Here is a 47,001-nt window from a genome sequence, read left to right as displayed (position 1 = left end):
TTTCGGCTATGCCCGGCAGGATCGCCGTACCAAAGCCCGAACACCAATCAGCGCCAAGCTAGTCGCGAATATGTTGACTGGCGCAGGAATTGAGCGGGTTTTGACCATGGATCTGCATGCGGCGCAAATTCAAGGCTTCTTCGATATTCCCGTCGACAATCTTTATGCGTCACCGATCTTTGCGCTGGACGTAAAAACTCAGTTCAAAGGCCGAATGGAAGACCTGATGGTTGTATCGCCTGACGTTGGCGGTGTGGCTCGTGCCCGCGAGCTGGCAAAACGGATCGAAGCCCCCTTGTCTATTGTTGACAAGCGACGGGAAAAAGCAGGGGAAGTGGCCGAAATGACAGTGATCGGCGACGTAAAAGACAAAATCTGCCTTATCGTTGACGACATGTGCGACACCGCTGGAACGCTCTGCAAAGCCGCTCAGGTGCTAATCGATAATGGTGCAAGTGAAGTACATTCGTACATTACACATGGCGTGATGAGCGGTCCGGCGGTTGAACGTGTGACCAACTCGGTCATGAAATCTCTGGTTCTGACGGACACAATCCAACCTAGACCTGAAGTCGCAGGCGCCTCGAACATCCGCATCGTGCCTACTGCCCCGATCTTTACCCAAGCGATCCTCAACATCTGGAATGGTACGAGTGTTTCTTCGCTGTTCGAGGATAAGACGCTGACACCAATCTACGAGTCGCTGTATCATATGGATTGATCGTCGCAATTTGGCCGGCGGCCGCCGTTTGATGGCCGCCGACTGATTAAATCAATATGTTTCGAGCGAGACGTTCAAGTCCATTTCGGCCTCGGGGTCATAGTCGCTGAGATCCATTACAGAAAAGAACTGTGCGCATACAGGTGACTCCATTTCCTTTTTCAGGACATCTTGGAAATCTTCCGAGCTTTTGAACTGTATGATTTCCAGATAGGTGCCGTCTGGTTTACGGACGAGTTCACGACGTAATACTCCGGGCTCGTGCGCGACGAATTCTTTCTGAAAAGTCTGGGATGCGGCCAGCAAATCTGCTTCTGTTTTACCCTCGGCGAGTTTGATTGGGACCAAAACTGTAACAGGCGACATAACACTTCTCCTTTGTTATTTTATGTCGCTTCCGTCTTAGGTGTATATAGGACGTTATACGTCTTATTTGATAATCAAAGTGCTCCATTTCCTTCATCGATGATATCTAGGGTGTCATCAGATATTCACTTGAAACATCGTCTACTTACAATAACTGTTCCCTTTAGCCGGAATCACGGAAATACCGGAAATGCGTAACCATTTCAGCGTTTTGTAGAGTCATTGCTTCTCAAATTTCGTTGACCCAACCAGTGAGCGTCCAACCGGCCTAGCCTAGTTTCGCGGAAACATCTCGACAACGTTCCAAGGCAAGGGAAACAATTTGAGTTTCCAGCGCGGCGTCGACATGTCTTCAAAACGATACCGAAATTTTTCCCACCAATGTGATCAGCAAAAAAGGGCCCCGCTATTGCAGGGCCCTTTCAATAATGTCCACTTTTTGAGTGCCTTTACAGGCTCATATGCGTTCCCAAGGCTTCCATATCAGCTAGCATCTTCGCAGCATCATCAACGATGGTTTGATCATCGCCATTCTTGGCTGCATCGTGCGACGCGCGCGCCTCGGCGATCAATTCATCCAGATGCGAGCGGGTCACTTCTGCAACCGGAATCGCTTTCTCTGCCAGAACCGAGAGGCCATCGCCATTGATTTGCGCAAAGCCACCGGTGACCAGATACTCGCTGGAACCTTCAGGTGCATCAACTTTCAGAATGCCAGGTCGTAGCGTCGTAATGGTGGGGGCGTGATCCGGCATCGCCGTCATGTCCCCATCCGCGCCGGGAAGCTGAACCGCTGTAGCCGCAAGCGAAGCAAGGCTCCGCTCCGGGCTAACAAGGTCGAATTGCATGGTGTTTGCCATCAGGGATTCTCCTTAGGCGGCTTCTGCGGCCATCTTCTCCGCCTTGGCAATAACTTCGTCGATGCCACCGACCATAAGGAAGGCCGCTTCGGGAAGGTGATCGTATTCGCCAGCCACAACAGCTTTGAACGAGGAAATGGTAACATCCAGCGGGACCTGAACACCAGGCGATCCAGTGAAGACTTCGGCAACGTCGAATGGCTGCGACAGGAAGCGTTCGATTTTACGGGCACGCGCCACTGTCAATTTGTCCTCTTCCGACAGTTCGTCCATGCCAAGGATGGCGATGATGTCCTGCAGTGATTTGTAGCGCTGGAGGATTTGCTGAACGTCAGTCGCAACCTTGTAGTGCTCTTCTCCAACGATCGCCGGGTCAAGAAGACGCGAGGTCGAGTCAAGCGGATCAACCGCAGGGTAGATACCCTTTTCCGAGATCGCGCGGTTAAGAACAGTTGTTGCATCCAAGTGAGCGAATGAAGTCGCTGGCGCAGGGTCAGTCAAGTCGTCCGCAGGCACGTAAATGGCCTGAACCGACGTAATCGAACCAGCTTTGGTCGAAGTAATACGCTCTTGCAGAGCGCCCATGTCAGTGGCCAAAGTCGGCTGGTAACCCACCGCCGAAGGAATACGGCCCAGTAGGGCTGACACCTCAGAACCTGCCTGCGTGAAGCGGAAAATGTTGTCGACGAAGAACAGAACGTCAGTACCGGACTGATCGCGGAACTGCTCCGCCAGGGTCAAACCGGTCAGAGCAACGCGGGCACGTGCTCCAGGAGGTTCGTTCATTTGACCGTAAACAAGCGCCACCTGCGATTCCGACAGGTTGTCCGGCTTGATAACGTTCGATTCAATCATCTCGTGGTACAGGTCGTTCCCTTCACGGGTCCGTTCACCAACTCCCGCGAACACCGAGAAGCCCGAGTGCACTTTCGCGATATTGTTGATCAGTTCCATGATCAGAACGGTTTTACCCACACCAGCGCCGCCGAACAGACCGATCTTACCGCCCTTGGCGTAAGGGGCCAGCAGGTCAACAACCTTGATACCGGTGACCAGAATTTCCGACTCGGTCGACTGTTCGTCGAACTCGGGTGCCGGTTGGTGAATCGCGCGGGTTTCAGTCGCAGCTACGTCACCCTTTTCGTCGATAGGCTCACCGACGACGTTCAGGATTCGACCCAGGGTGGCGTTACCCACCGGAACCGAAATCGGACCGCCAGTATCTGTCACGTCGGCGCCTCGAACCAATCCTTCGGTTGCATCCATCGCAATGGTGCGGACAGTGTTTTCACCCAGGTGCTGGGCAACTTCCAGTACCAGACGCTTGCCGTTGTTTTCGGTTTCCAGCGCGTTCAGAATTTCAGGCAGCTGATCTTCGAAGTGTACGTCGACGACGGCCCCGATGATCTGTGTGACTTTGCCTTTTGCATTCGCCATGTTTCGTCTCCGGTTTTCTTACAGCGCTTCGGCGCCGGAAATAATTTCAATCAACTCGTTGGTGATCACAGCCTGACGCGAACGGTTGAACTGGATCGTCAGCTTGTCGATCATTTCACCCGCATTGCGCGTCGCGTTGTCCATCGCGGACATCCGTGCACCTTGTTCAGACGCTCCGTTTTCGAGCAGAGCCGAGAAGATTGCGGTCGCAACCCCCTTGGGCAGCAGTTCGGCCAGAATGGCCTCTTCGCTTGGCTCGTAATCGAAAACAGCGCCACTTTCGTCCCCCTCAGTTTCTTCGAACGAAGCGGGGATGACCTGTTGCGCGGTCGGGATTTGGGTAACGACGTTTTGGAACTTCGCGTAGAAGATCGTTGCAACGTCGAACTCATCTCCGTCAAAGCGGAACAGAATGTCCTTTGCAATGTCCTGCGCATTGACATAACCAATTCGCTTGACCTCGCTCAGGTCGATATGTCCTACAAACAGATCGCTAAAGTCACGCTTAAGCGCGTCGCGGCCCTTTTTGCCAACAGTCAATATCTTAACCGTCTTGCCTTTGCCGCGCAGTTCTTCTGCTTTGGCGCGGGCCAGCTTGGCAATGTTGGCGTTGAAACCGCCACACAAGCCACGTTCAGCTGTCATAACAACCAGCAGATGGACATCATCACTACCCGTACCACGGAGCAGCTTAGGGGCGCTGTCGCTGCCGCCAACCGAAGACGCCAACCCCGCCATCACGGCATTGAACCGCTCGGCATAAGGGCGCGAGGCTTCGGCAGATTCCTGGGCGCGGCGCAATTTTGCTGCCGCGACCATCTGCATGGCCTTTGTGATCTTGCGGGTCGATTTGACCGACTCGATCCTGTTTTTAAGGTCCTTCAGACTAGGCATCAGAACCTCCTCTTATGCGAAGGTTGCGGCGTATTCGTCGATCGCTGCTTTGATCTTGTCAGACGCTTCACCTTTTATCTTAGGATCTTCGTCAGTAATCCACTGAAGCAGGTCGGCATGCTTTCCGCGCAAATGCGCCAGCAAGCCGGCTTCATAACGGCCGACATCCGATACGTCGATCTTGTCGAGGTATCCGTTGGTGCCAGCAAAGATGACGCAGACGATTTCCGCATTGGTCAGTGGCGAATACTGCGGCTGTTTCATCAGTTCGGTCAGACGCGCACCACGGTTCAGCAGCTGCTGGGTTGCGGCGTCGAGGTCCGAACCGAACTGCGCAAACGCAGCCATTTCGCGGTACTGAGCCAGTTCCAGCTTAACCGGACCAGCGACCGATTTCATCGCGTCGGTCTGAGCCGAAGAGCCCACACGCGAAACCGACAGACCGGTGTTCACAGCAGGACGGATGCCCTGGTAGAACAGTTCGGTTTCCAGGAAAATCTGACCGTCGGTGATCGAAATCACGTTGGTCGGAATAAACGCCGAAACGTCGCCGCCCTGAGTTTCGATAACCGGCAGCGCGGTCAGCGAGCCTGCACCGAAGTCTTCGTTCAGCTTCGCAGAACGCTCCAGCAGGCGGGAGTGGAGGTAGAAAACGTCGCCAGGATAGGCTTCTCGTCCGGGCGGACGACGCAGTAGCAACGACATCTGGCGATAGGACACAGCCTGTTTCGACAGATCGTCATAAATGATCAGTGCGTGGCGGCCGTTGTCACGGAAGTACTCGGCCATCGCGGTGGCGGCATAGGGTGCCAGGAACTGCATCGGCGCCGGATCAGACGCGGTTGCTGCCACGACGATCGAGTAGTCAATTGCACCGGACTCTTCCAGTTTCTTGACCAGCTGCGCAACAGTCGAACGCTTTTGACCAACCGCAACGTATACGCAGTACAGTTTCTTCGACTCGTCGTCGCCAGCTGCGTCGTTGTAAACTTTCTGATTTAGGATGGTGTCCAAAGCAACAGCGGTTTTACCGGTTTGGCGGTCACCAATGATCAGCTCACGTTGGCCACGGCCGATCGGGATCATCGCGTCAACGGATTTGAGGCCAGTCGCCATCGGTTCATGGACCGATTTACGCGGGATAATTCCAGGGGCTTTAACGTCTGCAACGCCACGCTTGGTTGCGTTGACTGGACCTTTACCATCAATCGGGTTGCCCAGGCCGTCAACCACACGACCCAAAAGTTCGTCCCCAATAGGAACGTCCACGATCGAGTTTGTGCGCTTGACCGTATCGCCTTCTTTGATGTCACGGTCTGTACCGAAGATAACGACGCCAACGTTGTCGCTTTCAAGGTTCAGCGCCATGCCCATGATGCCGCCGGGGAACTCGACCATCTCACCGGCTTGCACATTGTCCAGGCCGTAAACACGGGCAATCCCGTCACCGACGCTCAGCACGCGGCCGATCTCGGCCACTTCGGCTTCCTGACCAAAATTCTTGATCTGGTCCTTCAGGATTGCAGAAATCTCTGCAGCTTGGATTCCCATTTATCCGACCTCTTTCATTGCATTCTGTAGGGAGTTGAGCTTGGAACGGATCGAGGTGTCGATCATCTGCGAGCCCACTTTTACGACAAGACCGCCGATGAGACTTTCATCAACGATCGCATTTATTGTGACTGATTTGCCCACACGCTCAGACAGCGTTTTGGACAGTTTATCCAACTGAGTCTTGGTCAAAGCCTTGGCCGAAGCGACATCCGCTGTCACTTCACCGCGCTCCTCCGCCAACATGTCCCGAAGGACCTGAACCAGCTGCGGTAACACAAACAGGCGCCGTTTTTGCGCCATCAGGCCCAGCGTGTTGCGTAGAATCGCGTGGAGACCCATTTTTTCGGCTATCGCGGTAATCGCGCCTTCTTGATCTGTGCGCGAGATCAGCGGCGAAGCAATCAGGTCGCGCAATTCTGCACTTTCACCCAACGCTGCTGCCAGATCATTGATGCCGGTTTCCAGACCTGCGAGGTCTTTGTTCTCTTTGGCGATCTCGAAGATCGCTGTGGCATAGCGCTCGGCAATGCCTGTGGAAATCGAAGCTGGTTCGGACACGTCCACCCTTCCGATATTTTAGGCCCCGAATTCGCGTTGCGGCAGCTACCCCGGGGGCGTGAAGACACCCCGTCCTTAAGGCCGGGGATCAAAATCACCGGGGATGTAGCAGAGCCGAACCAAGCTAGCAATATAATATAGTGGTATCGCATTTATCCACAAATACTTTATTTTCAATAAGTTACGACAAGTGCGACCCTTTGAGCCGCCTAGATTGATTGAAAAATGTCTCGAAAGTGCAGCTTTTTGCGATTCCTGAGGCCTATTTCCCACAAATCCTAAGGCCATTTAACAAAGTTCGCTTTGCACAAATCAGGCTGGTTTCAGTAATCCATCCAGTGCCTTTATTGGACGCTTTGCAGCATCTTTGGTCACGCTTCCACTTGGCGGTCGAATATGCTTACTGGCTTCAACCATCAGCACCCCACCTGCCATAACAGTTGGAATCCGCTGTCCGGTCTTTTCAATAAGTCCGCCGGATTTCAGCCAGAACCTTCTGTAAGTTGGCGGCAGATACAATGCTGAAAAGTGTTTCTCTGGCGCAAAATGATGCTCGCGCAGCTGGCTTTCAAGTTGGCCAGCAGTATAGGGGCGACCAAATCCGAATGGCGTGCGATCGGACCGCGACCAAAATCCGGCGCGGTTCGGCACGACAAACAGAACCCTTCCTCCCGGGCCTAAAACCCTCCAACATTCATCCAGCAGTTGGCTGGGTCTTTCCGAAGTTTCCAGCCCATGCATCACCACGAGCTTGTCAATATGCCCCGTCTCAATAGGCCACATGGTTTCTTCGGTCAGAACCGAAACATTGGGCATGCCCGCAGGCCAGGGCATCACACCTTGAGGCCCCGGCATCAAACCGATTACCCGACGCGCATCTGCAAGATACGGACGCAGCAACGGGACAGCAAAACCAAACCCAGCCACTGTCTGGCCTTTGGCTTCCGGCCACAATTCCACCAATCGCGTGCGTATCGCCGCCTGTGCCGCACGCCCAAGGGTGCTGCGATAGTAAAAATTCCTCAGATCCTGCACATCAAGATGCATTGCGGACACCCGATCAATCGGCTTAGCTGTGCGCAGTCTAGCAACGAAAGGGCAAAAGACCATGCCTCTTGAAATCATCACCATCCCATGCCTCAGCGACAATTACGCCTTTCTGGCACATAACGACGCAAGTGGTGAGACCGCATTGATCGACGCTCCGGAATCCGGCCCAATTCTTGCTGAATTGGCAACTCGTGGCTGGCAACTCAACCACGTTTTGCTTACGCATCACCACTGGGATCACGTTGACGGACTGTCTGATATTCTGGACCATTATCCAGCCCAAGTGATCGGTGCGGCTACAGATGCACATAGACTGCCCCCTTTGGACGTTCAAGTTTCCGAGGATGAGACATTGCAGATATGCGGCGAACGGGTGCACGTATTCGATGTATCCGGACACACAATCGGTCATATCGCATATTATTTTCCCGAAAGCAGCGCGGTATTCACAGCCGATAGCCTAATGGCACTTGGATGTGGCCGGTTGTTCGAAGGCACTGCCGACCAGATGTGGGGATCCCTATGCAAACTTGCAGCGTTGCCAGATGAAACAATGGTGTATTCAGGCCATGAATATACACAGTCAAATGCAAAATTTGCGGTAACAGTGGACTCTGATAACCCGGCGCTCATTAAACGGATCGCTGAAATCGACAAAGCTCGCGCCGCTGGAATACCAACTGTCCCGTCACAATTGGCGTTGGAAAAGGCCACCAACCCGTTCCTGCGCGCGGATAATCCAGTGATTCAGGCTAAATTGGGTATGAAAAATGCCCGACCCGAATCTGTTTTTGCCGAGATCCGGTCTAGAAAAGACCGATTTTAGTGCCTATCTGTCGATCTTCATGGTCACGGTCACAAGAAATGTGACTGTCAAGTGAAAGAAAACCCTTGAAGCCGAGCCACTATCAACCAAACTCTAATAGTATGAGGACATGGTTGTAATGGGGTTGCGGCCTTTGCTGCCCTTTTCGACCCAATACAGAGGAGCACCCGCGTGCCTTCATTCTCGAGCACACTAGAACAAGCCATACACGCGGCCTTGGCGGCCGCGAACGAACGGCGACATGAATTTGCGACGCTGGAACATCTTCTTCTGGCGTTGCTGGAAGAGCCAGACGCCATTCGGGTTATGAAGGCCTGCAGCGTAGATCTGGACGAGCTGCGTGGCACTTTAATCGAATTCATTGACGAAGATCTGTCAAATCTTGTGACCGACATAGACGGGTCCGAGGCAGTGCCTACAGCGGCTTTCCAGCGGGTCATTCAACGCGCTGCCATTCACGTTCAAAGTTCTGGCCGAACAGAAGTGACCGGTGCGAACGTCCTGGTCGCCATTTTTGCCGAGCGAGAAAGCAATGCGGCATATTTCCTGCAAGAGCAGGATATGACGCGCTATGACGCGGTGAATTTTATCGCCCACGGTGTGGCCAAAGACCCGGCTTATGGCGAAAACCGTCCAGTTACAGGTGCCGACGAAGCCGAAGAAGAGACGCAGTCCTCCTCTAATGACGCTGAACAGAAGGAAAGTGCGCTTGGAAAGTATTGCATCGACCTGAATGCCAAGTCACGAGCTGGCGATGTAGATCCTTTGATCGGTCGTGCGGACGAGGTGGAGCGCTGCATTCAGGTTCTTTGCCGTCGTCGGAAAAACAATCCACTGCTTGTGGGTGATCCCGGCGTTGGCAAAACTGCGATTGCTGAAGGTCTTGCGCACAAAATTGTGGCTGGTGAAGCACCTGATGTCCTGTCCAACACAACAATCTATTCACTGGACATGGGAGCCCTACTTGCTGGGACCCGATATCGCGGTGATTTTGAGGAACGCTTGAAAGCAGTCGTTACCGAGCTGGAAGACCATCCAGACGCGGTTCTTTTCATCGACGAAATTCACACTGTGATAGGCGCCGGTGCGACTTCGGGCGGCGCTATGGACGCGTCCAACCTCCTGAAACCTGCTCTGCAGGGCGGTAAACTGCGCACCATGGGTTCGACCACTTACAAAGAGTTCCGTCAACACTTTGAAAAGGACCGCGCGCTGAGCCGCCGTTTCCAAAAGATCGACGTGAACGAGCCTTCGGTTGAAGACAGCGTAAAAATACTGCGCGGTCTGAAGCCCTACTTCGAAAAGCATCACGAGATTAAATACACTGCGGATGCAATCAAAACCGCGGTGGAGCTGTCGGCGCGTTACATAAATGACCGCAAACTACCGGACAAAGCGATCGACGTGATTGATGAGGCCGGTGCGGCTCAACACCTGGTCGCCGAAAGCAAACGTCGCAAGACCATCGGCGTCAAAGAGATTGAGGCCGTTGTCGCCAAGATCGCGCGTATCCCACCCAAGAACGTCACAAAAGACGATGCTGAAGTTTTGAAAGATCTCGAAGCTTCGCTGAAACGTGTGGTATTCGGGCAGGATGAGGCTATCGAGGCGCTTTCCAGCGCGATCAAGCTGGCCCGCGCAGGTCTGCGTGAGCCTGAAAAACCCATTGGCAACTACTTGTTCGCAGGTCCAACCGGTGTGGGTAAGACAGAGGTAGCAAAACAACTGGCGGATACGCTAGGTGTGGAACTGTTGCGCTTCGACATGTCGGAATACATGGAGAAACATGCTGTCAGTCGCCTGATTGGCGCACCCCCAGGTTATGTCGGCTTTGACCAGGGCGGTTTACTGACCGATGGCGTTGACCAGCACCCGCACTGCGTGTTGTTGTTGGATGAGATCGAGAAAGCACACCCGGACGTGTTCAACATCCTGCTGCAGGTGATGGATCATGGTGAGCTTACCGATCACAACGGCCGTACGGTGAATTTCCGCAATGTCGTGTTGATCATGACTTCGAACGCCGGCGCTCAGGAACAGGCCAAGGCCGCCATCGGTTTTGCACGTGATCGTCGCGAAGGCGAAGATACTGCCGCCATTGAACGTATGTTCACACCGGAATTCCGTAACCGTTTGGATGCCGTAATCTCCTTTGCGCCGCTACCGAAAGAGGTCATCCTGCAAGTGGTCGAAAAATTCGTCCTTCAGCTTGAGGCTCAACTGCTGGATCGGGGCGTAAGCATCGATCTGACGCCAAAAGCCGCTGAGTGGTTGGCTGACAAAGGATATGACGACAAGATGGGCGCTCGTCCACTTGGTCGAGTGATCCAAGAGCACATCAAAAAACCACTAGCCGAAGAATTGCTGTTCGGCAAACTGGCAAAGGGTGGCGTTGTTAGGGTTTCGGTCAAGAAAGGCGAGCTGAACCTCGAAATTCTGGGCCCGGACCAACCGCGTATTCCGGGAGACAAACCACCGTTATTGACGGCGGATTAGCGACCACACAAAACCCGACAAAATAAGGCCCGCCAGATTTGGCGGGCTTTTTTGTAAAGTAAAACGCAGTTACCGCTCTGTTAATTTGAGCTCAATCCGACGGTTTTGTGCCCGTGCCTCCGGCGTGTCTGCCGGATTTACAGGTTGAAACTCGCCAAACCCATTTGCTGCCAGCCGAGAGGGTGGAATGCCAAGCGCATCAACCATGTAACGCACGACGGACAGCGCACGCCCTTGGCTAAGCTCCCAATTGTCCCGATAGCGCCCTGCCCCGCCCAATGGCTGGTTGTCGGTGTGCCCATCCACACGGATCACCCAGTTCAAACCTTCGGGAATTTCTTCTGCCACGCTGCGCAAAATGTTGGCGACCTTTGCGACCTCAAGCTGACCTTCGCCCGAAAGAACCGCCGATCCCGTATCGAACAGAACTTCGGAGGAGAAAACAAACCGGTCGCCTTCGATTCGCACACCTTCCTGGTCACCCAAAACATCACGCAATCGGCCAAAGAACTCAGATCGGTATCTTTGTAGGTCTTCCGCCTGTGCGGTCAGTTCCTGATTTTGGCCTGCAAGCGCCTCGGCTTCCTCCTGCAAACGGATTCGTTCGGCTTCTTCCAGCAAACGGCGGCGGCGCTCTTCGGACGCTGCTCGCGCTAGCGCGGCATTCAGATCCTGACCCAGAGTTTGAATTTGAATCTCCGCAGCCGCGTTACGCTCTTCATAGTCATCCAGCAGAGCTTGCAATGATCCAAGTTGACCCCGCAATGCCGACATCTGCTGGTTCAATAAGGCCGTTTGTCGTTGCGCTTCGGTCGATGCTTCTTTTTCTGAATCCAACGTGTCTTGAGCAATAGCCAGCAAGGCAGCTCGCTCTTCCGCCAGCGTGCGTTGTTCGGCAGCGTCCGCTTGCGCCTGGGACTGCGCCTCCAGCGCCGCCTGTAACTGCGCCTTAAGCTCATCGGGTTTCAATTCACCGAACTGTCTTTCGAGTTCGGCGCGGGCTGCCTGAGCCGCGGCAAGCAATGTCAGCGTCTCTTCAGCCTCTTTTCGTTGCGTTTCGAGAGCCAATGTCATGGCCGTCAGTTCTGCATCAGCATTTTTCAATCGGTCGCGCAGGGCCTCCGCGGCGGCGGCTTCGGCCAACCGTGCAGCTTCCTCATCCGAAAGCTGTTGTTCAAGTTCAGCAATCTGTGCAGTTTGCACTGTATCGCTGCTCTCAAGTTCAGCAATCTGTGCAGTCTTCGTTGCATCTCTGCTCTCAAGATCGGCTACTAACGCCTCCAGCGCCTCGCGTCTGGCGGCAGCAAGCCTTGCGGCCTCGGTCTGCGCATCGATCTCATCTCGACTTTGGGCAAGCGCCAGGTTCAACGCATCCTGTTCTGAAAGAAGATCATTCCGTTGCGCCTCAAGTTCTGCAATATCACCGCGCGCCTGCTGTTGTTCTGCCAGCAGAGCGGCGACCTGTGCCTCGAAATCCGTAATACGGGTCTGTGCCTGCGCCAGATCGTCCTCTACTCGTGTCAACGTAGTGTTCAATGCACCAAGGCGTGCTTGAAGGCGGCTGTTTTCCCGCTCTTCCAGTCCCAAAGCCCCAACAAGGGCGGCGACCTCGTCAGACAGAGCTGTCAGCTCATCTTCCTGCCCCGATATCGTTTCGCGCAATACGAATTGCACGATCATGAAGATGGTAAGGACAAAAGTCAGAACCATCAGCAATCCCGTCATCGCGTCGACAAAACCGGGCCAAACCGAGCCCTGAAAACGTTGGCCAGTACGTCGGGATAAGGCCATCCGTTAATCTCCTTCCGGAGGTGTGCGAACGGCGCCACGGGGAAGGGTCAAGGCCTTGACCAATAGCTCAAAGTCTTTTCTCAGCTCGTTCATGCTGTCTTGCCGACCAGCAGAGATCTCTTCGAGGATGCGAAGCAACTGCACGTCCATCGACCGCAAGCGCATACGGCTTTCCGCATCGATCCCTTCGCCTGCACCATGTTCGCGCATATGATCCAGCAGAGCGTCCTGACCCAAAGCTACGCGTTCAAGAGCCGCAGTAACACCTTCGCTTTCGGCCTGACGCCGATTCATATTACCAATCACATCAACAAGTTGACCCAGCTTTGCGGATACGTCAGCCCTTTCCGCTTCCTGAGCCGAGAACATATCTTGAAGGGCGTCCATTTGTTCTGCCATCGTATCCAAGACAGGCGTAAGAACAGCCAGTTCCGCGCCACCCTCTTCCGAACCACCAAAACCAACACGGGTGATGCCTGACAACCACTCTTCCAACTCGCGATAAAATCTGTTCTGGCCGTGACCTGCAAAGAGTTCCAACAGGCCCACGATCAACGATCCCGCAAGCCCCAACAGAGACGAGCCAAATGCCACGCCCATTCCCTGCAATTGCGCTTCCAACCCCGTCATCAAGCGGTTGAAAACCGTCAGGCCTTCTTCGCCTTCCTGCGGGTTTAAACTGCGGATCGTATCGACAATGGCTGGAACGGTTGTTGCCAGACCAAAAAACGTCCCCAGAAGCCCTAGGTAAATCAGAACATTGGTGATGTACCGCGTGATCTCACGCTCTTCTTCTATTCGCTCAGCCACCGAGTCTAGAATGGATCGACCCGAACTCGAACTGATGTGCGAACGGGCACCTCGCGACCTGAGCAAAGCGGCCAGCGGCGCCAGCAATTGCGGCGGCCGCACGTCATCACGCTCGACACCGCCTGCAAAAGCCTCAATCCATCGAACCGATCCGATCAACTGCGTCACTTGATAAAAACACGCAAGCACACCTATGACGAACACAAGCAAAATGAATCCGTTCAGATACAGGTTCGCCTGAAATACAGGAAGGACATACGGCAAAGCCAGGAAAACACCCAGCCCCGACAGGCCGATAGCCACCAACATCAAAAGGATTTGACGGATAGGGTGCGAGAAATGCGGTCTCGCGCTTTGCTGTGCCTGCGCCATGCGCGTTTTTCCCGATTTTTGCCTGCTTTGCGCCAAATCTAACGAAAACCAGTCCAGGACGCCAAGGTTTTATGCGGTAAGACTGCGCACCCGTTGTGACAACCACTCAAGTTCAGGGTCACGCAGGCCGATTTCCGATAAATGTTCTGCTGTGTTGTAAAGATATTCTGTGTTTGGGCCGCGCCCGCCTATGGCGTAGGCAATAATTTGGGCCTGCTCCTCTAGCGAGATCCCACCGCAATATTGCACGTGGTGAGGATCAATCACATAAGTCACCGCGTTCACGATCCGACCGTCATCCAGATGAACATCTAACATCCGCTCGAGATATGCTGACGAGATAAGTTCTCGCTCTCGCAGTTCATCCAATGTCCGTTGTTCGTAACCAGCCTCGACCGCAAAGGCCAACCCCGTGCAACGTGCATTTTGCTGCTCGTCCAAAGCCAGTACCAGCCCTGGCTTCTCCTCGGTTCCGCGATGATGGATCGAGCTCATGCAGAATGACCGGGCATATCCCATCAATGTGGCGCGTTCGCTACTGGCAACCGGGAAACCAGGATTCCACAACAAAGACCCGTATCCGAAAACCCACATTGTCATTGCACTGGTCCTTGCCTGTTTGCGCCTATAAACATCAATTCCAAAGCAGGAAAAAGGGCATTTCTCATGCGCCGCCTTATACGAGTACTGATTTTTGTAGCAATTGCTTGGAGCGCTTATTGGTTCATCGCTGGATACGGCCTGCGTGCGGCGTTAACCGGATGGTTCGACCAACAGCAAGAACAGGGTTGGCAGGCCGATTTTTCCGGAGTTTCAACAGGCGGGTATCCGACGCATCACATCACACGGCTTACAAACCCTGCCCTTGCCGATCCTGTTAACGGAACAGCGTGGAGCGCGGACTGGATCGAGTTTCAGAGTCCTGCGGTTTGGCCTGGCAGTCAGCTTTTGCGGTTCGCAGAAACGCCACAGCGGCTGTCATACTTTGACCAAACGGCCACGATCCAAGCCGATGCGTTGCAAGCAGAACTTCAGTTGCAACCCGGTGTCGCGCTGGTGCTGGAGAAAATGGCCGTAACCAGCGGTGCATGGTCGGTTGCGGAAAACGGCGATGCCCAGGCCGGCGGCGATAATCTTTTCATGGTCATGGCGCAAACTGATTTTCCTGAGGCATACACTATTTCAGCCCGGGTCGAAGGGTTTACACCCGGCGACGACCTGCGAAACCTTATGCGATCGGCTACTACGTTGCCCCAGGCTTTCGATACACTGGAACTGGACATGGCGGTAACTTTCGACAAACCTTGGGACCGCTCCGCTCTGGAACAACGCAGGCCACAGCCTGTTGCAATCGATCTGCAGCTGGCCGAGATGAAGTGGGGAGAGTTGAGCCTCTTTGCAGCAGGAGAACTCGATGTTGATGAGCAAGGCATCCCAACCGGAGAAATCGCTGTCAAAGCCGAGAACTGGCGGGATATGATCGCTATGGCCAATGCTGCCGGAGCCCTGCCCGATCAAGCGGTTGATCCCGTAACACGGGCCTTGAACTTCCTCGCCGGATTGGGGGGTAATCCGAATGCGCTGGACCTTCAGCTCAACTTTCGGGACGGTTTTGTTGCGCTGGGCCCGTTACCGCTAGGCCCCGCGCCACGGCTAATATTGCGTTAGCGGCAATATGGGCCGCTTCGATGACGGGCCGTATCCAAATGGAAATGATCGCGGTGATATCGGTCCGAATTCGGACCTAATACAGTACCAAACGGTCCGCATGCACCACGCCAGACTTTTTTCAACTGCTTTTGCGATGGATTTTTGCGCCAGCCGTCCAAGACTGTCACGACTTCTCCATCCGCCATTTTGAAGCCGGAAATGTCGATAGCCCTGCCTTTTCCGTGTTCGGATATCCGCGCTCCCTTGCGGTTGTTGCGGGTACGACACGCGTAATGCGCCGCAACCTGAAGTTCAACAACCGGACCGCGTCGTTTGAAAGTCGGTTTGACTGATTTGTCTACCCATTTGTTCAGAGCGATGGCCGTGCCGCAATCCATTGTAGACGGGCGGCTTAGCACCACGCCAGAGACGGACGTAATCTGAACCGCATCTTTGATCCCACAGGCTTTGGTCCGACTTGAGACCGATCCGACCGCTTTGCCCTGAATCTCAATTTCTCCGCATACTGATGATTTGCGTAGTTTGCGCTTTTTGAACAAGACCTGCTGTTCCAATGCTTTGGGTCTTTTAAAGGGTTTGGGCGATATGTCCGGCCCCAACAAGGGCAAGTCAGTTGCCCTTGCGGCAGCAGCGACTTCCTGTGGCGATGCGGGGCGCAATTGCGGTCGCATATTCGGTAGGGTCAAGGGCAAAGCTGCGGCAATGGTGGCAGCAGGAGTGGCGCTGGCTGTCCTGTCCGGTCGCGGCAACGGATGCAGCGACGTGGAAGGCGAAGCAGACTGGACAGGTTCACCCAACCAGGTGGCACAACATACAGCAATTGCACCCCAAACAGGTCTCATGCCGGTGCCTTTCCACGACCAAAGTCCGGCGCGTCCGTGTCTTGTCCCGCGTCGATAATTCCACGACGAATAGCGCGAGTACGTGTGAAATAGTCGAATAATTGCTCACCATCTCCGGTGCGGATCGCACGTTGCAACGCAAACAATTCCTCGGTGAAGCGTCCTAGTATCTCTAGCGTGGCATCCTTATTCGTCAGAAAAACATCCCGCCACATAGTAGGGTCTGACGCAGCAATCCGTGTGAAATCCCGAAAACCGGCGGCCGAGTATTTGATCACTTCGGAATCCGTTACGCGGCGCAGATCATCCGCTACACCAACCATAGTGTAAGCGATCAGGTGCGGCGCATGCGAAGTAACTGCCAAAACAAGATCATGGTAATCAGCTTCCATTTCATCGACATTGGATCCCATACCCTCCCACAGAGCCCGCAAACGTGCGACTGCGTCAGGATCGGACCCTTTAACGGGGACAAGCAGGCACCAGCGATTGTCAAAAAGCTCGGCAAATCCAGACTCAGGCCCCGAATGCTCGGTGCCTGCCAAAGGGTGCGCCGGGACGAAGTGAACACCTTCTGGGATCGCAGGTCCAACATCCTGAATGACATGGCGTTTGACCGAGCCAACATCCGAAACCGTTGCACCGATTTTAAGGACGGGCGCAATGTCGCGTGCCACGGCCCCCATGGCACCTACAGGTACGCACAGCACTACCAGATCAGCGCCTTCAACCGCTTCTTGCGCTGTATCGCATATGCGATCACAAAGTCCGATGCGGCGTGCCGTGTCTCGGGTTGCCCGAGACTTTGCGTAGCCCGTCACTTCGCGAGCAAGACCCCCGCGTTTGATCGCCCAGAACATAGAAGACGCAATCAAGCCCAGCCCGATCAGAGCCACGCGGTCGTATATTTGGCTCATTCGGCGCCCCTCTTGAACTCTGAAATCGCAGCGACCACGCGGCGGCATGCCTCCTCGTCGCCCACGGTTATCCGCAATGCGTTCGGCAGGTTGTATCCCGCAACACGCCGAACGATCAAACCTCGAGTTTTCAGAAAATCGTCGCAAGCCTCAGCCTCGACCTGGTCGGCAAAGCGAGCAAGGATAAAATTGGTGCTGGAAGGATCCGAAGGCACGCCAACTTTTGCCAGTTCATCAGACAGCCACGACCGCAATCGCGCATTTTCTGAACGGCAGAAATTCAGATACTCTTCATCCTGCGCAGCCGCTTCTGCCGCAGCCAGGGCGGTCAGTGACAAGTTAAACGGTTGACGGACCCGGTTAAGCACTTCGATGATATCCCGCTGGGCGTAGCCCCACCCAACGCGCATGCCGCCAAGGCCGTATATCTTTGAAAACGTCCGAGTCATGATCACGTTTTGGTATTGGTCAACCAGCGCTGCACCGCCGTCAAACCCATCGACGAATTCGGCGTATGCGCCGTCAATGACCAAGAGGCAATCGTCAGGAAGATTGTCCGCCAAGCGCTTTAGTTCATTCTGTGAGATCATTGTTGAAGTGGGATTGCCCGGGTTGGTTACAAAAACAACCTTTGTACGTTTTGAAACCGCCGCAAGAATGGCATCCACATCGACTTTGCGTTCACGCTCTGGAACCATCACGGGCTTTGCTCCGACCATGCGGGCAATGATTGGGTACATGGAGAATCCATGTTCAGTGTGAATGACTTCATCACCACAACCAGCATAAGCTTGTGCAACAAATTGCAGCACCTCGTCGCTACCGACGCCACAGATGATCCGCTCGGGATCCAGCCCTTGTCGCTCACCGATCACATGGCGAAGGCTTCGATGATCTGTGCTGGGATAACGATGCAGATTCGCTGCGCTGTCGCGGACGGCCTCAATCGCCTTGGGACTCGGCCCAAAGGGATTTTCATTGGAACTCAACTTGATAACGTGCTCCACGCCGGCCACACGCGACTGTCCGCCTTGATACAGCGCGATGTCCATAATACCGGGTTGCGGGGTAATCTTGTTCATGAGAGGCTCCGTTAACTGGGCCTCTCATACCTGTCTCAACGCGTTGAGAAAAGCAGCAATTCCATTAGGCCGCTTTGAAGCGAGCAGTCGCCGGGTCAGCGTTATAGAAACGGACGAATTCTTCGGTCCTGCAGGACAGGTCGTTAACGCTGTCGATAATGAACTGAACCGTCTCCTCGCTCATCAGATATGAAAAGTTCAGGCGAACCCAACCTGGTTTTTTCATCTCTTCCCCAGCGGTCAATGCGGTGTGCAGGGATTCCGAGGTTGAGCGGTCAATTCCCAACAAACGATGGGCATAGGGACCTGCGCAAGCACATCCGCCCCGCGCTTGAATGCCGTAAATATCGCTAAGCATCCGAGTGAACAGCTGCTGATGAACCGGTTGTCCCGATTGGTCACGAACAAGGAACGAAAATATTGGCAAACGATGAGAGTTTTCAATACCTAGCAAGGTCAAATGCGGGTTATCCCCCCACCCGGCCAACGCCATTTCGTTGTATTTGGCTTCGCGACTTGCGATTTCGTCTGTGCCTACAACGTCCTTAACGATAAAGGCCAAGGCAGCGCGAATATCACCGATTACATTCGGGGTGCCGGCTTCTTCACGTGTGGCCAAATCTTCGCTGTAGTCATGGCGCCATGGCGAGACAAAACTGACTGTGCCGCCTCCTGGCCAACTGGGGCTGGTGCGTTTCACGGTTTTTTCGCTGACAATCAGTATACCAGAAGCGCCAGGGCCTCCGGGGAACTTGTGAGGGGACACAACGACCGCATCTTTACGCGCTGAGCCGCTTCCCATGTCTAAAGGCAAATACGGTCCACCCCCCGCATAATCCCAAACTGACAACGCTCCGTACGATTTAAGCAACCTGGTAACAGGATCGGGATTTGTGACAATCCCCGTAACGTTCGACGCTGCCGAGAACGACCCAATCACCAAATCTGAATCCGCGTGATCTACCAATGCTTGTTCAAGTGACACCAAGTCAGGCCCACCATCTGCACCTTCTGGAATTTCGACGACCCGCGCCTTGCTTTCACGCCAGGGTAAAATGTTTGAATGATGTTCATACGGACCGATCAAGACAACCGGCCGGTCAGCCTCTTCCACACCCATCAAGCTGACCAGCCGGTTGAGTCCCGCCGTGGCGCCCGAACCGGTGAAAATCACCGCGTCCTCTCCTCTTGCGCCGACGATACGGGCTATTTCTGCGCGCGCTTCACGGCGCAATCGCGTCATGTAAGAACCGCAATAGGAGGCCTCGGTGTGGCTGTTGGCGTAGAACGGCAAGACCTGTTGGGATATAAAGTCTTCGACTTGCCGCAATGCGCGACCCGAAGCGACGTAATCCGCGTAGACAAGCGGCACGTCCCCATGCAGACCAGGGATAAGAACGTTCTCACCAATCAAACCATCACACAGTTCAGAATTGCGAACGGCGGCTTGGATATCTGCACGAAACTTGGACAAATTCATTGCGTTGGCTCCTTTTGCAACACCAATGTGATTGATGGAGGGCCCATAATCATCACAAATTTTTGCTTGTTCGTTACAAAATTTGTGTCATATGATTAAGAATGGCAAAGAACATAGATCATATTGACACACGCATCTTAAAAGAGCTTCAAAAAGACGCGACTCTTTCACAACGTGAATTGGCCGATCGGGTCGGGCTTTCGCAGAATGCATGCTGGCGGCGACTCAAAATGTTAAACGACTATGGTGTTCTGCAGGGGTCAACAGCCCGGATAGCGCGTGAGAAGCTGGGGTTGTCCCTTGTCGTGTTTGTAATGCTTCGCACACGCCACCATTCTGCGGAATGGCTTCAGGCCTTCCGCAGTCACGTTCTAACAATTCCCGAAGTGGTCGATTTCCACCGGATTGGGGGCGATTATGACTACCAGCTTAAGGTGGTAACGCAGGATATGGCGTCCTACGACAAGGTTTACCAACGTTTGATCGAAAAGGTCGAACTGGACAGCGTGACCTCGTATTTCGCCATGGAGGCTATCGCCGAAGGGCGCCCTTTGCCAATCTAGGACCGACCGCTAAATCGGTCCAAAACGTTTCGCGTGATCATTTCGACCTGAAAATCTTTTCGGGCTAGCCCCATAACCCATTCACACGTAGCTGCATTGAAAATTTCACCCTTGCCGCGTTGCCAGTGGACCATGACTCCGTTACCCCTCAGGGCCGTATCGTAAGTTTCCGGGGTAAGCGAACCGTACATTGCTCGCGCCTTCCATTCTGCATCACTTTTGCCGATATATAGCGTTTCGCCGGTAACACCGTGATCTGTTTCGGCGTTTGTACCCAGACCCAATCCAATGATCTCGATATTCGTTGAGGCGCCGTCTTTACCGGTAGCGAAAGGCAAACCATCTCGGATCACGTGATCCAGCCCATCCACCTCATAGCCATAAATCCGCGAACTGGCGCCCAGAACATCGCCATACCCCAAGTGGGCGCCGTTCAAAGCCCAGTGACCGGGTCGGTATATTGTGAACCCCCCGCTCCCGCGTCCAACGCAATTGCCGAGGCCTGCATATACACCCTTTGAACCGTTGGCTCCGAAAGTTTGCGCACCAGGCCAATTCACCTCTGGTTGCTCCCAAGCTCCAGTCAGAAGATGGCTGTCATTAGTATCCCTGACAGGATCGGTTTCAGTTGCGATGTATTTGTAGCAGATTTGGGTACGTCCGTATTCCTCAAGACGAATCTGCCACAGAAAATTCCCAGCAAAACGCGCAACATGTCCGCCATTTTCGACATAAGTGTCGATGGCCAGTCGCATCTCGCGACTCCAATATTCGTCATGCCCCACACATACGACACATTCGTAGCCGTCAAGTAATTCTGGATCGTCGTGCAAATCGTGCAAAGTCGCGTAATCGAGTGTATAGCCCTGAGTCTCAGCCCACTTTGCGAAATGACGTTCGTAGCTTGCCCAACCAGCCGATGCGTATTTCTTGGAATAACCATAAGCGTACGCCCATTCCATGTAATGGTATCGAACCATGTCGCCTACTCTTGGCGGAGCTTCCGGCAAGGCTCGTGGTGCGCCAGCGGGCAGCCAACAAAATCCCCGCGACCAAGGGCGCTGTGTCGAAAGTATAGGCGAAAATTGTTTTCCATCTGCTCCGGTAATGCCTTCGTAGGCATTTGATCCCCCCCAGCAATTGTAGGCAACCCAGGTTCCGGTTGCGCACAACAAAAGGATCGGTGCTTGTTTCGTCGCCTGCGCACGTCGGACAAGAATAAGGTGGTGTTCTTGAACTTCTGCAGCTCCCTTTCGTCCAGTCAATTTGAATAGATAGCCGCCAGGTTTCCAATCAAGTGGAATTTCAAAACTGTAAGCCGTCGGCCAATCGCAACCCTTGACCGAGCAGTCCTCAGGCGTTTCGTGAAACACGCCGGGTAAGTTTTGAACCGTCAAAACCGACTGGAGTTTACCTCCATCCCTTGAAATTTCCATATCCCAGGTTTCTGCCGTGGTGCTAACACGCAAACCGACAGTTTCACCCGGTTCGTAACTGAAACGTTCTGTATAAGCCCAAATCTCAAGAATACTCGCGTCGCGTGCCGGTCCGATGTAATAGTTGTCTAGGATATGTCTGGCTCGCGCTCGTGAACGTGGCGAGGGGCAAGATTCCTTGGCGTTTGTTTCGTCCGACACACGAGTCCCTTCTTTGAGTTGTTTTTCAAACTGTCCAAGGGCTATTTGTTGATTGCAAGAAAAAAGGCCGCGCAAAATGCACGGCCTTTGCAATCAATCGGTTTGCGAAGATTAGTTCTTGGCGTAAAATTCAACGACGAGGTTTGGCTCCATCATAACCGGGTAGGGAACGTCGCCGAAACCGGGAGTGCGCACAAAAGTCGCGGTCATTTTCGAATGGTCAGCCTCGATATAATCAGGCACATCACGCTCAGCCAGTGCAGCGGCCTCTAAAACGATTGCAAGTTGCTTAGAACGATCACGTACCTCAATCACGTCACCTTCTTTGACGCGGTAGCTGGGAATGTTCACCCGCTTACCGTTCACTTTAACATGACCGTGGTTCACGAACTGACGTGCAGCAAACACTGTCGGTACGAACTTGGCGCGGTAAACGACCGCGTCTAGGCGGCGCTCCAGCAGGCCGATTAGGTTTTCACCAGTATCGCCCTTTACACGCTCGGCTTCGGCATAGATACGGCGGAATTGTTTTTCGGTCAGATCGCCGTAGTAACCCTTCAGCTTTTGCTTTGCGCGAAGCTGCAGGCCAAAGTCAGACAGCTTACCCTTGCGGCGCTGCCCGTGCTGGCCCGGACCATACTCACGGCGGTTGATTGGGGATTTCGGACGACCCCAGATGTTTTCACCCATCCGGCGGTCAATTTTGTACTTGGCAGACGTGCGTTTGGTCACGGCTGATCTCCTTCGCAAAGTCGAGGCCAGTGTTGGCCACTATGAAGGGCGTTGTCCTCTTGGGATTTCCCATGACAGGCATCCCCTTGCGGGGGCCACCAACACCAATGAAGCCGCGCTTATATATGTGCAATCGCTAGAGTCAACACGGCAAATTGGGCCTGAACAGAATATTTACGTCCAATCAGCACACGAGGAATGTCAGGTTACTTGGCCAACGTCTCAGCCAGTTGGTCAAAATACTCGGGCTCGGCCTGAACAGCAACGGCCGGCGCAGGAAAAGCAACGACAGTATTGTCAGTTCGCTCGTACGCCGAAGGCTTGGCGGCCAGAGTGACCGAACTTATCCAAAATTCCTCATCTCGCGGTGGGCATCCGTTTTCAAACATTAATACCAACCTGTCGTCACCATGCATCCAAATCAAATCCGCGGAAAAACTTTGCGCGCCATTCAAGAGCTCGAGGCTTGCATAAACCCTTGTCGCATTCACCGGCCGCGTAGCCGCGGGAACCTGTACATTCAACATGTTTGTTTCGTGAAATCGATGGCTCTGGTGGCCCATATCAGCATCTGACAAGTAGTCGACGATGAAACCCCTCCAAGACCATGCAACCCCAACGCATAAATGGGACAAGGGTGCAGCCTCTAGCCCATCCAGTTCAGTTTGTGACCAATATACCGCTACTCGACCGCTTTGACCGGTTCTCATCTGTCCGCCCGCACTTTTGAACATCCCACCTGTAACGTGTTCTGTCTATCAATGGTGGCGTTGGCAGAAAAGAGAACAAAATACAGCATTCACGAACGTGTTGCATTCGAGTCAATCAAGGCACATAGGTGCCTTGATACGGGTTGCTAAATCTTGGGTGTCAACCACATTTGGAATGGCCGCAACTGCGACACGTCATACAACCTTCGATCATCACCATGTCATATTGACCGCAGGACGGGCAGGCTTTGCCGCGCGGGGCGTCGATGTTCACGACTTGGGCTTGTGGATCGGCCTTTAACCCCATTCCTTCGCCTTCCAGAAAGCCGATATTGATCATGTGTTGTTCAATGACGCCACCAATCGCAGCCAAGATCGAGGGGATGTATTTCCCTTGTACCCATGCACCGCCACGCGGGTCGAAAACTGCCTTCAACTCTTCCACCACGAACGAAACGTCTCCGCCCCGACGAAACACAGCCGAAATCATTCGGGTCAATGCCAGCGTCCACGCGTAGTGTTCCATGTTCTTTGAATTTATGAACACCTCGAAGGGGCGTCGACGGCCACCAATCACGATGTCATTGATAGTTAGATAGATCGCGTGCTCACTATCCGGCCACTTTAACTTGTATGTCGATCCCTCCAGCGACTGAGGGCGGTCCAGCGGCTCTGACATGTAGATAACTTCGCCACCATCTACGTCATGCGGTGCATTGGCGCTTTCTCCGGGAACTTTATCCTCGCTCTCTGAAACGGTCAGCACAGACCCGGTCACGTCATTTGGACGATATGTCGTGCAGCCTTTGCAACCTTGGTCCCAAGCCTGCATATAGACATCTTTGAAGGCATCAAAACTGATATCTTCGGGACAGTTGATCGTCTTAGAAATCGAGCTGTCGATCCACTTTTGCGCAGCGGCTTGCATCTTGACGTGGTCGGCTGGGGGCAGTGTTTGCGCATTGACGAAATAGTCCGGCAACTCAACATCTCCGAACTTGTCGCGCCACATCTGCACCGCGTAGTCCACCACTTCTTCTTCAGTGCGCGACCCATCCTTTTGCAATACCTTGCGGGTGTAGGCATACGCAAAGACAGGCTCAATTCCCGACGAAACATTCCCTGCATAAAGCGAGATCGTCCCAGTCGGAGCAATCGAAGTCAGCAGAGCGTTACGAATGCCGTGTTCACGGATCGCTTCGCGCACGTCGTCGTCCATCTGCTGCATCGTGCCACTGACCAGATACTTCTCGGCATCGAATAAGGGGAAAGCCCCTTTTTCCTTGGCTAATTCCACCGACGCCAAATACGCCGCGCGGGCGATTGCGTGCAGCCATGTCTCGGTCTGATGCGCCGCTTCGTCCGATCCATATCGCAGACCCAACATCAACAAAGCATCAGCCAGACCGGTCACGCCTAAACCGATACGGCGTTTGTCCTGCGCTTCCGCCTCTTGTTCCACCAAAGGGAACTTGGACGCATCCACCACATTATCCATCATGCGTACGGCTGTGGCCACCAATTGCTGCAGAGCGGTTTCGTCCAGATGCGCTGCGGCCTCGAATGGTTCTGCTACCAGCCGTGCCAGATTGATCGAACCAAGCAAGCAAGCACCATACGGTGGCAACGGCTGCTCGCCACATGGATTGGTTGCCGCAATGGTCTCTACATAATTCAGATTGTTGGCTTGATTGATCCTGTCGATGAAGATCACTCCAGGCTCGGCATAGTCATATGTCGCCTGCATGATCTTGTTCCATAAGTCGCGCGCCTGAACAGTGTGGTAAACTTTGCCATCAAAAACCAGTTCCCAAGGACCGTCTGCTTTGACTGCCTCCATGAACGGATCGGTCACCAGAACCGACATGTTGAACATGCGCAGACGGGCCGGATCGGATTTGGCCGTTATAAAATGTTCGATGTCCGGATGATCACAACGCATAGTAGCCATCATCGCGCCACGGCGCGATCCGGCGGACATAATCGTTCGGCACATTGCGTCCCAAACGTCCATAAAGCTCAGCGGTCCCGAAGCATCCGCTGCGACCCCTTTTACATCTGCTCCCCGAGGGCGGATGGTCGAAAAATCGTATCCAATCCCGCCACCCTGTTGCATGGTTAAAGCAGCCTCTTTCAACATATCGAAAATTCCGCCCATGCTGTCCGGAATTGTGCCCATCACGAAACAGTTGAACAGAGTCACCTGACGCGCGGTACCCGCACCTGCAGTGATGCGCCCGGCCGGCAGGTATTTGAAATCTTCCAGCGCCTCATAGAATTTTTCTTCCCAATGTTCCGGGTCTTTTTCCACTCGCGCCAAATCCCGAGCGATGCGCCGCCAACTGTCTTCGACTGTTAGATCAATGGGCGTTCCATCCGCCTTCTTGAAACGGTATTTCATGTCCCAGATCTGCTCGGCGATGGGGGCGGCAAAGCGGCTCATTGGTGATTCCTTGTCTTGAAAGAGAAATACAGGATACCCTAAATCGCACCCTTACCACAACACCTTGATGACAGCGTTCATCAAGCTACAATATGAAGATGGGCTTAGGGACGACTCTGTGGGAAAGCTGTGGATAAGTACGTAAATCTCATAAAACTATCTGTCGGATCAGAGAGTGTTGACACGCTGATGGCTTGGCAGGACAGCCGTAAGCCTCTTTACCCAGACGGTTTACCGCGCCACGTAACCCGCATGTGGCCCAAGCGCGAAGCCGAGATTCTTAATGGCGGATCAATCTATTGGGTGATCAAAGGCACTGTCCAGTGCCGTCAACGCATACTTCGTTTGGACGAGGTCAGGGGCGACGATGGTATCCGCCGTTGCGCGATCATTCTTGACCCCAATATACACCGCACTCAAAACGCATTGAAGCGACCGTTTCAGGGCTGGCGTTACCTCAAACCTGAAGACACGCCTGCCGACCTTCCCAAGTCCAGATCAACAGACGATACCTTGCCGGATGACTTGAACCGCGCACTTGCCGAGATCGGTGTTCTCTAACCTGATTTCAGCCGATCCAAAAATTCCGACAGAAACGCCTTTTGTTGCGGTGTGTACGTCGCTTCGCGACTGCGCCACAACGTCGCTTGCGATTTAAGGACAAGGCCATCCGACAGTATTTTCAAGTGGTTGGCCCGCAAAGTCTCTCCAGTCGAGGTGATATCAGCTATCGCTTCGGCAGTTTCATTCACCACGGTGCCCTCAGTCGCGCCTTGACTGTCGACTAAAGCGTAATCAGCTACACCCGCATCGGTCAGAAATTCACGAACCAACCGATGGTACTTAGTAGCGATCCTCAATCGGTGCCCATGTGTCTTGCGAAACGCAGCAGCCACAGCATCCAGATCATCCAAAGTGTCCACGTCGACCCAACAAGCAGGGGCGGCGATGACCAAATCAGCCCTGCCAAAGCCAAGTCGGGAAATTTCTTCAACCTGTTGTTCCCAGCGCGGCAGTTTTTCCTGCACCAAGTCGATCCCAGTTACACCGAGATGAATTCGCCCCGCCGCCAATTCGCGGGGAATCTCACCTGCGGACAACAGGATCAGCGAGACACCTTCGATCCCTTCAACACGACCAGCATATTCCCGATCCGAGCCGCTTCGCGACAAAGTAATGCCGCGCTTTTCAAACCACGAAAACGTTTTTTCCATCAACCTGCCTTTGGAGGGAACGCCAAGTTTCAGGCTCATTGCGTAGCCTCCTCGATCTCCAGCATCAAATCTGGACGCAGAACGCCACCAACTGCCGGGATTTCAGCTCCGTTTCCTAACTGCCGCGTCAGCGCATCATAACGCCCACCCGTCGCAATAGGCGGCAGATCGGGGCGACCCTCGGCATAGAAGCCAAAGACGAACCCGTCATAATACTCCATAGATGTCCGGCCATACGCGGCCTCAAAATCCAACCGCTCGACATCGACACCCCGCGTCTGCAAGGCAGCTACCCGATCCTCCAGCCGATCAAGAGCTGGGGCAATCTGGGGTAAGTCCACGGCAACATCCCGCAGCTGCTCCAGTGCAAAGGGCATGGTTTCACGTACATTCAAAAGTGTCTCCAGCCCCGCCAACTCTGTGTCGGTGATCGGAGGCGTTTCGCGGTCTTCGCGAAGCGCGTCAATCCTCGCTTCAATTTCCGAAGCGCGTCGTTTTCCAATCATTGGCACGCCAATATCCAACGGGCCTTTGGCGTCCAACAGAGCGTCGCGACCCTCGGGTCCGGGTTTTCGACCAGCAAACCGTTCGATCAATAGCCGAAACCGACGAGGGCGCCACAGATGCCGCATAAGCGCCGCCTTGCGCCGTTCAGTCGTTTTCATACCTTGAACCGCAGCCGTAAGGATACCGATGTCACCAGTTGCGGCCCGCAACGGCAAACCGCTAAGTTGCAGCGCAAAAAGTGAGAAAACTTCTGCGTCGGCGCCCGCTGGATTGTCTCGGTCAAATACCTCGTACCCAACCTGAACATATTCATTGGATCGTTCGGGGTCGTGCTCCTGACGTCGAAAAACCTCGCCTGAGTAAGTGTAGCGCGCTGGCTCGGCTCCATTGGCCATGTGCATTTGCACGACAGGCAAGGTGAAATCAGGGCGTAGCATTTGTTCGCCCCGCAACGCGTCCGAGGTCACATAGGCCCGTGCACGGATGTCTTCGCCGTAAAGATCAAGCAAGGTTTCTGCCGGTTGCAGCAAGGGCGGGTCAACGATCTGGGCGCCTGCGGCCTCAAAACGGACACGCATCATCGCAGCGCGGGTCAGTATCTGGGAACGGCTGGGCATAGATCAGTCCTGACTGTCCAGAATTTCACGCACCTTGGCGATTAGATCGCCGCGTGGCACTTCGAACTGGCTGGGGCGTTCCTTCCATTCTTGCACTGTCGCGCTTTCTGCAATCTTGGCGCCAAGCATCAAATCTTTGATCTGCACGACACCTTTCGCTTTTTCATCGCCACCCTCGATCACCGCGATAGGTGAGTTACGCTTGTCTGCATATTTCAGTTGATTGCCAAAGTTCTTTGGGTTGCCCAGATAAACTTCTGCTCGAATGTCGGCGTTGCGCAGTTCAGCCACCATTGTCTGGTAATCGGCCATTCGGTCACGATCCATGACGGTCACTATTACCGGGCCCTTGGCTTGAGTATGGATACGACCTTTTTCGCGTAAAGCCGCCAACAGACGATCCACCCCGATGGAGATGCCAGTTGCAGGAACCTCTTGCCCGGTAAAGCGCTTTACCAAGTCATCGTAGCGACCACCACCAGCGACAGAGCCAAATTGCCGCTTGCGGCCTTTTTCGTCAAAAATCTCGAAGGTCAGCTCGGCTTCGTAAACCGGGCCGGTGTAGTAACCCAAACCTCTGACTACAGACGGGTCAATTTCAACCCGGTCAGAGCTATATCCACCTGCTTCCAGTAGCGCGCCTATTTGCTCAAGTTCAAGAATACCATCTGTACCAATTTTGCTATCCCCGACGGCCTCGCGAAGGTTTGTCAAAGTTTGGGCTGTATCAACTGCCTTTGATGTAAGAAACCCGATGACCGGCTCGGCTTGATCTTCGCTTAGGCCTACGCCATCAATGAATGCGCCTGAGGTGTCCAGGCGTCCCGTTGTCAACAACTCGCGAACACCTTTTTCGCCCACCTTGTCGAACTTGTCGATGGTGCGTAGGACATCGTTCCGTGCAGAAACATCTTCTCCAAGACCCATCGCCTCAAGCACGCCATTAAGAACCTTTCGGTTGTTCACTCGCACAAGGTAATCACCACGGGGAATGCCCACTGTCTCAAGAGTGTCCGACAGCATCGCACAGATCTCGGCATCTGCTGCCATTGATGCCGTGCCGACAGTATCAGCATCACATTGATAAAACTGACGATACCGTCCCGGTCCCGGTTTTTCATTTCGCCAGACTGGCCCCATAGCGTAACGACGATAAGGCGTTGGCAGGTCGTTGCGGTGCTGCGCATACACTCGCGCCAAGGGAGCGGTCAGATCGTAGCGAAGGGCCATCCAGTCGCCCTTGTCGTTTTCATCCACTTCCTGCCAAGCAAACACGCCCTCATTTGGACGATCAACATCCGGAAGGAACTTGCCCAGCGCTTCAACCGTTTCGACTGCGCTGCTTTCAAGCGCATCGAAACCATAATGATGATAGACACCCGCAATATTCCGCAGCATCTCGGTGCGTTGCGTTACTTCCTCGCCGAAATAGTCTCGGAACCCTTTCGGCGTGATCGCCTTTGGGCGGGGCTGTTTCTTGGGCTTGGCCATGTGGGGCGTCCTCGGGCGTGTAGTGTTCCGCGCGCGGTCTATCCCATGGCCTGTGCCGGGGCAAGCATGGTGCTTGCTTTCTGTTGTTAAGGGCTTGTAGGGCAACTATGACCCGCGCCACTAACAGGAGCCGCAATGCAACATCTGGAAGAACAGATCGCCCATCTATCCCGCACTGTCGAAGAACTGAACACGATTGTTACTCGCCAGCAGGACGAGATCGACCGCCTGACCCGCCGGGTCGAGATGTTGATGCAGCGAGAGGCTGAACGCGCGCAAGAGGGATCGGGAGGCGTCGTATTAGGAGACGAACGTCCCCCACATTATTGAGTTGGTGGCCGCAGCCAAAGAACCAAAAAGAAAACCTCGGCCTTTCATTACTGACGGCAATACCAAAAATTTAAAGTTTTTACCTCAATAGTTCTATTCCAGATTGCGCAGCGTCCTGAAGCCCCTTTTCGTGCTTGGGCAGATCATCGGAAACCTGTACCCAGGGCAGGCGCTCTGACCAGAAAATATGGGCAGTCGGCTTGTACAGATTGGTGTCCTCAAGTGTTGCAGCATATAAATGAACCTCCTCCGGAAACACTTCGGTTTCAAAGGACGCAGGCGCACCACATTCGCTGCAGAAACTACGCCTCACCTTAGGCGAAGACTTGAAAAATGACCTTGGTCCTGACCACGTCAGCCCCGAGCGCAGAACACCGAACCAACTTACATAATCGGAAGAGGCGGCGCGGCGGCAATCTTCACAATGGCAGATTGCACTCCAAAGCATTTCGTTAACAGACTGCCAGGTCAGTGAACCACAGAAACAACGACCTGCAATTTTCTGCATAACGAAATTTCCAAAATAATGTTCTGTTTAAGCATTGGCATCACGATAAACACGCTGTTTTGTGGATGCATCCGGCCTGCATAGTTTTTTCACAAACCCAGCGTTGTCTTTACCGCGTTGTCAACAACCCCGCCAAGCAGAGCGTCCTTGTCCTCTGCACATCCTTCTGTCAAAGCAGCCAAAAATGCCTCGCGCAATTTGGCGTTTTCTTCATCCGAACTGGCGTGATCCTCGATGTTGACTTGACGATTGTACAACGACAGCGCTGTCATCTTACCTACCACTTCCAGAACGTACTCATCGTTCCCGTCGGCCTCCTCAATGACAGAGGCACAGGTGTGGTACATGACCGGCAGAGCCTCTTTCATCATTTGTTCGGCTTCCTCATCAGCCAGGGCAAAGTTTGAGCCGGCAAACAGGGCAGCGGTGGCAATTAACTGAATGGACTTCATATTCATCGCTATTCCTCCGTCTACTTGGCATTGGCACCGATTAATGCGCCAACCACCGCACCCGCGGCGGCCCCCTTGCCATCGCCTACCAAAGCTCCGACCCCAGCACCGATCAACGCGCCTTTGACAGTGTTTTCTTTCTTTTTATCGTCCGCCAGTCCGGCCGTAGCCGTGGCCAAACCCAGCAACACAGTCGCAGCAAATGCAAACTTGCCGATTTTGAGAGCTGTAATCGTCATTTAAACGTCCTCCCGTGACATAACCCAAGAAATCTTGACGCTCCAAGCCTAGCGGGGCGGTAACCTTCTGGCAACAAAGCAAAGCCTCAGATCTCTTCAACGGTTATCACGCCATCAAGGGATTTGATCGCGCCCTTAATCTGCGGATTGATTGGGAAATCCTGCCCCAACTCCATTTCGACGTCCCCGGGCAGGCTTGGATCCATCAGGCACAATTGAATCGGCCCTTTGGACGCGCCTTTGGCGGCACTGGTGGCATCTTCGAGCACCCTTGCAACCGTTGATAAAACTTGCGCCTCGTCAACAAATATCCTCAACCCGGTCGATCCTGCATCTGCCACGACTGAGTCTGCTGGCCCAACGGAACGACCCAGAAGTTTCAGTTGGTCAGCTTCCATTGTTGCCTCGGCGGTCAGCACCACCTGAGCGCCCGTCTCCAAGAATTCGCGCGATTTCTCCAGCGTTTCCGAAAACAAGGTAACCTCGTAGGCTCCGGAAGGGTCAGAGAGTTGCGCAAAAGCAAACCTGTTGCCACGCGCGGATTTCCTTTCCTGCCGCCCAGCTACCACCCCTGCCATCTTGGCGATCAAGGGTCCAGACCGCGCCCTTTCGGTTACCTCATCCAGGGTCAGCACCTGCTTTCGCTTCAAAGCCGGCATATAGTCATCCAACGGATGACCAGAGAGGTAGAACCCGATGGCTTTAAATTCCTCACTCAGACGTTCACCCGGCAACCAGTCCGGACTGAGAGACAGACGCGGTTCAGGCAAATCATCTCCAGCTTCGCCAAACAACGAAACTTGGTTTGAGTGTTTCTGGTCATGTATCGCCGCAGAATATTGTGCCAGCTGATCAATGCTTTCGAACACCCGACGGCGGTTTTTGTCCAGCTCGTCAAATGCACCCGCTCGGGCCAGCATCTCCAGTGGGCGCTTGCCAACTTTCTTAAGGTCGACGCGTCGAGCGAAATCGAAAAGGTTTACAAATGGTTTATCTCCTCTTCCATCAGTGACTAGGTTCATCGCCTCTACACCCACGTTTTTGAGTGCGCCCAGCGCATAAACCAAGTGACCATTCGCGACGTCAAAAGTAGATTGCGAGCGGTTTACGCATGGAGGCACGTAAGGCAGGTCCAGCCCCTTGCGAACTTCTTCGAAATAAACCGCCAGTTTGTCCGTCAGGTGGATATCGCAGTTCATAACGCCCGCCATGAACTCGACTGGGTGGTTCGCCTTTAACCAGCCGGTTTGATAGCTGACCACAGCGTAGGCGGCAGCGTGGGATTTGTTGAAACCGTAGTTCGCGAATTTCTCGAGCAAATCGAAGACTTCGCTGGCCTTTTTGGCGTCCACGCCATTTTCGCCCGCGCCCTTTTCGAATTTCGGGCGCTCGGCGTCCATCGCCTCTTTTATCTTCTTGCCCATTGCCCTTCGCAACAGGTCTGCCCCTCCTAACGAGTACCCGGCCATAACCTGCGCGATCTGCATCACCTGCTCCTGATAAACAATGATGCCTTGCGTTTCCTCGAGTATGTTATCGATCAAAGGATGCACGGATTCGATCGGACGGAGCCCGTTCTTAACCTCACAATAAGTCGGAATGTTCTCCATCGGGCCGGGTCGGTAGAGCGCCACAAGGGCAACAATATCCTCGATGCAAGTGGGTTTCATGCGCTTTAGCGCATCCATCATTCCGGTAGATTCCACCTGGAAAACCGCAACCGTCCTGGCCGCTGAGTACAGCTTGTAAGTGGCCTCGTCATCCAGTGGAATAGCGTTGATCTGGTTCTCTGCGCCTTCGGCTGGTTCATACAGTCGAGTACCGTCTGCAGCTATATGAAGGTCCCGCCCGGATTTGAATATCAGCTCCATCGCATTCTGGATCACTGTCAGGGTCTTCAGCCCGAGAAAGTCGAACTTTACCAGCCCGGCTTGTTCAACCCATTTCATGTTGAATTGAGTTGCTGGCATATCCGACCTTGGATCTTGATAAAGCGGGACCAGAGCGTCCAATGGACGGTCTCCGATCACAACACCTGCGGCGTGCGTCGAAGCATTCCGCAACAGCCCCTCGACCTGCTGGCCATAGTTGAGCAGTCGCTCTACGACCTCCTCACTTCGCGCCTCTTCGCGAAGGCGCGGCTCATCTTTCAATGCCTTTTCGATGGAAACTGGCTTAACGCCTTCAACCGGGATCATTTTTGATAATCGGTCCACCTGGCCATATGGCATCTGCAGGACTCGGCCGATGTCACGCACCGCGGCCTTGGATAGCAACGCACCAAATGTGATGATCTGTCCGACTTTGTCGCGTCCATATTTCTCTTGCACGTACCGGATCACCTCTTCGCGCCGGTCCATACAAAAATCGATATCGAAGTCGGGCATCGAAACCCGTTCAGGGTTCAGAAACCGTTCGAACAGCAGAGAATATCGTAGCGGATCCAAGTCCGTAATGGTCAGCGCATAAGCAACTAAAGAACCCGCGCCTGAGCCCCGTCCCGGCCCTACCGGAATGTCCTGATCCTTGGCCCATTGGATGAAGTCCGCAACAATCAGAAAATAACCCGGGAATCCCATGCCTTCGATGATGCCCAGTTCGAAATCCAGCCGCTCTTGGTATTCTTCGGGAGTCACGGCATGCGGAATCACGGCCAGCCGTTTTTGCAAGCCCTCATTGGCAATCCGGTGCAGCTCTGACACTTCGTCATCTGCGAATTTCGGCAGGATCGGGTCGCGGCGATATGCCATGAAAGCGCACCGTTTTGCAATCTCAACCGTGTTTTCAATGGCTTCTGGCAAATCTGCGAACAGAGTCACCATCTCTTGCTGGGACTTGAAATAATGTTGTGCAGTAAGGCGACGACGGCCATCCTGCTGATCGACATAAGCGCCTTCGGCGATGCAGATTAGCGCGTCATGCGCCTCGTACATATCCGAAGTCGGAAAATAAACGTCGTTAGTGGCGACAAGCGGCAGGTTTTTGGCATACGCCATCTCGACATGGCCGCGCTCGGTCAGGCGTTCTGCTTCGGGTTGTCCACCTTCTCCCGGATGGCGCTGAAGTTCGATATACAGACGGTCGGGAAACATTGTCGCCAGCCGGTCGATCAAAACCTCTGCTACAGCACGTTGACCTTGTTGCAACAGCTTCCCAACCGGGCCGTCGGGTCCACCTGACAAACAAATCAAACCTGCCGAATGCGCGGCAAGTTCATCTATGGTCACCTGCGGTAGTTGCCCGCCCTTGTCGACATAAAGACATGAGCTGAGCTTCATCAGGTTTTCATACCCGGCCTCTGATTGCGCCAACAAAATTAACGGCGCTGGTCCCTTTGGCTTTTCTCCCGGCTGAGCCTTAACGTATTCCAAGTCAACCTGGCATCCCATGATGGGCTGCACGCCTTCACCGCTGGCGGTGACCGAAAATTCCAGTGCTGAAAACATGCTGTTGGTGTCCGTCACTGCGACGGCTGGCATGTCCATCTGCTCGCAAAGGGCCGGCAGTTTTTTCAGGCGAACGGCACCTTCAAGCAGGGAATATTCGGTATGTACTCGAAGATGAATGAATCGGGGATTGCTGCTCATGACTGCCAAGCTATCGCAGCCGAGCCTTGGGCAAAAGCGAGAACAGAGGCATTTGAATGCCTAATAATGCGTCGACAATTCTTCGGCTTTTTCAGAAGGTGTTTCGATAATCAATCAGTGATCCTAGAAAAATTGTTTATTTTTAGACATTTAAATGAGTTTCGCTCGCCGATCAAATTTTTTGCTGCGCACAATGGTACACATATTAGGCAGTTTTTCTTGCAAGCTAATAGGTGCTGTTTCTAACATCTGACAGCATACTATACGCCCGCCGCTCTTTCTACGTCGCATCGAAGGAGGGCACCAATGGGCGCAACTGGGTAAGGCGACAGGTTTCACGTATGAATATCACGTTTCTTCTAAACGGGGAGACAGTGGCGTTGAAGGACGTTGATCCGACCGCGACCTTGTTGGACTGGCTGCGTGACGATTGCGGCCTTACCGGAACAAAAGAAGGCTGCAACGAAGGCGACTGCGGCGCATGTACCGTTATGGTTACTGACGAGGACGGCGCCAGGGCGTTGAATTCCTGTATCCTGTTCTTGCCGCAACTGCATGGCAAAGCGGTACGTACGGTCGAAGGCGCGACCGGACCAAATGGCGAGATGCATCCGGCACAGCAGGCGATGGTTGACTTTCACGGTTCGCAATGCGGTTTCTGTACGCCTGGCTTCGTGATGTCGATGGTGGCAAGCCATGCCAATGGCGCAACTGATCACGACACGCAGCTTGCCGGCAACTTATGCAGGTGTACCGGATACGCCCCTATCGTTCGTGCGGCAGAGTCCGTCGAAGATCAACCGGTTCCTGTCTGGGTAAGGGATGCACCGATTGCAACAGAGGCGGCGTCACCAAATTTACCTGAGTCATCGGATGAATTAGCCACAATTTACGAAAGGCACCCTGGTGCCACACTGATTGCAGGTGCAACAGACGTTGGTCTTTGGGTAACTAAACAGCTACGTGAATTGGACCCAGTGATATTTCTGAACCGTTGCGATGACCTGAAAGAGATTCTCGTCACAGATGATGAGGTACGCTTCGGCGCGATGGTCGACATGAACCGAATGGGCGAAGCGTTGGCCGAGCTCCACCCGTCCTATGCCGAGATGATCCGCCGCTACGCCAGCGTTCAGGTTCGACACGCAGCAACGATCGGCGGCAATATCGCCAACGGCTCACCCATCGGGGACAATCCGCCCGCACTAATTGCGCTTGGCGCAACACTACACTTGCGGAAAGGCAATACACGCCGCTCTGTTGTGCTGGAGGATTTCTTTATCGACTACGGCAAACAGGATCGCGCACTTGGTGAATTTGTTGAAGCTGTCAGCTTTCCACGTCAGGCGGACCGATTGAAATGCTACAAACTCAGCAAGCGGTTTGATCAGGATATTTCTGCTGTTTGCGGGTGTTTCAACGTCGTTGTTGAAAATGGAACGGTCACGCAAGCACGTATAGCATTCGGTGGTATGGCGGGCATTCCGAAACGAGCGGGAACGGTCGAAGCAGAATTGGTTGACCAACCATGGTCACAGAAAACGATCGAGAAAGCAAAGCTTGCTTTCGACAAAGATTTCACGCCAATGACCGACATGCGGGCCTCGGCGTCTTACCGACTGGGCTCGGCCAAAGCGATGCTGGAAAGGTATTTTCGAGAAGATCATGGCGAATTGACCAACGTGTTGGAGGTTTCAGCATGAGTGTCGCAAGCCCTATGCCTCATGACGCCGCACCTCTGCATGTTACTGGTACCGCCCGGTATGTGGACGATATTCCAACACCTAAGGGGACGTTGCATTTGGCCTTTGGTCTTAGCTCGATTCCAAAGGGCAGGATCACATCTATGGATCTAACTGACGTGAAGGCAGCCGATGGGGTGGTCATGGTGTTGGCTGCCGGCGACTTGCCATTTGCCAACGATGTCTCACCATCAATCCATGATGAGCCGCTGCTGTCGGACGGTGTGATCAACTACATCGGACAGCCGATTTTTCTTGTAATCGCATCTAGCCATCAGGCGGCGCGCAAGGCCGCGCGTTTGGGCAATGTTCACTACACTGAGGAAACGCCGATCCTTACTGTAGAAGAGGCCTTGGCGGCCGACAGCCGGTTTGAAGAAGGTCCGCGCATTTATGCTAAGGGTGATGCGGAAACAGCAATCGCAAATGCACACTGTTTGGTAGAAGACACTTTCGAAATTGGCGGTCAGGAGCATTTCTATCTGGAAGGTCAGGCCGCGTTGGCCTTACCCAACGAAGGCGACATGCTGGTGCATTCCTCAACCCAGCACCCCACAGAAATCCAGCATAAGGTCGCAGATGCTCTGGGCGTCCCGATGAATGCCGTCCGCGTAGAAACCCGCCGCATGGGCGGAGGGTTCGGAGGAAAGGAAAGTCAGGGAAACGCCTTGGCCGTAGCATGCGCCGTGGCGGCCAAGGCGACCGGCAAGGCCTGCAAGATGCGATATGACCGCGATGATGACATGATCATCACCGGCAAACGCCACGCTTTTCGCATTTCTTATCGTGCTGGATTTGATAAGGATGGACACATTCTGGGCGTCTTATTCCTGCATTACGCGATGTGCGGTTGGGCACAAGATCTGTCCCTGCCTGTCGCGGACCGTGCAATGCTTCATTCAGACAATGCTTATCTGTTGCCCCACGCACGGATCGAAAGCCATCGGTTGAAAACCAACACACAGTCCGCGACTGCCTTTCGCGGGTTCGGTGGTCCGCAAGGTATGGTTGGGATTGAAAGAGTAATGGACCATGCCGCACATGAGTTAGGGATCGACCCGGTGGAACTGCGCCGTCGGAACTACTACGAGCCTTCGCACAGGACCGAAGATCGCGAACCTGACGAAGAACCTCTGAACCATCCGGACCCGCACGAGGATCTTACGAGTCGAGGTGCAGTTGAAACCGGTGCAAACCCTACGAGACCTTTACCCTCGGGCGGGAACACCACGCCTTATGGCATGGAAGTCAGTGACTTTGTTTTGCACGAGATGACTGATGCTCTGTTGAAGTCCAGCGGCTATTTCGCCCGCAAAGCCGCCATAGCGAAATGGAATGCCGAAAACAACATGATCAAAAAGGGTATCGCCTTTTCACCAGTCAAATTTGGGATTTCTTTTACTCTGACTCACCTTAACCAGGCGGGTGCGCTGGTACATGTATATCAGGACGGCTCGGTTCACCTGAACCACGGCGGTACCGAAATGGGTCAGGGCTTGTTTCAAAAAGTGGCGCAGGTTGCGGCCTCACGCTTTGGAATCCCACTGGAAATGGTGAAGATTACGGCTACCGACACGGCGAAAGTGCCGAACACATCGGCGACCGCTGCATCCTCGGGCAGCGACCTGAATGGAATGGCGGTTAAGGCGGCGTGCGATACAATCCGCGATCGTATGGCGATTTATTTAGCCGAGCGCCATCAGGCCGATCCGACAAGTGTCATATTTGCAGATGGTCACGTAGAGATTGGTAAGAACCGTTACAGTTTCGCCGAAGCTGCGGCGATGGTTTATCAGGGGCGCGTTAGTCTTTCGGCAACGGGGTACTATAAAACGCCCAAGATTGAATGGGATCGGATCAAGGGCCAGGGCCGACCGTTTTACTACTTTGCTTACGGAGCAGCCGTCACCGAAGTGGCAATTGACACATTGACCGGAGAAAACCGCATATTGCGCACCGACATCTTGCATGATGCTGGCGCATCGCTGAACCCGGCGATTGATATCGGGCAAGTTGAAGGCGGTTATGTTCAGGGCGCAGGGTGGTTGACGACCGAGGAACTGGTCTGGGATGACAGGGGCAACTTGCGCACTCACGCACCGTCAACGTATAAGATCCCCGCCTGTTCTGATCGGCCTGACATATTCAATGTGGCACTTTGGAACAGCAAAAACCGCGAGGAAACGATTTATCGCTCAAAAGCAGTAGGCGAACCACCCTTTATGTTGGGAATATCCGCGTGGCTTGCGCTGTCGAATGCAGTTGGAGCCTGTGGGGATAAATATCCTGCATTAAATGCCCCTGCTACGGCCGAAGAAATCTGGCGCGGCATCAAATGTACAAGGGGCAACCCAGATGGGATTTGATCTGCAAGCTCTTGAACAGGCAGTACAAGCACACGGAAAAGTGGTCCGTGTTGTTATCGCTGCAATCAAAGGATCCTCGCCACGTGACGTCGGCACAGCGATGCTCGTATGGGACGACGGACAATCCGGCACCATCGGAGGCGGAACACTGGAGTTTCAGGCGGCGCAGTCGGCCAGATTGCAAACCGTTCCTTCCCGCCTAACGCAACACGCGCTCGGACCTGATCTTGGCCAATGCTGCGGTGGCGCTGTGACGCTACTTAGCGAAGTATACGACTTAGCCACGCTTCGGACACTTGAAGACAATATTATCGCCCGGTCCACCAAGAGCGATGGAATGCCTATGTCTGTGAAGCGGTTAATGGCCACGGCACGAGGTCAAGGCGTAACGCCAGAACCGCAACTCGTCGATGGCTGGATGATCGAACCGGTGCACAATCCCACCCGCAATATCTGGATTTGGGGCGCAGGGCATGTGGGGCGTGCTCTTGTTGATGTCTTGTCGCCCATTCCCGAAATCGCAATTACCTGGGTAGACACAAACGTGGAGCGCTTTCCCGAAAATGTGCCCGAGAAAGTCACAGCCGTGACCGCATCGAAACCAGTGAATTTGGTGCGTCACGCTCCGCGCGATGCCGAGCATTTGGTGCTGACATATTCACATAACTTGGATTTCGAGTTGTGCAATCAGCTGTTACTCAGTGGTTTTTGCTTTGCTGGCCTGATCGGCTCAGCTACGAAATGGGCGCGATTCCGTTCGCGGTTGGCGGCGCTGGGACACCCTCCTGAGCGGATCAGCCGGATCACCTGCCCAATTGGTGATCCGTCATTGGGTAAGCACCCTCAGATGATCGCCATTGGTGTAGCAGCCGATCTGCTGCGTCCGGCTCGGCAAAGCGCATTGAAAGAGGACCTGAGAGCATGACCATGCCATTACTTAGCCTGCAGGATTTGACCAAAGCCTATCCTGGAGTCGTGGCCAATGATCATGTGACATTTAATATCGATGAGGGCGAGGTTCATGCCCTTCTGGGTGAAAATGGTGCCGGCAAATCAACTTTGGTTAAGATGATCTATGGGTTGGTTACGCCGGACTCCGGCAAAATGATGCTGCGCGGACAACCCTTTATGCCACAAGAACCTCGTGCTGCGCGCGCTGACGGCATTGCGATGGTGTTCCAGCATTTCTCGTTGTTTGACGCGCTGAACGTGGCAGAAAATATTGCGTTGGGCATGGAAAACCCTCCGGCAATGAGTGATCTGGCATCACGTATTCGGGGCGTGTCCGAGACCTATGGCTTGCCGTTGGATCCTTACAGAACGGTTGGCGACCTTTCAGCAGGTGAACGGCAAAGGGTCGAGATCATCCGCTGCCTACTGCAGGATCCCAAGTTGCTGATAATGGATGAACCGACCTCGGTTTTGACGCCACAAGAGGTCGAAATCTTGTTCGAAACGCTGAAGAAACTTCGATCGGAAGGCACCTCGATCCTGTACATCTCGCACAAACTCGAGGAAATTCGCGCGCTTTGTGACAATGCCACGATCCTTCGTCTGGGCAAAAATGTCGGTGAATGTGTGCCTGCTGAAACTTCTGCCAGGGAAATGGCCGAAATGATGGTTGGCGCGACGTTGCAAACGCCCCAACGAGCAGGGCGTGATTTCGGTGAGGTCGCACTGGATGTAAGCGGACTATCGGTTCCTTCGCCTTCAGATTTCGGAACGGCGCTACAAAACGTCCATATGACGGTTCGCAAGGGCGAGATTTTGGGGATCGGCGGTGTTGCCGGCAATGGTCAGGACGAGTTGCTGGGCGTTTTGTCCGGCGAAATCCTGACAACCTCTGACGCGATCAAATTTAACGGACAGGCGATTGGCAAACTGGGGCCAACAGCGCGGCGCAAACTTGGGGTTTTGACTGCACCCGAGGAAAGATTGGGCCACGCGGCCGCGCCAGATATGAGCCTGATCGAAAACGCACTATTGACCGGATCCGTGCGCGAGAAGCTAGAAAACAATGGGTTTCTGAAGTGGACTGAGACCAAGGGCTTTGCCGAGAAAATAATCCAAGCCTTTGACGTTCGTACTCCCGGACCTGAGAACGCCGCCCGGTCGCTTTCTGGCGGGAACCTGCAGAAATTCGTTATAGGCCGCGAGGTCCTGCAGGATCCTGACGTACTGGTCGTGAACCAGCCGACCTGGGGAGTGGACGCGGCGGCTGCCGCAGCCATCAGACAGGCAATTCTTGATCTGGCCGCCAAAGGCACCGCAGTGATTTGCATAAGCCAGGATTTGGACGAGTTGATGGAAATCGCCGACAGCTTTGCTGCACTAAACGAAGGACGGCTTAGCGCCCCGCGCCCCACTACAGGTCTGACAGTGGACGAGATTGGATTGATGATGGGTGGTGCTCATGGAATGGAGGTGGCCCATGTATGAAGTATCGGTCCGCCTGCGGATGGGACATTTGCAAAATAAGAAGGACTATTGGGGGGTATATCTTTGATTGTTTTGGAGAAACGGCCACAGCCATCCAGGGCGTGGTCTTTTGCTACCCCCCTGGTCGCAGTTCTGGCTACGATGGTGTTTGGCGGTGTTCTGTTCGCGGTTCTGGGCAAGAATCCCGTTGAGGCTATCGGAACCATTTTTTGGGAACCTCTTTTCGGCGAGTTTGCGTTTTATTACCGCCCGCAACTTTTGGTAAAGGGCGCACCACTGGTCCTGATTGCCATTGGTTTGTCGCTGGGCTTTCGTGCTGGTATCTGGAACATCGGCGCCGAAGGCCAATACATCATGGGCGCAATCTTTGGCGCAGCCGCAGGATTGGCGTTTTACCCACTGGAAGCGTGGTACATCTTTCCGGTTATGGTCTTTGCAGGGGCCTTGGGCGGTTGGGTTTGGGCAATGATCCCAGCCATTTTGAAAGTGCGTTTTGGAACCAACGAAATTCTGGTCTCACTTATGCTAGTCTATGTTGCAGAACAAATTCTGGCATCTGTATCTCTGGGCCTGTTGAAGAACCCTGAGGGGTTCGGTTTTCCCGGTTCCCGCAACCTTCAATCCTATCCCAGCGCCTACAACTCGGAATTGATCACAGGTTCAGGTATGCACTGGGGTGTAGTAGCCGCCTTTGTCGCCGTGATATTCGCTTATGTTTTGCTTAACAGGCATCTACTTGGCTTTCATATCCGACTGACCGGAGAAGCCCCCCGCGCGGCCCGTTTTGCGGGTGTGAACCCCGCCCGTCTGATCCTTTTCTGCCTGGGAACTTCAGGAGTTCTTGCCGGGCTTGCGGGGATGTTCGAAGTTTCCGGCCCATCAGGCGTGGTCAGTATAGACTTTAACGTCGGATATGGCTTTACCGCGATCATCGTCGCCTTTTTGGGCCGCCTGCATCCACTGGGGATAATGCTGGCCGGGTTCTTGATGGCATTAACCTATATTGGTGGTGAAATCGCCCAGTCTCAACTCGGCCTCCCCGCCGCAGCAATTCAAGTATTTCAGGGGATGCTGCTTTTCTTCTTGTTGGCCTTCGATCTTTTGACCAACTACCGCATCCGTGCGGCCCGCAGCGAGGTGGCGTAAACCATGGACCTTGGAGAAATAAATCCCGTTCTTCTGGTTGCCTCGCTGATGGTCGCGGCGACCCCATTGCTGCTTGCCGCGATAGGAGAGCTTGTCGTTGAAAAGGCTGGCGTGTTGAACCTGGGCGTGGAGGGCATGATGATCGTTGGCGCGATCAGTGGTTTTGCTATCTCGGTCGAATCCGGTTCGCCATGGCTGGGTTTCATTGCGGCAGCTATCGGTGGTGCACTGCTTTCACTCTTGTTTGTTCTTCTGACGCAGATTGCATTGGCTAACCAGGTTGCAAGCGGTCTGGCGTTAACCCTTTTCGGGCTGGGCTTCAGCGCGCTTATGGGGCAGAGTTATGTTGGTGTTAAGCCGCCCGACATGAGCGAAATCCACATTCCAGTTATTAGCGATATTCCTGTAATCGGTCCGATATTGTTCCAGCATGATCCCATCCTGTATGTCGGCATAGCCTTAACAGCCGCAGTGTGGGCTACGCTGAAATACACTCGCGTCGGACTGGTCTTGCGTGCTGTTGGTGAAAACCATGATGCGGCGCATGCACTGGGCTATAAAGTTATCAAGATCCGCATTTTGGCTATAATGTTCGGCGGTGCTTGCGCCGGTTTGGGTGGCGCTTACATCAGTCTGATCCGGGTTCCGCAATGGACCGAAGGAATGACTGCGGGTGTCGGATGGATTGCGCTAGCCCTCGTAGTATTCGCCAGCTGGAAACCGTGGCGCGCGTTGCTGGGTGCCTATTTGTTCGGCGGTATCACCGTATTGCAGCTAAATTTGCAGGCAGCGGGCGTTGCCATACCTGTCGAGTATCTGGCAATGTCGCCCTATATCATCACAATCCTTGTGCTTGTAATCCTTTCGGCCGACAAGAGCAGCGCACCAGCTTCACTGGGCCGAACCTTCCATGCCTCACACTAGGGGCCAACTGAATCAACTTGGGGAGTAACCATATGAAATTCACTTCACTTTTGGCGAGCGCAGCCATTGCGCTGGGTCTTGCGACCAGCGCCTTTGCACAAGACAAAACCAAGGTTGGTTTTGTTTATGTCGGACCTGTCGGAGACGGCGGTTGGACATATGAACATGATAAGGGCCGCCAAGCGGTCGAACAGCACTTTGGCGACAAAGTCGAAACTGTTTTCGTTGAGTCCGTTCCGGAAGGGCCGGATGCCGAGCGCGTAATGACGCAGATGGCACTGGAAGGCGCGGATTTGATATTTACGACCTCGTTTGGCTACATGGACCCGACCATTAACGTGGCCAAGAAATTCCCGGACGTGAAATTCGAACACGCAACTGGATACAAAACTGCAGACAACGTATCAGTCTATTCAGCCCGGTTCTATGAGGGTCGCGCAGTACAGGGTCACATCGCCGGAAAGATGACCGAGTCGAACATCATTGGTTACATCGGCTCGTACCCGATCCCCGAAGTGATCCGCGGCATCAACTCTGCCTATATTCACGCCAAGAAAGTTAATCCGGACGTCGAATTCAAAATCGTTTGGGCTTACACTTGGTTCGACCCGGCGAAAGAGGCGGATGCTGCCACTGTTCTTATTGAACAAGGCGCGGACGTGATCCTGCAACATACTGACTCGACCGCGCCGCAGGCAGCAGCGCAAGAGGCGGGCAACGTAATCACGTTTGGACAGGCTTCGGATATGAGTGAATACGCGCCTATGCCGCGCGTTTCCTCGATCATCGACAACTGGGCGCCATATTATATCGCGCGCACTCAGGCTGTAATGGATGGGTCCTGGTCCACTACGAACACCTGGGACGGTATCGGACCAGGCATGGTCGAGATCGGCGAGATTTCTGACGCTGTTCCGGCCGACGTAAAGGAAGAAGCCCTTGCGATGAAGGACGCGATTGCAGATGGCAGCTATCACCCATTCACTGGCCCGCTGAAAAAGCAGGACGGGAGCGATTGGCTGGCTGACGGCGAAACAGCTGATGATGGCACTCTTGCCGGGATGAACTTCTACGTCGAAGGCCTCGAAGGTGAAATCCCTCAATAAACCCGGTACGTTAACCTAAAGAAAAAGCCCGCATTTTCTATGCGGGCTTTTTTGCGGCCATCGCAATCTCCGCTTGGATACGACAAATGCAGACAGAAGCTCCTGCCCTAACTCAGAGTGATAACGGTGCTTGTGAGTACCGCCACGAAAGTCAAACAAATACAAATTCTGCTCGTTTTTGGGTCAGGCAGGGTGATTGATTGTTTGGCAATCGGGAGCGAATCCGCAGAGCTCACCCTTAATATTCGTCCTTCAATTTTGTAGTGCTTGGGTGGGTTGAATTGCAAATTCAAGGCCGCTTTAATTCTGCGTATCGTTAGGTCTGGTAGATGGATTTCCCAAATAAATAATGCTCAAATAGCGTCTGCTAATAAGAAGCTCTAACGGAACCCCTGAACATGATTGACTTTCTGGTTATTGGCGGAGGGATAGCTGGCTTGAGCGCGGGTGCGCGATTATCCGAGCATGGGGCTGTGGCGGTTCTCGAAGCGGAAGATGCACTTGGCTATCACGCTTCAGGGCGATCTGCCGCTATGTTCGAACAAAACTATGGGCCGCCCTCTGTGGTGGCTTTGAACATGGCCGGAGCGCGTTTTCTTGAGTCAGAAAATGGCGGTTATCTGACGCCGCGTGGCCTGATGCTGTTGGGTGGATCGGATCAAGAGGATCAATTTCTGCTGGATAGGCAAGCCCTGGGCATGCAGACCATCTCAGTTTCTGAGGCGAACGCGAAAGTACCAATCATCGACCCGAACGCAGTGGCGTCTGCCGCCATAAGCACGAACGCTTTTGACATCGATACCGACCGCCTGCTTCAGGACTTTGCCAGAACTATTCGTGCCAATAATGGGTCGATTTTAACCAGCCGCAAAGTGACAGGGGTTCGCAAAGCAGGTCATTGGATTGTCGAGGCAGGTGACCAGTTTGAAGCACGCGTGCTTGTAAACGCCGCTGGAGCTTGGGTGGATGAAATCGCCGTGTTGGCTGGTATCACCCCAATCGGTATTAACCCGCTGCGCAGATCGATGGCACGGTTACCCGCGCCGGGCGGGTATGATGTTACTGGATGGCCAATGCTGTTCGGAGCCGGAGAAAGTTGGTACGCCAAACCCGACGCCGGTAAGCTGCTTGTTTCTCCGTCCGAGGCTGATCCAATACCACCTCAGGATGCTTTTGCGGATGACATGGTGTTGGCAGAAGGTTTGGCGCGCTACGAAGCGATGGTTACCGAGCCAGTCACCAAGGTCGAGACAAACTGGGCTGGCTTGCGAAGCTTCGCCCCTGACGGCACTCTGGTTCTGGGGCCAGACCCATCAGATCCAAGCTTTGTTTGGTCGGCTGGTCAAGGTGGATACGGGTTCCAAACCTCCCCGGCCGCCTCGCAATTGGTGGCGGATTTGACCGTCGGAAACCGCCCAGAGATGAACTCGACTGAAATCACCGCGTTGAAACCAGACAGGTTGCGGAATTCATGAAACGAACACTTCCATCAAACGCGAGTGTAGCGTCCAAATCCGACGGCGGACGCCTTGTTGCTCCAGCCGCCAGTCGTAATTCTGCAGTACTTTGCGAATTGCTTGAACGCGTCGCGCCTGCTTCGGGTCACGCGCTGGAACTGGCAAGCGGTACCGGGCAACATGCCGCGGCATTTGCCCAGCGCCTGCCTGATTTAGTATGGCAACCCAGCGAAGTGGATCCCGAGCGCCGTATTAGCATCGACGCCTATACCAAGGGTTTGGCGAATGTGAACTTAGCCGTTGATCTGGACGCAACAGCGAAGGATTGGCACAAATCTTTTGGCGGTCAAGATCTTATTGTCTTGGTTAACCTTCTCCATTTAATCAGCTGGTGGGAAGTGAAAACGCTCGTATTTGAGGCAGCACAAGCTTTGAACATTGATGGGCAGTTTGTTGTCTACGGCCCTTTCATGCGTGAGGGCCGCCTAACAAGTAACGGGGACATACAGTTTCACGAAGCACTTGTTCAGCAAGATCCAGAAATAGGTTACAAAAACGACATGGACATGCTGGCCCTATTCCAAAGATGCCGCTTGGAAGTGACTGAAACCAAAGAAATGCCTGCAAATAATCTGGCGTTTGTCACGAAAAAAGCCCGCCAAGGCGAGCTTTGATCGATTGGTAACGCAGTCAGTATTTTATCGCCCACTTAGCCATCTTTGCGGATAACTTCGTTCTTTGGGTCATAGGGGCTGTCGCAGGTAACAATCGCGTCCCATAGCTTGTCCTGCATTTTGACCTTTAGCTTTGTTCCTTCGACCGCGAGTTCGGGCGACACATAGCCCATCCCGATTGATTTTTCGAAGGCCACCGAATAACCGCCTGATGTAAGGCGGCCAACGCGCTCGCCTTCTGGAGTATAAAGCGCCTCGCGGCCCCACGGGTCTGCATCGTCTGGGCCGTCGATCAGCAGCGTGCAACATTTTACGCGTACGCCTGTTTCTTCCAATTTGACCTTACCGTGAAAGTCTTTGGACAGGTCAACAAAGCGTGGCAGATCAGCC

42 protein-coding genes are annotated in these 47,001 nt (G+C 53.8%); 16 read left to right on the top strand and 26 right to left on the bottom strand.

Going from position 1 to position 47,001, the window contains the following annotated elements; translation table 11 throughout:
- On the top strand, nucleotides 1-721 hold a 721-nt coding region (locus tag AC2FNE_RS18590), incomplete at its 5' end, for a ribose-phosphate diphosphokinase (RefSeq protein WP_496806012.1).
- A 51-nt stretch (nucleotides 722-772) separates the two neighbouring features.
- Here the strand turns inward: AC2FNE_RS18590 and AC2FNE_RS18585 are convergent.
- The 7 genes from AC2FNE_RS18585 to AC2FNE_RS18555 form a co-directional block, all read right to left on the bottom strand.
- The gene (locus AC2FNE_RS18585; protein WP_170478377.1) at nucleotides 773-1,087 is read right to left on the bottom strand and encodes a hypothetical protein; all 315 of its coding nucleotides are present in this window, start codon (nucleotides 1,085-1,087) and stop codon (nucleotides 773-775) included.
- Nucleotides 1,088-1,536: 449 nt separating this feature from the next.
- On the bottom strand, nucleotides 1,537-1,947 hold the full coding sequence (locus tag AC2FNE_RS18580) for a F0F1 ATP synthase subunit epsilon (RefSeq protein ID WP_170607291.1): 411 nt from the start codon (nucleotides 1,945-1,947) through the stop codon (nucleotides 1,537-1,539).
- A 12-nt stretch (nucleotides 1,948-1,959) separates the two neighbouring features.
- On the bottom strand, nucleotides 1,960-3,384 hold the full coding sequence (atpD, locus tag AC2FNE_RS18575; RefSeq protein ID WP_170478371.1) for a F0F1 ATP synthase subunit beta: 1,425 nt from the start codon (nucleotides 3,382-3,384) through the stop codon (nucleotides 1,960-1,962).
- Between the two features lie 18 nt (nucleotides 3,385-3,402).
- A complete protein-coding gene (locus tag AC2FNE_RS18570) occupies nucleotides 3,403-4,278 on the bottom strand; it encodes a F0F1 ATP synthase subunit gamma (protein ID WP_170607293.1) in 876 nt (291 codons plus the stop codon).
- Nucleotides 4,279-4,290: 12 nt separating this feature from the next.
- Nucleotides 4,291-5,829: a F0F1 ATP synthase subunit alpha gene (gene atpA / locus AC2FNE_RS18565; RefSeq protein ID WP_170478365.1), complete on the bottom strand. Its 1,539-nt coding sequence runs from the start codon at nucleotides 5,827-5,829 to the stop codon at nucleotides 4,291-4,293.
- A complete protein-coding gene (locus AC2FNE_RS18560) occupies nucleotides 5,830-6,390 on the bottom strand; it encodes a F0F1 ATP synthase subunit delta (protein WP_170607295.1) in 561 nt (186 codons plus the stop codon).
- A gap of 312 nt (nucleotides 6,391-6,702) precedes the next feature.
- A complete protein-coding gene (locus tag AC2FNE_RS18555; RefSeq protein WP_170478360.1) occupies nucleotides 6,703-7,437 on the bottom strand; it encodes a class I SAM-dependent methyltransferase in 735 nt (244 codons plus the stop codon).
- A gap of 61 nt (nucleotides 7,438-7,498) precedes the next feature.
- Here AC2FNE_RS18555 and gloB point away from each other — a divergent pair, with 61 nt between their 5' ends.
- A complete protein-coding gene (gene gloB, locus AC2FNE_RS18550; protein ID WP_496806011.1) occupies nucleotides 7,499-8,266 on the top strand; it encodes a hydroxyacylglutathione hydrolase in 768 nt (255 codons plus the stop codon).
- A 171-nt stretch (nucleotides 8,267-8,437) separates the two neighbouring features.
- Nucleotides 8,438-10,762, top strand: coding sequence for an ATP-dependent Clp protease ATP-binding subunit ClpA (gene clpA, locus AC2FNE_RS18545; RefSeq protein WP_170478353.1), 2,325 nt, complete (start codon nucleotides 8,438-8,440; stop codon nucleotides 10,760-10,762).
- Between the two features lie 69 nt (nucleotides 10,763-10,831).
- Here the strand turns inward: clpA and AC2FNE_RS18540 are convergent, their stop codons facing one another.
- The 3 genes from AC2FNE_RS18540 to AC2FNE_RS18530 form a co-directional block, all read right to left on the bottom strand.
- Entirely contained in the window at nucleotides 10,832-12,553 is a 1,722-nt protein-coding gene (locus AC2FNE_RS18540) for a peptidoglycan -binding protein (RefSeq protein ID WP_496806010.1), read from the bottom strand.
- A gap of 3 nt (nucleotides 12,554-12,556) precedes the next feature.
- Nucleotides 12,557-13,735 carry a biopolymer transporter ExbB gene (locus tag AC2FNE_RS18535; protein WP_170607299.1) on the bottom strand — a complete coding sequence of 393 codons (1,179 nt, stop codon included), beginning with the start codon at nucleotides 13,733-13,735 and terminating at the stop codon, nucleotides 12,557-12,559.
- Between the two features lie 69 nt (nucleotides 13,736-13,804).
- Entirely contained in the window at nucleotides 13,805-14,335 is a 531-nt protein-coding gene (locus AC2FNE_RS18530; RefSeq protein WP_170607301.1) for a gamma-glutamylcyclotransferase, read from the bottom strand.
- A 66-nt stretch (nucleotides 14,336-14,401) separates the two neighbouring features.
- Between AC2FNE_RS18530 and AC2FNE_RS18525 the strand changes: the two genes are divergently transcribed.
- Nucleotides 14,402-15,403 carry a DUF2125 domain-containing protein gene (locus tag AC2FNE_RS18525; RefSeq protein ID WP_170607303.1) on the top strand — a complete coding sequence of 334 codons (1,002 nt, stop codon included), beginning with the start codon at nucleotides 14,402-14,404 and terminating at the stop codon, nucleotides 15,401-15,403.
- Here the strand turns inward: AC2FNE_RS18525 and AC2FNE_RS18520 are convergent.
- The 4 genes from AC2FNE_RS18520 to AC2FNE_RS18505 form a co-directional block, all read right to left on the bottom strand.
- Nucleotides 15,400-16,248: an extensin-like domain-containing protein gene (locus AC2FNE_RS18520; protein WP_170607305.1), complete on the bottom strand. Its 849-nt coding sequence runs from the start codon at nucleotides 16,246-16,248 to the stop codon at nucleotides 15,400-15,402. The two genes, AC2FNE_RS18525 and AC2FNE_RS18520, sit on opposite strands and share 4 nt — an antisense overlap.
- Entirely contained in the window at nucleotides 16,245-17,165 is a 921-nt protein-coding gene (locus AC2FNE_RS18515) for a prephenate/arogenate dehydrogenase family protein (RefSeq protein WP_170607307.1), read from the bottom strand. The genes AC2FNE_RS18520 and AC2FNE_RS18515 overlap by 4 nt, the downstream gene beginning before the upstream one ends.
- Complete coding sequence (hisC, locus tag AC2FNE_RS18510) at nucleotides 17,162-18,247, bottom strand: histidinol-phosphate transaminase (protein ID WP_170607309.1); 1,086 nt, start codon at nucleotides 18,245-18,247, stop codon at nucleotides 17,162-17,164. Before hisC ends, AC2FNE_RS18515 begins: the two co-directional genes overlap by 4 nt.
- 64 nt (nucleotides 18,248-18,311) lie before the next feature.
- Nucleotides 18,312-19,727, bottom strand: a complete 1,416-nt coding sequence (locus tag AC2FNE_RS18505; protein ID WP_496806009.1) for an aminotransferase class V-fold PLP-dependent enzyme — start codon at nucleotides 19,725-19,727, stop codon at nucleotides 18,312-18,314.
- Between the two features lie 101 nt (nucleotides 19,728-19,828).
- Between AC2FNE_RS18505 and AC2FNE_RS18500 the strand changes: the two genes are divergently transcribed.
- Nucleotides 19,829-20,290: an Lrp/AsnC family transcriptional regulator gene (locus tag AC2FNE_RS18500; protein WP_170478331.1), complete on the top strand. Its 462-nt coding sequence runs from the start codon at nucleotides 19,829-19,831 to the stop codon at nucleotides 20,288-20,290.
- Here the strand turns inward: AC2FNE_RS18500 and AC2FNE_RS18495 are convergent.
- The 4 genes from AC2FNE_RS18495 to AC2FNE_RS18480 all read right to left on the bottom strand — a co-directional run bounded on the left by AC2FNE_RS18495 (nucleotide 20,287) and on the right by AC2FNE_RS18480 (nucleotide 25,812).
- Nucleotides 20,287-21,927, bottom strand: coding sequence for a N,N-dimethylformamidase beta subunit family domain-containing protein (locus AC2FNE_RS18495; protein ID WP_496806008.1), 1,641 nt, complete (start codon nucleotides 21,925-21,927; stop codon nucleotides 20,287-20,289). The two genes, AC2FNE_RS18500 and AC2FNE_RS18495, sit on opposite strands and share 4 nt — an antisense overlap.
- 111 nt (nucleotides 21,928-22,038) lie before the next feature.
- Nucleotides 22,039-22,659, bottom strand: coding sequence for a 30S ribosomal protein S4 (gene rpsD / locus AC2FNE_RS18490; RefSeq protein WP_170478325.1), 621 nt, complete (start codon nucleotides 22,657-22,659; stop codon nucleotides 22,039-22,041).
- 206 nt (nucleotides 22,660-22,865) lie between these two features.
- On the bottom strand, nucleotides 22,866-23,393 hold the full coding sequence (locus AC2FNE_RS18485; protein ID WP_496806007.1) for a hypothetical protein: 528 nt from the start codon (nucleotides 23,391-23,393) through the stop codon (nucleotides 22,866-22,868).
- A gap of 136 nt (nucleotides 23,394-23,529) precedes the next feature.
- A complete protein-coding gene (locus AC2FNE_RS18480; RefSeq protein ID WP_496806006.1) occupies nucleotides 23,530-25,812 on the bottom strand; it encodes an adenosylcobalamin-dependent ribonucleoside-diphosphate reductase in 2,283 nt (760 codons plus the stop codon).
- A gap of 129 nt (nucleotides 25,813-25,941) precedes the next feature.
- On the opposite strand from AC2FNE_RS18480, the gene AC2FNE_RS18475 reads away from it, so the two are divergent.
- Nucleotides 25,942-26,373, top strand: coding sequence for a DUF1489 family protein (locus AC2FNE_RS18475; RefSeq protein WP_170607318.1), 432 nt, complete (start codon nucleotides 25,942-25,944; stop codon nucleotides 26,371-26,373).
- Here AC2FNE_RS18475 and hisG read toward each other — a convergent pair.
- Genes hisG through hisS form a run of 3 tightly spaced genes read right to left on the bottom strand, consistent with a single transcriptional unit; the run spans nucleotide 26,370 to nucleotide 29,641 of the window.
- On the bottom strand, nucleotides 26,370-27,065 hold the full coding sequence (hisG, locus tag AC2FNE_RS18470; RefSeq protein WP_170478306.1) for an ATP phosphoribosyltransferase: 696 nt from the start codon (nucleotides 27,063-27,065) through the stop codon (nucleotides 26,370-26,372). The two genes, AC2FNE_RS18475 and hisG, sit on opposite strands and share 4 nt — an antisense overlap.
- Nucleotides 27,062-28,150 (bottom strand): ATP phosphoribosyltransferase regulatory subunit, encoded by a 1,089-nt coding sequence (locus AC2FNE_RS18465; protein WP_170607320.1) that lies wholly within the window; start codon nucleotides 28,148-28,150, stop codon nucleotides 27,062-27,064. Before AC2FNE_RS18465 ends, hisG begins: the two co-directional genes overlap by 4 nt.
- A gap of 3 nt (nucleotides 28,151-28,153) precedes the next feature.
- Nucleotides 28,154-29,641 carry a histidine--tRNA ligase gene (hisS, locus tag AC2FNE_RS18460; protein WP_170607322.1) on the bottom strand — a complete coding sequence of 496 codons (1,488 nt, stop codon included), beginning with the start codon at nucleotides 29,639-29,641 and terminating at the stop codon, nucleotides 28,154-28,156.
- A gap of 135 nt (nucleotides 29,642-29,776) precedes the next feature.
- Here hisS and AC2FNE_RS18455 point away from each other — a divergent pair, with 135 nt between their 5' ends.
- Nucleotides 29,777-29,971: a SlyX family protein gene (locus tag AC2FNE_RS18455; protein WP_170478299.1), complete on the top strand. Its 195-nt coding sequence runs from the start codon at nucleotides 29,777-29,779 to the stop codon at nucleotides 29,969-29,971.
- Nucleotides 29,972-30,050: 79 nt separating this feature from the next.
- On the opposite strand, the gene AC2FNE_RS18450 is transcribed toward AC2FNE_RS18455, so the two are convergent.
- The 4 genes from AC2FNE_RS18450 to dnaE form a co-directional block, all read right to left on the bottom strand.
- Entirely contained in the window at nucleotides 30,051-30,479 is a 429-nt protein-coding gene (locus tag AC2FNE_RS18450) for a GFA family protein (protein ID WP_496806005.1), read from the bottom strand.
- A gap of 89 nt (nucleotides 30,480-30,568) precedes the next feature.
- Nucleotides 30,569-30,937 carry a hypothetical protein gene (locus tag AC2FNE_RS18445; RefSeq protein ID WP_170607326.1) on the bottom strand — a complete coding sequence of 123 codons (369 nt, stop codon included), beginning with the start codon at nucleotides 30,935-30,937 and terminating at the stop codon, nucleotides 30,569-30,571.
- A 14-nt stretch (nucleotides 30,938-30,951) separates the two neighbouring features.
- A complete protein-coding gene (locus AC2FNE_RS18440) occupies nucleotides 30,952-31,170 on the bottom strand; it encodes a YMGG-like glycine zipper-containing protein (RefSeq protein WP_170607328.1) in 219 nt (72 codons plus the stop codon).
- Nucleotides 31,171-31,256: 86 nt separating this feature from the next.
- Nucleotides 31,257-34,757: a DNA polymerase III subunit alpha gene (dnaE, locus tag AC2FNE_RS18435; RefSeq protein WP_496806004.1), complete on the bottom strand. Its 3,501-nt coding sequence runs from the start codon at nucleotides 34,755-34,757 to the stop codon at nucleotides 31,257-31,259.
- A gap of 341 nt (nucleotides 34,758-35,098) precedes the next feature.
- On the opposite strand from dnaE, the gene xdhA reads away from it, so the two are divergent.
- The 9 genes from xdhA to AC2FNE_RS18390 all read left to right on the top strand — a co-directional run bounded on the left by xdhA (nucleotide 35,099) and on the right by AC2FNE_RS18390 (nucleotide 46,611).
- Nucleotides 35,099-36,460: a xanthine dehydrogenase small subunit gene (gene xdhA, locus AC2FNE_RS18430; RefSeq protein WP_170607358.1), complete on the top strand. Its 1,362-nt coding sequence runs from the start codon at nucleotides 35,099-35,101 to the stop codon at nucleotides 36,458-36,460.
- Nucleotides 36,457-38,865, top strand: coding sequence for a xanthine dehydrogenase molybdopterin binding subunit (gene xdhB / locus AC2FNE_RS18425; protein WP_170607332.1), 2,409 nt, complete (start codon nucleotides 36,457-36,459; stop codon nucleotides 38,863-38,865). Before xdhA ends, xdhB begins: the two co-directional genes overlap by 4 nt.
- A complete protein-coding gene (gene xdhC, locus AC2FNE_RS18420; protein ID WP_170607334.1) occupies nucleotides 38,855-39,790 on the top strand; it encodes a xanthine dehydrogenase accessory protein XdhC in 936 nt (311 codons plus the stop codon). Before xdhB ends, xdhC begins: the two co-directional genes overlap by 11 nt.
- Nucleotides 39,787-41,304, top strand: a complete 1,518-nt coding sequence (locus AC2FNE_RS18415) for an ABC transporter ATP-binding protein (protein ID WP_496806003.1) — start codon at nucleotides 39,787-39,789, stop codon at nucleotides 41,302-41,304. Before xdhC ends, AC2FNE_RS18415 begins: the two co-directional genes overlap by 4 nt.
- 63 nt (nucleotides 41,305-41,367) lie before the next feature.
- Nucleotides 41,368-42,450 (top strand): ABC transporter permease, encoded by a 1,083-nt coding sequence (locus AC2FNE_RS18410; RefSeq protein ID WP_170478279.1) that lies wholly within the window; start codon nucleotides 41,368-41,370, stop codon nucleotides 42,448-42,450.
- A gap of 3 nt (nucleotides 42,451-42,453) precedes the next feature.
- Nucleotides 42,454-43,374: an ABC transporter permease gene (locus AC2FNE_RS18405; RefSeq protein WP_170478277.1), complete on the top strand. Its 921-nt coding sequence runs from the start codon at nucleotides 42,454-42,456 to the stop codon at nucleotides 43,372-43,374.
- Nucleotides 43,375-43,406: 32 nt separating this feature from the next.
- A complete protein-coding gene (locus AC2FNE_RS18400) occupies nucleotides 43,407-44,480 on the top strand; it encodes a BMP family ABC transporter substrate-binding protein (RefSeq protein WP_170610839.1) in 1,074 nt (357 codons plus the stop codon).
- A 398-nt stretch (nucleotides 44,481-44,878) separates the two neighbouring features.
- Nucleotides 44,879-45,955: an NAD(P)/FAD-dependent oxidoreductase gene (locus AC2FNE_RS18395; protein WP_496806002.1), complete on the top strand. Its 1,077-nt coding sequence runs from the start codon at nucleotides 44,879-44,881 to the stop codon at nucleotides 45,953-45,955.
- Nucleotides 45,952-46,611, top strand: coding sequence for a DUF938 domain-containing protein (locus AC2FNE_RS18390; protein WP_170607341.1), 660 nt, complete (start codon nucleotides 45,952-45,954; stop codon nucleotides 46,609-46,611). The genes AC2FNE_RS18395 and AC2FNE_RS18390 overlap by 4 nt, the downstream gene beginning before the upstream one ends.
- A gap of 35 nt (nucleotides 46,612-46,646) precedes the next feature.
- Here the strand turns inward: AC2FNE_RS18390 and AC2FNE_RS18385 are convergent.
- Nucleotides 46,647-47,001, bottom strand: a 355-nt coding sequence (locus AC2FNE_RS18385) for a glycine cleavage T C-terminal barrel domain-containing protein (RefSeq protein WP_496806001.1), incomplete at its 5' end; no start/stop codon positions are given.

It is taken from the genome of Ruegeria sp. YKSD179 (assembly GCF_059612885.1).
The sequence above is the reverse complement of the archived record's forward strand: the minus strand, read 5'-3'. Positions and strand labels throughout refer to the sequence as shown.

Coding starts and splice junctions, on each gene's coding strand:
- AC2FNE_RS18455 (WP_170478299.1), top strand. CDS start 29,777: ATGCAACATCTGGAAGAACAGATCGCCCATCTATCCCGCACTGTCGAA.
- AC2FNE_RS18530 (WP_170607301.1), bottom strand. CDS start 14,335: ATGACAATGTGGGTTTTCGGATACGGGTCTTTGTTGTGGAATCCTGGT.
- AC2FNE_RS18485 (WP_496806007.1), bottom strand. CDS start 23,393: ATGTTCAAAAGTGCGGGCGGACAGATGAGAACCGGTCAAAGCGGTCGA.
- xdhC (WP_170607334.1), top strand. CDS start 38,855: ATGGGATTTGATCTGCAAGCTCTTGAACAGGCAGTACAAGCACACGGA.
- AC2FNE_RS18395 (WP_496806002.1), top strand. CDS start 44,879: ATGATTGACTTTCTGGTTATTGGCGGAGGGATAGCTGGCTTGAGCGCG.
- AC2FNE_RS18450 (WP_496806005.1), bottom strand. CDS start 30,479: ATGCAGAAAATTGCAGGTCGTTGTTTCTGTGGTTCACTGACCTGGCAG.
- AC2FNE_RS18555 (WP_170478360.1), bottom strand. CDS start 7,437: ATGCATCTTGATGTGCAGGATCTGAGGAATTTTTACTATCGCAGCACC.
- AC2FNE_RS18515 (WP_170607307.1), bottom strand. CDS start 17,165: ATGAGCCAAATATACGACCGCGTGGCTCTGATCGGGCTGGGCTTGATT.
- AC2FNE_RS18580 (WP_170607291.1), bottom strand. CDS start 1,947: ATGGCAAACACCATGCAATTCGACCTTGTTAGCCCGGAGCGGAGCCTT.
- hisC (WP_170607309.1), bottom strand. CDS start 18,247: ATGAACAAGATTACCCCGCAACCCGGTATTATGGACATCGCGCTGTAT.
- atpD (WP_170478371.1), bottom strand. CDS start 3,384: ATGGCGAATGCAAAAGGCAAAGTCACACAGATCATCGGGGCCGTCGTC.
- AC2FNE_RS18405 (WP_170478277.1), top strand. CDS start 42,454: ATGGACCTTGGAGAAATAAATCCCGTTCTTCTGGTTGCCTCGCTGATG.
- AC2FNE_RS18540 (WP_496806010.1), bottom strand. CDS start 12,553: ATGGCCTTATCCCGACGTACTGGCCAACGTTTTCAGGGCTCGGTTTGG.
- xdhA (WP_170607358.1), top strand. CDS start 35,099: ATGAATATCACGTTTCTTCTAAACGGGGAGACAGTGGCGTTGAAGGAC.
- AC2FNE_RS18570 (WP_170607293.1), bottom strand. CDS start 4,278: ATGCCTAGTCTGAAGGACCTTAAAAACAGGATCGAGTCGGTCAAATCG.
- AC2FNE_RS18525 (WP_170607303.1), top strand. CDS start 14,402: ATGCGCCGCCTTATACGAGTACTGATTTTTGTAGCAATTGCTTGGAGC.
- dnaE (WP_496806004.1), bottom strand. CDS start 34,757: ATGAGCAGCAATCCCCGATTCATTCATCTTCGAGTACATACCGAATAT.
- AC2FNE_RS18500 (WP_170478331.1), top strand. CDS start 19,829: ATGGCAAAGAACATAGATCATATTGACACACGCATCTTAAAAGAGCTT.
- atpA (WP_170478365.1), bottom strand. CDS start 5,829: ATGGGAATCCAAGCTGCAGAGATTTCTGCAATCCTGAAGGACCAGATC.
- AC2FNE_RS18535 (WP_170607299.1), bottom strand. CDS start 13,735: ATGGCGCAGGCACAGCAAAGCGCGAGACCGCATTTCTCGCACCCTATC.
- AC2FNE_RS18445 (WP_170607326.1), bottom strand. CDS start 30,937: ATGAATATGAAGTCCATTCAGTTAATTGCCACCGCTGCCCTGTTTGCC.
- AC2FNE_RS18465 (WP_170607320.1), bottom strand. CDS start 28,150: ATGCCCAGCCGTTCCCAGATACTGACCCGCGCTGCGATGATGCGTGTC.
- AC2FNE_RS18520 (WP_170607305.1), bottom strand. CDS start 16,248: ATGAGACCTGTTTGGGGTGCAATTGCTGTATGTTGTGCCACCTGGTTG.
- gloB (WP_496806011.1), top strand. CDS start 7,499: ATGCCTCTTGAAATCATCACCATCCCATGCCTCAGCGACAATTACGCC.
- hisS (WP_170607322.1), bottom strand. CDS start 29,641: ATGGCCAAGCCCAAGAAACAGCCCCGCCCAAAGGCGATCACGCCGAAA.
- AC2FNE_RS18440 (WP_170607328.1), bottom strand. CDS start 31,170: ATGACGATTACAGCTCTCAAAATCGGCAAGTTTGCATTTGCTGCGACT.
- AC2FNE_RS18400 (WP_170610839.1), top strand. CDS start 43,407: ATGAAATTCACTTCACTTTTGGCGAGCGCAGCCATTGCGCTGGGTCTT.
- AC2FNE_RS18585 (WP_170478377.1), bottom strand. CDS start 1,087: ATGTCGCCTGTTACAGTTTTGGTCCCAATCAAACTCGCCGAGGGTAAA.
- hisG (WP_170478306.1), bottom strand. CDS start 27,065: ATGAGCCTGAAACTTGGCGTTCCCTCCAAAGGCAGGTTGATGGAAAAA.
- AC2FNE_RS18390 (WP_170607341.1), top strand. CDS start 45,952: ATGAAACGAACACTTCCATCAAACGCGAGTGTAGCGTCCAAATCCGAC.
- xdhB (WP_170607332.1), top strand. CDS start 36,457: ATGAGTGTCGCAAGCCCTATGCCTCATGACGCCGCACCTCTGCATGTT.
- AC2FNE_RS18480 (WP_496806006.1), bottom strand. CDS start 25,812: ATGAGCCGCTTTGCCGCCCCCATCGCCGAGCAGATCTGGGACATGAAA.
- AC2FNE_RS18505 (WP_496806009.1), bottom strand. CDS start 19,727: ATGAATTTGTCCAAGTTTCGTGCAGATATCCAAGCCGCCGTTCGCAAT.
- AC2FNE_RS18415 (WP_496806003.1), top strand. CDS start 39,787: ATGACCATGCCATTACTTAGCCTGCAGGATTTGACCAAAGCCTATCCT.